This is a genomic window from Azospirillum formosense, assembly GCF_040500525.1.
In the GTDB taxonomy this organism is placed as follows: domain Bacteria; phylum Pseudomonadota; class Alphaproteobacteria; order Azospirillales; family Azospirillaceae; genus Azospirillum; species Azospirillum formosense_A.
Map to the genome: position 1 here is coordinate 555,629 of NZ_CP159402.1, position 56,940 is coordinate 612,568.

Genomic DNA, 56,940 nt, shown 5'->3' on the forward strand with positions numbered 1-56,940 from the left:
ACAGGTTGTCGAGCAGGTCCGTCTGGTCGGGGTCGCCGGTCAGGACCATGGTGGAGTGCCAGCCCAGACGGGTCAGCAGCATCTTGATCTGGGCGTAGGTGCAGTTCTGCGCCTCGTCGATCACCACGAAGGCGTTGTTCAGGGTGCGCCCGCGCATGAAGCCGACCGGCGCGATCTCGATGGTGCCGTCGGCCATCAGGGCGCGCAGGCGCTTGGCGCCCAGCCGCTCGCTCAGCGCGTCGTAGAGCGGGCGCAGGAAGGGGGCCATCTTCTCGTGCATGTCGCCCGGCAGATAGCCGATGCTCTCGCCCGCCTCGATGGCCGGGCGGGACAGCACGATGCGGTCGACCTTGCCCTCCTCCAGCGCCTCCACCGCCGAGGAAATCGCCAGATAGGTCTTGCCGGTGCCGGCGGGGCCGAGCGCCACAACGAGGTTATGGTCCTTGATCGCCTCCATCAGCCTCTTCTGGTTGGGGCTCTGGGGCTTGACCTTGCGGAGATAGCTCTGGTCGCGGCGGTCGGCGCCGCCCACAGGGTCCCAGCCGACGGCGGGGAACAGTGGGTGGACCGTCGACTCGGACGCTGAAACGGCGCTGCCTTTGGTCTGGCGTCTGGCCATATCGCTCTCCTAACGTCACGTTGGTGGGCGGCGGCTCCGGGCACAAAAAAACCTCCCGCAACGGGGAGGTCGTCGATGTTGCTGTGCAACAGGATGGCCGGAGTCTGGCTTGCCGGTGCGAGGCGTGCGTCCCGTCGGCTGCGCCCGTCATGGGGTGCCGGCGACACTCGGACGCTCGGGAACGAAGCAGGATGCAAGCGGACCTCTTCGTCGGAATTGGAACCTCACATCACAAACATAGGTCGCGGGACGGCGAAGGTCAGTCGAAATTGCGGGCATCGCAAAAGATTCACACAAGATGTTGTGGGCGGCCTCGGAAGGCGGCGGGGCGGCGACGGACTACCGCCAGAGGCGGAGGGAACCCGGCGGCAACGCGACGAGCGGGTGTGCCGGACGGCCGCCGGCCATCTGCGCGGGTGGCGCGGCCAGGGAAAGATGCCGCAGCGCGAAAAGGGCATAGTCCCGCAAAACCCTTTGCCCGGCGAATCCAGTTCCATTACCATACTTTGTGGTGAGACCTTTCGCTGACGCAACACATGGACCTCCAGCCCGGACGGGGATGCCCTGTTCCGGCCCGTGGCGCGTGTGTCCGGCGGTTGTCACTCCATCGGCGCCGGGAAAGGCTTGAACGGATGGGGTCCGCGCCGCTAGAACCCGGGTGGTTGACCCTTCCGCCCTGGTGCCTGGCCGATGGCCCCAGACATGCGGACGACACGGATTCGGCAGGAACACAAGCAGGATGGCAGCGGTGAGCAGCGCCAGGCAGGGTGCCGATCGGGACGGTCCGTTCCAGTTGCGGGGCAATTCCTTCACCATGATGGTGCTGAAGGTGAATGATCCGGCGTCGCCGGACTTCTTCACGCAGCTCGCCGTCAAGGTCCGGCAGGCGCCCAATTTCTTCCGCAACGCCCCCGTCGTTCTCGACTTCGAGGAGCTGACGGAGGACACCCCGCGCTTCGACATCGCCGCCCTAGTGACCAACCTGCGCGCGCTGTACCTGCTGCCGGTCGGCTTCCGCGGCGGGCCGCGCGCGGTCCACGAGGGGGCGCTCGCCGCCGGGCTGACCCCGATGCCCGCCGGGCGCGCCGCCAAGCTGGAGTCCGCCGCACCCGCCGCCGACCCGCAGGCCGGCGCCGCCGCGATCCCGGCCCCGCCGCCCGAGCCGGTCTACCGTCCGGCGCTGCTGGTGACCGAGCCGGTGCGCTCCGGCCAGCAGATCTACGCGGAGAAGACGGACCTGGTGATCACCGCCCCCGTGTCCCCCGGCGCGGAGGTGGTGGCCGACGGCAACATCCACGTCTACGGCGCGCTGCGCGGCCGGGCGCTGGCCGGCGTGTCCGGCGACACCAACGCGCGCATCTTCTGCCACAGCCTGGAGGCCGAGGTCGTCTCGGTGGCCGGGCTGTACCGCGTCAGCGAGGATTTCGGGAACGACGTGCTGAAGAAGCCGGTGCAGATCTTCCTGCGCGACGGCTATCTTCACATGGAGCCCCAGTGATGACGCTTTTGAGCGCTTTCGGTCGAACGGCCCTCTGTGCGAGGACGGTGTCACGCAAAGCGTGCCCGGCACAGGCCCTGATCTGCGTAACCCGGTAACCGGACCTTGGCGGCAACATTTAGGAACGTGGGAGAAGCTCCGTTGGGCAAGATCATCGTCATGACTTCCGGCAAGGGCGGCGTCGGCAAGACGACCTCCTCCGCCGCTTTCGCGACCGGACTCGCCTTGCGCGGCTTCAAGACGGTCGTCATCGATTTCGACGTCGGGCTGCGCAACCTCGACCTCATCATGGGCTGCGAGCGGCGCGTGGTGTTCGACTTCATCAACGTCATCAACGGCGAAGCGAAGCTGAGCCAGGCGCTGATCAAGGACAAGCGCATCGACAACCTGTCGATCCTGCCGACCTCGCAGACCCGCGACAAGGACGCCCTGACCCGCGAAGGCGTGGAAAAGGTCCTGAACGAGCTGTCCAAGGACTTCGACTACATCGTCTGCGACAGCCCGGCGGGCATCGAGCGGGGCGCGCTGATGGCGCTGTACTTCGCCGACCACGCGGTGATCGTGACCAACCCGGAAGTCTCCTCGGTCCGCGACAGCGACCGCATCCTCGGCGTGCTGGCCTCGCGCTCGCGCCGGGCGGAGCAGGGTCTGGAGCCGGTGACGCAGCAGCTTCTCCTCACCCGCTACGACCCGGAGCGGGTGGAGCGCGGCGAGATGCTGAAGGTCGACGACGTTCTGGAGATCCTGGCGATCCCGCTGCTCGGCGTGATCCCGGAGAGCCAGGCCGTGCTGCGCGCCTCCAACGTCGGCATGCCGGTCATCCTCGACGAGGCGTCCAACGCCGGCCAGGCCTATCTGGACGCGGTCTCCCGCTTCCTGGGCGAGGACGTCGAGCACCGCTTCGTCACGCCGCAGAAGAAGGGCCTGTTCAGCCGCCTCCTCCGGAGGTCCGCATGAGCATCTTCAGCTTTTTCCGGTCCGCCCCGCGCGCGTCGGCGGTCCAGGCCAAGGAACGTCTCCAGATCGTCATGGCGCACGAGCGCGCCGGGCGGACGGGGCCGGACTATCTGCCGATGCTCCAGCAGGAGCTGCTGGCGGTCATCGCCAAGTACATCGACATCGACCAGAACAAGGTCGAGGTGAAGCTGGACCGCGGCGGCGACTGCTCGACGCTGGAGCTGAACATCGAGCTGCCGGCCCGCGAGGCCGCCGCCAAGGCGCTGAAGGAAAGCGCCAAGCTGGCGGTCGCCGGCAACCGGCCGGCGGCCAAGGACGGCGACGAGTCCGATGCGGTCAAGCTGGCCGCCGGCGGCTCCCTGACCAACGGCGGCGTCAAGAAGCGCCGCTGAGCGTCCTTGCGCTCCATGAACCGATCCCGCCGCAGCCGGCCCGCTGCGGCGGGATTTTTCATGCCTTCCGCGAGGTCCGCCGCGCGGTCATAGGCCGCAGCCCCACGACGGGCTGGACTTCCGTGCGGGTTTACCTCCGCCGTTCGAAGAGGTATCAACGGATGAGAGCCCGTCAGGGACCGGCCCTCGCGGGCCAAACCCTCCCCGGGCGTCGTCGCGGCAGTGAGGGAGTGGCGCCCGATGTTCTTCGAATGCTCGCGGCTGATCGACGGCAACCAGCCGCGCCTGTCCAACGGCATCACCGTGACCGACGTCGACGGTGATGGGGCATTCGAGCTGATGGTCACGGGCTACGCGACCAACAACCTCATCCTCAAATGGGACGGCTCCCGGCTGGTGGACGTCGCCGGGCCGCTGCTGGCCGACCCCTCGGGCTGCGCGGTGGCCATCGCCGCCGCCGACGTGGACGGCGACGGGCGGGAGGAACTGTATGTCCTGAACTCCGACCGGGCGAGCGGGCCAAAGGAGATGGGCGACCGGCTGTTCGCCTGCTTCGGTAAGCACTGGCTCGACCTGCTGGCCCAGCCGGAGAACGCCGGCATGGCGAACCGCGTCGCCGGGCGGTCGGTGATCGCCATGGACCGGCACGGCCATGGCCGTTACGGCTTTGTCGTGGCGGCGGACGGCGGCCCCTTCCGCCTGTTCGAGCTGAGCCGGCGCGGGCGGCTGGAGGACGCGGCGGAGGAGGCGGGCATCGACCTGATCGGCGCCGGGCGCGGGCTGCTCGCCCTGCCGTTCCTGTCCGACCGGGTGGACCTGTTCGCCTGCAACGAGGGCGGGCCGAACTTCCTGTTCCGCAACCTGGGCGACGGAACCTACGAAGAGATCGCCGAGGAGCGCGGCGTCGCCGATTCGCGCTTCGCCGGGCGGGCGGTGACCGCGGTGGACGGGCCGGGCTATGGCGGCTTCGGGCTGCTGGTCGGCGCCTGGGAGGGGCCGCAGCGCCTGTTCGTCCAGCGCTCCGGCGGCGGCTTCGTGGACGAGGCCGATCCCGAGATGTCCTTTCCGGGGCGGGTGTCCAGCGTGATTGCCGCCGATTTCGACAACGACGGCTACGAGGAGCTGTTCTTCAACCTGCACGGCGAGCCCAACCGCCTGTTCGCGTGGCGCGACGACCGCTGGCAGGCCATCGACCTCGGCGACGCGGCGGAGCCCAAGGGGCTGGGCACCGGGGCGGCGGTGGCCGACATCGACGGCGACGGCCGGCTGGAACTGCTGATCGCCCATGGCAACGGGGTGGGCGGCGGGCATGGCGGCGGGCATGGCGGCGGATCGCCGCAGCCCTTGTCGCTGTACCGCACGGCGGCGAACCACAACGGGTGGCTGCGCGTGCTGCCGCTGACCCCCTACGGCGCGCCGGCGCGCGGCGCCGTGGTCACCTGCATGGCCAACGGGCGGCGGCAGGTGCGGTCCGTCTGCGCCGGCTCGGGCTATCTCTGCCAGATGGAGCCGGTGGCCCATTTCGGGCTGGGCAGCGCCCGCGCGGTGGAGCGGCTGGAGGTGCGCTGGCCGGACGGTATGACGGCCATCGTCGAGAACCCGCCCATCGGCCGGCTGCTGACTGTTCCCTACCCGCCGGAGTGAGCGGGGCGCGCCGATGGTGCGTTCGGACAGCGGTTGAGCTGAATCATATTTCCGCGCGGCAATAAATTTAATCTTTTGTATAACCCGTCGGGTCTTTACTTTGCGGCGTCCGCCAGGGCCCGACGGGAACGCGCGGATGGGGAGATGTCCGCCCTGTAATCGAACGCGAACCAATAAGGGGGCGCCGGGCTCCGGCCCTGCGACCGCAGGCAGATGGCACACAGCGACGTTCTCAGCCCCGGCCCCCGCGACCGGACGCTGACCGGGGTCGAGCGGTTCTTCGACGCCGACGAGGTGATCGTTTCCAAGACCGACCTGAAAGGGCGGATCACCTACGCCAACCGGGTGTTCCAGCGCGTCGCCGGCTACAGCGAGGCGGAGCTGATGGGCGCGCCGCACTCCATTGTCCGCCATCCGGACATGCCGCGCTGCGTGTTCAAGCTGCTGTGGGACACGCTGGGGGCCGGGCAGGAGATCTTCGCCTACGTCGTGAACCGGGCGCGCAACGGCGACCATTACTGGGTCTTCGCCCACGTCACCCCCAGCTACGACGTCAACGGCCGGCTTGTCGGCTACCACTCGTCGCGCCGGGTGCCGGACCGCGGCGCCATCGACAAGGTGGTGCCGCTCTACCGCACGCTCCTGGACATTGAAAACCGCCACGAAGACCGCAAGCAGGGCATGAACGAGGCCTTCGCCACCGTTGTCGGGCTGCTGACGGAGAAGGGGATCGGGTATGACGAATTCGTCTTCTCTCTCTAAGGCGTTCGGGCTGGGGGCGGTCGCCGCGCTGCTCGTCGCAGCGCTGTTGGTGACCGATTCGCTGAACATCGGCGGCGCCCCGCTGCGCCTCGCGATCGGGGCCGCGGCGCTGGCCGCGCTGGTCGGCGTCATGCTGTGCATGGTGCGCGCCCGCGCCGCGGTGGGGCAGGCGGTGGCCGTCTGCCAAGCGGTGTCGCGCGGCGATTTCGAGGCGCGGGTCGTCAATGTCCGGGAGAGGGGCGACCTCGGCGAGCTGATGCACGCCCTGAACGACTCGATCGACCGCACCGACGCCTTCATCCGCGAGGCCACCGCCTCGATGAGCTATGTGTCGGCCAACAAGTATTTCCGGCGGATCGTGCTGAAGGGCATGCAGGGGAATTTCCTGCACGCGTCGCGCACCATCAACACCGCGACCGACGCCATCGCCACCAAGGTGAAGGGCTTCGCCGGGGTGACCGACCGCTTCGAGACGCAGATCCGCGCGGTGTGCGAGCAGGTGTCCGGCACCGCCCACCAGCTGGAGATGTCGGCCCGCACCATGGAGAGCGACGCCCAAACCGCCACCGGCAAGGCCTCCTCGGTGGCCGCCGCCGCGTCGCAGACCGGCTCGTCGGTCGGCAGTGTGGCGGCCGCGACGGAGGAGCTGTCGGCGTCCATCCGCGAGATCGCCCGGCAGGTGGAGGAGGTCGCCAAGGTCGCCGCCAACGCCGCGGGCGAGGCCGAACGCTCCAACGCCCTGATCGCCGAACTGTCGGGCGCCGCCAAGACGGTGGGCGAGGTGGTCACCCTGATCAACGACATCGCCAGCCAGACCAACCTGCTGGCGCTGAACGCGACCATCGAGGCCGCCCGCGCGGGGGAGGCCGGCAAGGGCTTCGCCGTGGTGGCGCAGGAGGTCAAGCGGCTGGCCGACCAGACCGCCAAGGCCACGGGCGACATCGCCGGGCAGATCGCCGGCATCCAGTCCTCCACCGACGTGGCGGTCGCCTCCATCGTCGGCATCGGCCACACCATCCAGGACATCAACCAGATCGCCGGCGGCATCGCCGCGGGCATCGGGCAGCAGGGCTCGGCGATCCGCTCGATCGTCAGCAACATGGATCAGGCCGCGGCCGGAACCCGCGCCGTCACCGAGGACATCCAGGACGTCACCACCGCCGCCGAACGGACCAGCGGCACCGCCCACGAGGTTTTCGCCGCGTCGGAGCGGATGAGCGTCCAGGCAGACCGACTGACCCGCGAGGTGCAACTGTTCCTGGACGAGATGCACAAGGTCGCGTGACGCGTTTTTGTGCAATATCCCATTATTTGTCCAAAAAGCTGTATTCGCTTATTAGGTGTGCATTGATTAGCCGCCCGGCATTTGCTTGCGTGCTAAGCAGTGTCTGGGCGGTGCAATGGGTCCATGCGACCTTTTGCCTCATTTTTTAGGAGAAACCGGTGCTTTTGTTGCGGCGCACGCGGTGCGCCGGGTGCGGTGCGGCGGGACCGCTTCCGCGTGTGATTGTTCGGACTCCATTATGACGCCGAATTCATCACAATTTCGAAACTGACATCCCAAAAACGTTGAGGCCAGCCCCGGGAGTTTGCGTGAAAACGCAGGCTTTGCAAGGCTTTGCGCGTCCTGATGGTTTTGGGCGGGCGGTTGGCACAGCGTTTGATGGTTGGACGTCTAAAAAAGATATCCCACCCAAACTCACAGAGGTGTTCGGGATGAGTGTGGCCGGAAACGAACTGTTCGAGCTTTCCCGGGGCGTCCTGGATGTCGCCTCCCGGAAGGTGTCTTTGATCGAAGACATCACCCGCCGCACCAAGATGCTGGCGATGAACGCCCTGATCGAGGCGTCACGGGCGGGCGACGCGGGGCGGGGCTTCGCGGTGGTCGCGAACGAAGTCTCCGAGATTTCCAAGCAGGTGAACACCATCACCAAGGAGCTGCGGTCGGAGATCGTCTCCCGCGTCGATCACCTGACCACCACGGGCAGCGCCATGGTGCAGGAGATGCACGGGCGGCGTCTGGCCGACCTGTCGCTGAACATGATCGAGATCATCGACCGGAACCTGTACGAGCGGTCCTGCGACGTGCGCTGGTGGGCGACCGACAGCGCGGTGGTGGACTGCGCCGCCGACCCGACGGAGGTGAACCGCCAGCACGCCTCGCACCGGCTGGGCGTCATCCTGGAATCCTACACCGTCTATCTCGACCTGTGGATCGCCGACCTGAAGGGCGAGGTGATCGCCACCGGCCGTCCCGGCCGCTACCCCGGCGCCCAGGGCGCCCGCGTGGGGGACGAGGGGTGGTTCCGCCAGGCGCTGGCCACGCGCAACGGCGGCGAGTTCACGGTGGGCGACGTGGCGCGCAACGGCCGTCTGGAGGACCGGGTGGTCGCCACCTACGCCACCGCGATCCGGCGCGGCGGCGAGGCGGACGGCGATCCCATCGGCGTGCTGGGCATCTTCTTCGACTGGGAGCCGCAGGCCGCCGCGGTTGTCCAGGGCGTGCGGCTGGAGGACGAGGAACGCTCCCGTTCGCGCTGCCTTCTGCTCGACGCCCGGCACCGGGTGATCGCCTCCTCCGACGGGCGGGGCATCCTCAGCGAGACCGTCCAGCTCCGCCGCAGCGGGGAGAGCATGGGGCATTACTCGGACGCCGCCGGGCGGACCTACGGCTACGCTCTGACGCCCGGTTACGAGACCTACAAGGGACTGGGCTGGTACGGGGTGATCGTGCAGGACGCCGACCCGCGCCAGCAGCAGGCGGCCGGCCCGGCAACCGTCGGTATGGCTGGACGGGGGGCAATGAACGGGGCCGGGCTTCACGGGTAAGGCTGGCATTCCCACCCTGCTCTGGTCATCGCGGCGGGTTTGCTTACACTTCGGGTCCGCCGCGTTGCTGGAGAGTTGCATGTCGTCCACCGCCCGCCGTCTCTATGTCCGCCGCGATACCTTTCCCATCGCGGGGACCTTCCGCATATCGCGCGGCGCCAAGACCGAGGCCGAGGTCGTGGTCGCCGAGGTGGTCGAATCCTGCAAGCGGGGCCGGGGGGAGTGCGTGCCCTACGCCCGCTACGGGGAATCGCTGGACGAGACGGTCAAGACGCTGGAATCCCTGGCCGGGGCGGTGGCGGACGGGCTTGATCGCGAGCGGCTGCGCACCCTCCTGCCGCCGGGGGCCGCGCGCAACGCGCTGGACTGCGCGCTGTGGGACCTGGAGGCCAAACAGGCCGGCAAACCGGCGTGGCGTCTTGCCGGGCTTCCCGACGCGCCGAAGAAGCTGACCACCTGCTACACGCTGAGCGTGGACGAGCCCGCGGCGATGGCCGCCTCCGCCAAGGAGCGGGCGGCCGACCATCCGCTGCTCAAGATGAAGCTGACCGGGGAGGGCGACCTCGACCGCGTGCGCGCGGTACGCGCGGCCGCCCCGGCGACCCGCCTGATCGTCGACGCCAACGAGGCCTGGACGCTGGAGATGCTCCGCCGCTTCGCTCCGGTTCTGGCCGATCTCGGGGTGGAGCTGATCGAGCAGCCGCTGCCCGCCGGCGAGGACGAGGCGCTGCGCGGCATCGATTGCCCCGTGCCGCTGGGCGCCGACGAATCCTGCCACGGGCTGGACTCGCTCAGCCGGTTGAAGGGCATCTACCGGGTGGTGAACATCAAGCTGGACAAGACCGGCGGCCTGACCGAGGCGCTGCTGCTGAAGCAGGCGGCGCAGGAGTCCGGATTCGACATCATGGTCGGCTGCATGGTCGCCACCTCGCTCGCCATGGCGCCCGCCGTGCTGCTGGCCCAGGGCGCGCGCTACGTCGATCTCGACGGGCCGCTGCTGCTGGCCGAGGACCGCACGCCGGCCCTGCATTACGATGGCGGCACGCTGTGCCCGCCGGCCCCCGAACTCTGGGGATGAACGTCCCGTCCGGCAACCTGCTGGCGGGCCTGCCGTCCGGTGCACGGCCGGACGAGATTTTCACGACCTTGACGGAAACGGCGTCGTCGTCCGGGACGGTGCGGATCGAGCGCATCCTGTCCACCGGTCAGGCGTCCCCCGACGGCTTCTGGTACGATCAGGACTGGGACGAGTTCGTGCTGATCGTCCAGGGTGCCGCCCGATTGCAGCTTGAAGGCGAGGCGGAGCGCGCGCTCGGGCGCGGCGACTGGGCGATGATCCCGGCCCGGCGGCGGCACCGCGTGGCCTGGACCGATCCCGCCGGTCCGACCGTCTGGCTGGCGGTGCACATCGGCGAGAAGCAACCTCCGGAAACACCGGGGCGGGGGGAAGACCAATGACCATCGACATCGCGCGCGCCCGCGCGGAGACGCCGGGAACCCGGCACGTCGTCCACTTCAACAACGCCGGAGCCGCGCTGCCGCCGCAGCCGGTGTTGGACGCCGTGACCGCGCATCTGACGCTGGAGGCCACCATCGGCGGCTACGAGGCGGCCGAGCACGCCAACGGCCGGCTGGAAGGCGTCTACGACTCCGTGGCCCGCCTGCTCGCCTGTTCGCGCGACGAGGTGGCCCTGGCGGAAAACGCGACGGCGGCCTGGGGCATGGCCTTCAACGCCCTGGCCGCCCTGCCGGGGGAGGGCTTCCGGCCCGGCGACCGCATCCTGACGGCGCGTGCCGAATACGCCGCCAACCTGATCCCCTTTCTGCAAGCCTCCCGGCGCACCGGCGTGGTGGTCGAGGTGATCCCGAGCGACGAGACCGGCCAGACCTCCGTCGCGGCGCTGGAGGCGACGATCGGGGCGCCGGGGAAGGGTCCGGTCAAGCTGATCGCCATCACCCACATCCCGACCAACGGCGGGCTGGTCAACCCGGCGGCGGCCATCGGGCGGGTGGCCCGGCGGCACGGCATTCCCTATCTGCTCGACGCGTGCCAGACGGTGGGCCAGATGCCGGTGGACGTCGAGGAACTGGGCTGCGACTTCCTGTCGGCAACCGGGCGCAAGTTCCTGCGCGCGCCGCGGGGCACCGGCTTCCTCTACGTCCGCAAGGACTGGCTCGACCGCATCGAGCCGCACACGCTGGACCACAGCGGCGGCGCGCTGGCCGGTCCGGACCGCTACACCATGCGCCCCGACGCCCGCCGCTTCGAACTGTGGGAGAGCAACACCGCGGCCCGGCTCGGGCTGGGCGTGGCGGTGGATTACGCGCTGTTCTGGGGGCTGGAGGCGATCCGCGACCGCGCCTTCGCCCTCGCCGACGCGCTGCGGCAGGGTCTGGACGCGCTTCCCGGCGTGACGGTGCGTGATCTCGGGGTGGAGCGCTGCGCCATCGTCACCTTCACGGTGGACGGCCACGAGCCGCGCGCGATCAAGGCCGCGCTGCGCGGCCAGGGGATCAACCTGTCGGTGTCCTCCGCGCCCTCGACGCCCTTCGACATGGACGCTCGTGGGTTGAGCGAGGTCGTCCGCGCCTCCCCCCACTACTACAACGACGAGGCGGAGGTGGAGCGGCTTCTGACGGCGGTCAAGGCGCTGTAGGCGCTACAGCACCGACTCCAGGACGTCGGCCACCCCGTCCGCGTAGCGGTCCCAGGTCAGACCGGCCAGGAAGGCGGCGCCGGCCCGCCCGACGGCCGCGGCGCGGGCGCGGTCGGCCCACAGCCCTTCCAGCGCCGCGACGATCTCCTCAACGTCGCTCTCGCCCCAGCCGTCGGTGCCGAAATCGGTCCGGATGGCGGCCTGCCGGGTCAGCGGCACGCAGCGGTCCGCCCCGATCAGGTCGAGGTGCCCGGTGTTGGCCGACAGGATGGCGGGCACTCCGCAGGCCATGCATTCCATCGCCACGAGGTTGGTGCCGCCCTCGCCGCGGTTTGGGAACAGGCCGACGTCGACCTCGCGCAGGATGCGGGCCATGTCGGCGTTGGGCACCGGGCCCAGGTCCATCACCTGATCGGCGCGCAACCCGTTGGCGGCGGCCCAGCCCGCGCCGTCGAACGCGCCGTTCTCGTGGAAGCATACGGGCGCCACGGCGGGGTTGGCCTCCAGGGAGCGGGCGCTCTCCGGCCAGGGGTTGTGCCAGGCGGTCAGCAGCAGCGCCTCGGGATGGCGCTCGGCGAAGGCGCGGAAGCCGAGCAGGGCGAGGTCCTGCCCCTTGCGGAACTCCGGCTTGCCGCCGGAGAAGACAACGAAGCGGTCCTTGAACCAGCCGGCCTTGGGCGCCGGGTGGAAATGGGTGGGGTCGACGCCCTGCAGCACCGTCCGCACCCGCCCGATGCCGGCACCGGTCAGCACCCGCTCGACGAAGCTGGACCCGGCGACGATGGCCGCGCAGCGCTCCGCCCGCGCCAATCCCTCGGCGTCGATGGCGGTGTCCTCCAGATAGCAGACGCCGACGGTGGGCTGGCCCTTCAGGGTCACGCCCTCCACCGACCGGCTGCCGACGAGGTTGTTGCCGAGCCCGCGCAGCACCGGCACCGACACCCCGACCTCCTGTCCCGCGTGGGGGGCGATCTGCCGGCAGAGCGCCTCGGACTCGCGGACGAAGCCGGCCATGCGCCGCCATTCCAGCGGCGACAGCGCTATGTCCTCCAGCCGCAACGGCAGCGAGCAGACCGGCACCAGCCGACCGCTGCGCGTCCAGCTCAGCGCCAGTTGCAGCCCGTTGACACCCCAGCCGCTGTAGCTGGACAGGCCCCATTGGATGACGGCGGGCTGGGCGGTGGGCATTGTCTGTCTCGCGGTCTGGTTTCCCTCACCCTAACCCTCTCCCCGGTGGGGAGAGGGAAAAAAGTTGAGGAGACGGGGCGAAATCACCCGCGCCGCGCGGTGGGGGAGACGTCGCCCATGGATTCCGACACCGGGGCGTAGGGTTCGTCCATCAGACCCTCGACCTTGGCGGCCATGATGAAGTCGTTCTCGTGCAGGCCCTTGATCTTGTGCGTCCAGAAGGTGACGGTGCAATGGCCCCAGCCGTAGAGGATCTCGGCGTGGTGGCCCTCCGCCTCGCACAGGTCGCCGACGCGCATCGCGAAGTGCTGCGCCTCGCGGAAGTTGGCGAAGCGGTAGTCGCGCTCCAGCCGGTCGGGGTCCGGCCTGATCGACCAGCCGGGCACCTGCACCAGATAGTTTTCCGCCATGGCGCGGTCCATCGGGGGAATGCCGCCGCGGCAGGGTTCGCAGCTCTTTCCCGCCAGCTCCTGTTGTGTCGCCATCTCGCGTCCTCCGGTGTTGTTGGTTCGAACTCCTCGTTTCGAACAATGCTGGGGCCAAAGCCTCCCAAGGACAAGCCTCCCGGCGGCAAGCCTCACGACCAGCAAGGACGCGCGCATGACGGACCTGCCCTTCGCCGATTACCAGCAGCCCACGAAGGCCGCCGCCGGGCCACGCCTCGCCATCGTGGGAGAGGCGCCGGGCGCGGAGGAGGCGCGGCGCGGCGTGCCCTTCGTCGGGCGCAGCGGCCAGCTCCTCGACGAGACGCTGAAGGCGGCGGGGGTGGAGCGGGCGGAATGCCTCGTCGCCAACGTCTTCCGCCACCAGCCGCCGGGCAACAAGGTCGGCCATTTCTTCGCCTCGCGCACCCGCGCCAGGAAGGAGGGGCGGGCGCTGGACGAGCGCTGGGGACCGTTCGGCACCTCCGACTGGGTGCTGGCGGAGTTCTCCGGCGAGATCGAGCATCTGCAGCGGACGCTGGAGGGCTTTGCCCCCCGCGTCATCGTCGCGCTCGGCCGCACGCCGCTGTGGGCGCTGACCGGGCTGAACGGGATCATGCAGTTGCGCGGCACGGTCCAGCCCTGCCGCCTCGTGCCGGGGGCGGAGGTGGTGGCGACCTTCCACCCCAGCTACATCCTGCGCGGCCAGCTCGCCGAGCAGCCGACCTTCCTGGCCGACCTGAAACTGGCCGCCTCGCGCCTGACGGCCTGAGCGCCTTTACGCCCGCTCCGCGGCTTCGGCCAGGCCGAGGAAGGCGGGAAGCTCGTGGGTGATGACGTAGGTGGGGATCGGGGCCAGGAAGTCGCGCATCCGGCCCTTCTCCATGAAGCGCTTGCGGAAGCGGGAGTGGGTGAACAGGGTGCCCAGCTTCGGCACGATGCCGCCCGCGATGTAGATGCCGCCGCGCGCGCCCAGCGTCAGGGCGAGGTTCCCCGCCACGGTGCCGAGCATCGCGCAGAACATCTCCACCGCCTCCACGCAATGCGGGTTCGTGTTGGCGGTCGCCGCGTCGGACACCTGGGCCGGGGTAAAGGGCTCCGGCTCCTGGTGGTCGAGGATGCACAGCGCCTGATAGAGGTTGACCAGACCCGGCCCGGACAGCACCCGCTCCGCCGACACATGGTCGAAGCTCTTGCGGAGCTGGGCCAGCACAGCGCTCTCTCGGTCGCTGACCGGCGCCATGGTGACGTGGCCGCCTTCCGCGGCCAGCGCGGTCCAGCCCTCGGGTCCGGGCACCAGCCCCGACACCCCCAGCCCGCTGCCCGGCCCGATCACCCCGACGACGCGGCCCGGCTCCGGCGCTCCCTCGCCCACCTGATGAACATCGGCGGGGGTGAGGCGGGGCACCGACAGGGCGACGGCGGTGAAGTCGTTGATGACGGCCAGCCGCTCCAGCCCCAGCCGGCCGCGCACCTCGGCCGTGGAGAAGGACCAGCCGCGGTTGGTCATCAGCACCGCGTCGCCGGTCACCGGGCCGGCGATGGCGAAGGCGCCGCGGCTGGGCCGGGCGTCCGGCGCCATGCCGCCGAGATAGGCCAAAGCCGCCGCCTCCAGCGATGGGAAGTCGGCGCAGCGCAGCACGCGCGAACCGTGGATGCCCGTGCCGTCGATCAGGCCGAAGCGGGCGTTGGTGGCGCCGATGTCGGCGACCAGGGTGACGGGCCCGGAGGCGGCGGTGCGGTGTATGGTCATGCGCTCAGTTTCACCCGTACGGCGCGCGCGTCAAGGCATCGACGTAGCTTTCCCGCCACCAGCCGATGTCGTGGCTGCGCAGGATGCGCATCATCGCGGCGTGGCGCTCCTTGCGCTCGGGCAGGGGCATGGTCAGGGCGCGCTGGAGGGCGTCGGCCACCGCCTCGATGTCGAAGGGATTGACGATCAGCGCCGAATCGAGTTCCCGCGCCGCGCCGGCGAAGGTGGACAGCACCAGCACGCCGGGATCGTCGGGGTCCTGGCAGGCGACATACTCCTTGGCGACGAGATTCATGCCGTCGCGCAGCGGGGTGACCAGACCGACATGGGCGGTGCGGTAGAAGCCGGCCAGCACACGCCGGCCGAAGCTCTTGTTCAAATAGCGGATGGGCACCCAGTCGAATTCGGCGAAGCGCCCATTGATGCGGCCCGACAGCTCCGACAGCTCCCGCTTGATGGCGATGTATTCCGGCACCTCCTCGCGGCTCGGTGGGGCCACCTGAAGGAAGGAGACTCGGTTGCAGTGCTCAGGATAGGTCGCCAGGAGCTGCTCGAAAGCCTGGAAGCGCTGCGGCAGGCCCTTCGAATAGTCCAGCCGGTCGACCCCGATGATCAGACGCCGGCCGACGAGGCTTTCCTTCAGCCGCTGGGTGTGGCGCGAGCGCACGGCGGTCTCGGCGATGCTCACAAGGTTTTCGGTGTCGATGCTGATGGGGAAGGCGCGGGCCAGCAGCGTGCGGCCGAAGGCGTGGATCAGCATGCCGCCCTCGGGACCGCGGTCCTCCACCTCGCCGTCCAGCTCCTGCCGGATGTAGTCGGCGAAGCCGCGCAGATCCACATGGGTGTGGAAGCCGACGAGGTCGTAGGCGCACAGCTCGCGGATCAGCTCCCGGTGGTTCGGCAGCGCCACCAGGATTTCCGGGGCGGGGAAAGGCGTATGCAGGAAGAAGCCCATGCGCTGGGTGCAGCCGCGCTGGCGCAATTCCTCCCCGAAAGGGATCAGATGGTAGTCGTGGACCCACACCATGTCGTCGGGGCGCAGCAGCGGAACCAGCTTCTCCGCGAAATAGCCGTTGACGCGCTTGTAGCCCTCGCGGGTGCGGCGGCTGACCTCGATCAGGCCCACGCGGTAATGGAACAGCGGCCACAGGGTCTGGTTGGCGAAGCCGTTGTAGTACTCTTCGAAGTCGCGGCGGCTGAGGTCCAGCGTCGCGTAGGTCAGGCGTCCGACGTCGGTGCGCCGGGGCTCGCTCTGCGACTCCTCCTCGACCACCGTGCCGCTCCAGCCGAACCAGATGCCTCCGGTCTTCTTCAGCGCGGCCAGCACGGCCACGGCGAGGCCCCCGGCGGCTTGCTTGCCTTCGTCGATGGGGGCGACGCGGTTGGATACGACGACCAGTCTGCTCACGTTGGTGGTTCTCCGGTGCCGGACGGCCGCGTGGTTGGGCGGCCGAATGGCGCGTGTCGGGGCGGACCCCGGGGCGCGCAGGGACAAAACGACCGTATGGAGGGTTGGTTCCCTATCGGTCGGATGGGTTATGTCGAAGGACCGGGGTGGGTTGGCGGACGCGCCGCCAGCCCCAGATTGTGCGGGAGCAGGGCCGGGATTCTGTGTGCAATGCAGCATAATCGGCTGTTTGCACCGCGCCGTAGCTTTGTCTTAACTTTGGTTAAACCATTGAATGACATGAAAAAACATTTTCCCTCTTGATCCCCGGACGGGGCTTCATCATATTGTGCAGTGCGGCATCGGTCGTGTCTGCGACGCGGTCGGTGCCGTAACGCACTTCTTGGGCGTTTCCTCCCTAGACTCGGGCCGGGGCCTTTGCCCCGGCCTTTTTTTGTGCGCCGTCCGGCGCGTGAAGGGCTGTTCAGCGCGGCGCAAGGGGGCCGGGAGGCACATGGGCGACGTTGTCGACCAGTTCGTGCATGTGGCGGGTCAGGACGGTCAGGAAGGGCAGGCGCGACAGCGTCGCCTCGTCCATGTAGAGGTCCCGGCTGATCTCGATCTGGAGCGCGTGGATGCCTTGGCGGGGGCGCCCGTAATGGCGGGTGGTGTAGCCGCCGGCGTAGGGCGCGTTGCGGCTGACCGTGTAGCCCAGGCCGCGCAGGAACCGCTCCGCCGTCTCGATGACCGTGGGGGCGCAGGAATTGCCGAAGCAATCCCCCAGCACGATGTCGCTGCGCCGGTTGTCGCGGTCGCCCAGCCCGGGGGAGGGCATGGAGTGGCAGTCGATCAGCACCGCGTGGCCGAAGCGGGCGCGCGTGTCCTCGACCAGCCGTCGCAGGGCCGTGTGGTAGGGGGTGTAGCATTGCTCCACCCGGCGGACCGCTTCGGCAAAGCGCAGCTTGCCGCGGTAGATGTCCTCGCCGTTGGCGACCACCCGCGCGATGGTGCCCAACCCGGCCGCGACGCGCGGCGAGCGCGTGTTGACGTAGGGCGGCAGGCTGTCCGCGAACATCTCCGGGTCCAGCTCGTAGGCTTCGCGGTTGACGTCCAGGAAGGCGCGGGGGAACAGCGCGCGGATCAGCGGGATGCCCAGCGCCGGGGCGCCCGAGAAGATCTCGTCGACGAAGCAGTCCTCCGACTTGCGCAACGCGCGCGGGTCGAGCCGGGCCGCCGCCAGGAACTCGGCGGGATAGCGGTTGCCGCTGTGCGGCGAGGCCAGCACCAGCGGCTTGGTCTGTTCGTCCGGGGCCAGAAGCTCGAAGGCCGGCTCCGGTGTGGCGGCGTCGACGGATGCATCCATGGCATGTGATGTAGTGGACCTGGACGGCTCTGTCACGCACCGTCCCGCTCACGCCCCAACAGAGGGAGGCGCGGGCCGTCCCGTCCGTGGCAAAATTCGATGGGTTCGCCGTCGAGCGGCAAAAAAGTGAAATCGAGGCTTGCCAGACCCCAGGGATGATGGTACATCCCACGCCCACGCCGGACGGGACGCAAGACGGATGCCGAACCCCGAACCGACCGGCGGCACGGATGGGCGCGTAGCTCAGCGGGAGAGCACTACGTTGACATCGTAGGGGTCACAGGTTCAATCCCTGTCGCGCCCACCATCCTCGAAGGCCGGAACCCAGACGGGTTTCCGGCCTTCGCCATGTCTGGCTCCGTTTCCGGCTCCGCGGGGCCTGAGGCGAGCGAAGGGCGCCCCTCCCCGCATTCCGGATGTGTTGAGCCACCAACAAGCGTTGGGGCCGGGAAAGTGCCTGCTCTTCCGTTGGCGACGATGCTCATCAAAGGGCGGAAGCAATGAAATTGCCCGGCCTACTTCTAAAATTATGCGTATCCGACAGTTTAAAACCTTTCAATACGTATATGATTCCTTTGTTCTGTAATGATAAAGAATATTTAAGACCATAAGTTGAGGAAATTGAAGGGCAGAGCTGCAGTATTTTTCATCTCATTCTTAAGTACTATGAGATTGATTGTAGGATCCATTTAACATGTCATTATAATTTATATGGAATTATCCCGCCTGAACACATCCTGTGCAAGGCGGAATTCTCAATGAACATAAGAACAATTCAACAAAAGATTGCCGGATTGGCAGGGCTATGCCTGATTGGAACGGTGGGTGTCCTGGTCGGCTTCGGGGTTCTGTCGGCCAACACCACCAACACCTACGTCAACACCCAGGTCACCGATATCCTGGAGCGCAAGACCAAGGAATCCCTGCTCAATCTCGCCTCCTCACAAGCCGGGCTGATCCGGGCGGAGTTCGATACGGCCTTGAACACGGCGCGAACCATGGCGCACGGCTTCGCGTCCATCGTCGATCCCAAGAACGCGGGGAGCGCCCCGATCGCCACCCGGCGCGACGCCATCAACGGCATTCTGCTCAACGTGCTGCAGAACAACGAGCTGTTCAACGGCACCTACACCGCGTGGGAGCCCAACGCGCTGGATGGCGACGACGACGCCTTCAAGGGGCATCGGGAGTCTGGAAACGACGCGACGGGGCGCTTCATTCCCTATTGGAACCGGGACCAGAACGGTCGAATCGCCATGCAGCCGCTTGTCGAATACGACAGCCGCGACCTGCATCCCAACGGCGTCATGAAGGGTGGATGGTACATCGGCCCCAAGGAGACCGGGAAGGAAAGCGTTCTCGACCCGCTTCCCTATGTTGTGCAGGGCAAACAGGTCTTCCTGGCCACCCTGTCCGTTCCCGTGGTCGTCGGCGGCAAATTCCAAGGCGTGGCCGGCGCCGACTTCAACCTCGACTTCGTTCAGCAACTGGCCACGAAGGTCAGCAAGGCGGTGTTCGACGGGCGAAGCGAGGTTGTCATCATCAGCAACATGGGGCTGATCGTCGCCCACAGCGGCAAGCCGAACCTGATCGGGCAGTCGATCTCCTCCTTCGACACCGCGTGGCGGGACGATCTCGCCTACGTGCAGGGCGGAAGCGCCCATGTCGACGTGCAGACCGACAGTGGCCTGCTGCGCACCTTCGCTCCCATCCCCATGGGGCGCACAGGCAAGCCCTGGTCGGTGCTGATCCAGGTGCCGAAGGACATCGTCCTGGCCGACGCCAACGCGCTGGGCGGCGCGCTGAACGATCGGGCGAATTCCGGCATGCTGTGGCAGGTGGGCGTCGGGCTGCTGGTCATCGTCGCGGCGGTCGGTCTGATGTGGATGGTGGCCGGCCGCATCGCCCGCCCGGTCCGTGCCTGCGTCCGCTTCGCCGAAGGGATCGCCGACGGCGACTTCAATCAGGCGCTCGATGTTCGGCAGGCGGATGAAATCGGTACCCTGGCCGATGCGCTGCGCAAGATGCTGACCGATCTTCAGCGCATGATCGCGCAGCGGGCCGCCGACCAGCGGCAGGCGGAAGCGGAGCGTCGCACCGCCATGCTGACACTGGCCGACGATCTCGAATCCGACGTGATGAGCGTGGTGGAAGGCGTCGATACCGCGGCAAGGGCCATGGGCGTGACGGCTCAGACCATGACCTCCACGGCCACGCAGACCAGCCAGCAGGCGGCGGTGGTGGCAAGCGCCGCCGACGAGGCGAACGTCAACGTCCAGACCGTGGCCGCTGCCACGGAGGAGCTTTCCGGGTCCATCCGCGAAATCGGGGAACGCGTCAACCGCTCCGCCGAGATCGCCCGCGACGCGGTGAGCGCGGCCCAGCGGGCCAACGATCAGGTTCTCGGCTTGACCGAGGCCGCCGGCAAGATCGGCATGGTCGTCCAACTCATCCAGGACATCGCGGCGCAGACCAACCTGCTGGCCTTGAACGCGACGATCGAGGCGGCCCGCGCCGGAGAGGCCGGCAAGGGCTTCGCGGTGGTGGCGGGTGAGGTGAAGCATCTTGCCAACCAGACCGCCAAGGCGACGGAGGACATCGCCCTGCAGGTGAACGAGATGCAGCGTGTCACCGGCGATACCGCCACGGTGATCAAGGGGGTCGGCACCATCATCGCCCAGATCGACGGCATCGCGGCCAACATCGCGGCCGCGGTGGAGGAGCAGAGCGCCGCGACGCTGGAGATCGCGCGCAATGTCCAGCAAGCCGCGACCGGCACGAAGGAGGTGTCGTCCAACATCACCGGCGTGCGCGGGGCCGCCACGGAGGCTGGCCATTCCGCGCAGGAGGTGCTGTCGGTCTCCGGTCAGTTGAGCGTGGAATCGGAACGCCTGCGCGGCGTGGTGCACGGCTTCCTGGGGAAGATCAGGGCCGCCTGAGCGGCCCGGTTCGACGGGACGCAGGGCCGCCCCCGCGACGTGGCGGGGGCGGCCGGAAACCCTGACGGCGGTTGTTGGACTCAGGCCGCGCTGCGGTTCGGTCCCAGTCCGCGCGCCAGGGTCGCCAGATCACGCTCCAGCACCGGCTGGTCAGCCTCCGGCAGGCTGAACTTCACGTGCAGCCGTCCCGGCTCGCAGGACTTCACCGTGAAGGGCAGGGGGCGGGACAGGCCGGGGGCGTGCAGGGTGCCGGGGCTCCCCGCCGCCATCAAGGGCGCGTCCACGATCATCGCGCCGCCGGACGACAGGTTGACGATCCGCGCCTCCCGGCCCGTGCCGGCGCCGGCGCCATCGAGGGTGCAGGGCAAATCGATCCGCAGGCGCGGCTTGCGGCGGCGGTCGACGTCGCTGGTCGCGGTGCGGACGACGCGCACCAGGACGCTCTGAAGGTCGTCGATGCTCCGCGCCACGTCGTCGGCGACGGCGCGCATGCCACCCGCCCGCTCGCCGGTCTGGTTGGCCTCCTCCGACACCAGCGCGATCCGGCTGGACACCTCCCGGGCGGCGTGGCTGGTCTCGTTGACGGTGCGGGCGATTTCCCGGGTGGCGGCGTCCTGCTCCTCGACCGCCGCGGCGATGGAGGAGGAGATGTCGGACACCTGGTCGATGCTCGCGGCGACCTCGCCCACCCGGTCCACCGCCTGCCTGGTGACCGACTGGACGTCGGTGATCAGCGCGGCGATCTCCTCGGTGGAGCGGGCGGTCTGGCTGGCCAGGTTCTTGACCTCCTGAGCCACCACGGCGAAGCCCTTGCCCGCCTCGCCGGCGCGGGCCGCCTCGATGGTGGCGTTCAGCGCCAGCAGATTGGTCTGGCTGGCGATGTCGCCGATCAACCGGGCGACGGCGCCGATCCGCTCCACCGCCGTCGACAGATGCGCGATGATCGCGCTGGCGGAGCCGGCCTTCTCGACGGCGTCTCCCGTCACCGACACCGAGGCGGTCACCTGCCGGCCGATTTCCTGGATCGAGGCGGACAGTTCGTTGGCGGCGGCGGCGACCGTCTGGGCGTTGGCCAGCGCCTGGCTCGCCGCTGCGGCGACGGTCTGGGAGTTGTCGCTGACCATCCCGGCGGAGGCGGTCATCGCCTCGGCGTTGCTGGCCATCTGCCCGGCGTGCCGGGCCACCTGCTCAACGGCGGCGCGGGTCTCGCGCTCCACCGTGTCGGCCATGGCGGCGAGGGCTTGGCGCCGCTCCTTCTCACCGGCCTCGCGGGCGCGCTCCTGTTCGGCGCGCAGGCGCTCGTTCTCAAGGCCGGCTTCGCGGAAGACGCGCACGGCATCGGCCATCTGGCCGATCTCGTCGCGGCGCCCCTCGAATCCGACCTCGATCCGCAGATTGCCGGCCGCCATGCCGGTCATGGTCTGCCGCATCCGGTTGATCGGCCCGATCACCTCCCGGCGCAGGAAGAGGATGGAGGCGGCGACCAGGAACAGCGCCGCCGCGGCGGTGGCGATCAGCAGGGTTCTCAGCGTGGCGGTGGCGGCCTCGATGTCGGCCACCGCCGCGTCGAGGCCGCCCAGACGCTCCTCGCGGACCGTCTCCATGGTGGACAGGAGCCGCTCCATCTCCTTGCCCATGCTCTCCGCCACCGCGTCGAACTGCCCCATCATGGCGTTCCCCGCCGACGGGCCGTCCTCGATGTAGGTCCGGGACATGCGCCGGCCCAGCTCGTAGAAGGGCGGAAAGGCGTCGCGGGTGGCGGCGATGCTGCGCACCATGTCCGCCAGACCCAGCTCCTGGGCGATGGCATGGGCGTTCTCGGCGTGCTGGGCGAAGGCCTTCGCGAAGTCCTCAGCCTTGGCGGGCCCGTCGTCCAGACCATCCAGCCCGCGGGTCGCCGACACGTCGGTCAACCACTGCTGAACCTGCGCCACGTCGTACCGGATGTTGGCGATCAACTCGCTCAACGGCACGATCTTGCGGCTCACCGCGTCGGCGGTCTGGCGGACGTGGGAGAGGTGATGTTCCTGCAGCGATGTTTCTTTCCCGACAAAGAACGTTGCGATCGCCATGACGACAAAAACGAACACGGAGGTCAGCGTTGCCTTTCGTTTGACGGTCATGGCGTGCAAGAAATTCATAACAATGCTCCATTCCATATAGTGCCGAGTTCTAACTGAGGGTCGCGGCTGCTTCGGTGGGACAATTCATTCAATCATCAACGAAATCAAGTTTACCATTGATCGTATTACGAAGCCCAGGGATGCGTTTGACGTTGTGAATGCTTCTTGAAAAGAGTGTCCGGTGCTGGTGCGCAGTTATTGGACGTTTACCATTGAATGTTCGTTCAAGGAAATCGTGTTTGGAAGCATGGATGTTTGTTCGTGGTTTAATCTTCGGATTTTTCCATCTTTGAGCCCTTATTTCCTGTCCTGTCTCCGGTTTTTCGTTGCACGCAAAGAAAAAGGCCCTCCCCCGCGAACGGGGAAGGGCCTCCGGGAAAGGGCCTGCGAAGCGTGCCGGATGGCCGGCCGGCTCAGCCGGCGGCCTTCGTCTTGGCCTCGATGCGGCGGCGGTGCAGCACCGGCTCGGTGTAGCCGTTCGGCTGCTCGCGGCCCTTGAAGACGAGGTCGCAGGCGGCCTGGAAGGCGACGCTGCCATCGAAGTCGGCGGCCATCGGGCGGTAGAGCGGATCGCCGGCGTTCTGCTTGTCCACCACGGCGGCCATGCGCTTCATCGTCTCCATGACCTGCGCCTCGGTGGTGATGCCGTGGAGCAGCCAGTTGGCGATGTGCTGGCTGGAGATGCGCAGCGTGGCGCGGTCCTCCATCAACCCGACGTTGTTGATGTCCGGCACCTTGGAGCAGCCCACGCCCTGGTCGATCCAGCGCACGACGTAGCCGAGGATGCCCTGGGCGTTGTTGTCCAGCTCCTGCTGGATCTCCTCCTCCGACCAGTTGGGGCGGTCGGCCAGCGGGATGGTCAGGATGGCGTCCAGGCTGGCGCGCTCGCGGCGGGCCAGCTCCTCCTGGCGGGCGGCGACGTTGACCTGATGGTAGTGCAGGGCGTGCAGCGTGGCCGCGGTGGGCGAGGGCACCCAGGCGGTGTTGGCGCCGGCCTGCGGGTGGGCGACCTTGGCGGCCAGCATGTCGGCCATGCGGTCGGGCATCGCCCACATGCCCTTGCCGATCTGGGCGTGGCCCTTCAGCCCGCAGAGCAGGCCGGTGTCCACGTTCCAGTCCTCGTAGGCCTTGATCCAGGCGGACGACTTCATGTCGTTCTTGCGGATCATCGGGCCGGCTTCCATGGCGGTGTGCATCTCGTCGCCGGTGCGGTCGAGGAAGCCGGTGTTGATGAACACCACGCGCGCCGCCGCGGCGCGGATGCACTCCTTGAGGTTTACCGTGGTGCGGCGCTCCTCGTCCATGATGCCCATCTTCAGCGTGTTGCGCGCGATGCCCAGCGCGTCCTCCACGCGGGCGAACAGCTCGTCCGCGAAGGCGACCTCCTCCGGACCGTGCATCTTCGGCTTCACGATGTAGACCGAGCCGGCGCGGCTGTTGAGACGGGCGCCCTTGATGTCGTGCAGCGCGATCAGCGAGGTGATCATGCCGTCGAGGATGCCTTCCGGCGCCTCGCTGCCGTCCTTCAGCAGGACCGCGCTGTTGGTCATCAGGTGGCCGACGTTGCGGATCAGCATCAGGCTGCGGCCGGGCAGGGTGATCGTCTCGCCGTTGCGGCTGGTGTAGCTGCGGTCGGGGTTCAGCCGGCGCTCCACCGTGCCGCTGCCCTTGGGGAAGCGGGCGGTCAGGGTGCCGGTCATCAGGCCCAGCCAGTTGCGGTAGGCCAGCACCTTGTCCTCGGCATCCACGGCGGCGACGGAGTCCTCGCAGTCCTGGATGGTGGTCAGGGCGGATTCGAGCACGAGGTCGGCGACCCCCGCCGCGTCGGTCTTGCCGATCGGGTGGCTGCGGTCGATGCGGATTTCCATGTGCAGGCCGTTGTCGGCCAGCAGGATGGCGGTCGGGGCGGACGGCGCGCCGTTGTAGCCGACCAGACGCTCCGGCTCGGCCAGCCCCGTGCTGCGGCCGTCCTTCAGCGCGACGACGAGGCGGCCGTTGTCCACCGTGTAGGCGGCGGCGTCGGCGTGCGACCCGTCGGACAGCGGGGCGGCGCGGTCCAGCACGTCGCGGGCGAAGGCGATGACCTTCTCGCCGCGCTTCGGGTTGTAGCCGGCGGTGCGCTCCGCCTCGTCCGTGTCGGGGATGGCGTCGGTGCCGTAGAGCGCGTCGTACAGGCTGCCCCAGCGGGCGTTGGCGGCGTTCAGCGCGTAGCGGGCGTTCATCACCGGCACGACGAGCTGCGGGCCGGCGGTCGTGGAGATCTCCGGATCGACGTTCTCGGTCGTCACGGCGAAGTCCGGGCCTTCCGGCAGGAGATAGCCGATCTCCTTGAGGAATTCGGTGTGGGCGGCGCGGTCCAGCGGCTGGCCGCGGCGGCTGCGGTACCACTCGTCGATCTGGGCCTGCAGCGCGTCCCGCTTGGCCAGCAGCGCGCGGTTGCGCGGGGCCAGATCGTGGAGGATCGCGTCAAGGCCCGACCAGAATTGCTCCGGCGTTACGCCGGTGCCCGGCAGGGCTTCGTTCTCGATGAAGCGGTGAAGCTCCGTGGCAACTTGCAAGCCGCCAACCTGAATGCGTTCCGTCACCATTGCTGCTCTTTCCTTCCGAAGTCGTAGACACCGCGGTTTTTCGGTTTGTCGTTCTTTGGCTGACGTTTTATTCACCGCAAGCCCACGCGCGGCGCCGTCCATACGGTGCGGTCCGCGGCGCGGGCTTCGGGCGACAAGGTACACATTCGCGGGGCCGCGGTCTTCCTCCGAATTGCCGCGCTGCGGCGGTGGCGCGGGGAACTCCCCCAACGGCCCGCCAGCGCCTATGTAGGGTGGCATGAGCATATCCGGCCATGCATCCCCGGCGGCGGGCACGCCCGCGCGGGAGCCGCTGTCCGGGCTGGTGGAGCGGGTGACCTTCCACAGCCCGGAGACGGGATTCTGCGTGCTGCGGCTGAAGGTGCGCGGGCAGCGCGACCTCGTCACGCTGGTCGGCCACGCCGCCACCATCGGCGCGGGGGAGTTCGTGCAGGCCAGCGGCGCCTGGGTGAACGACCGCAACCACGGGCTCCAGTTCAAGGCCGACTTCCTGCGCGCCACCCCGCCGACCACGGTGGAGGGGATCGAGAAGTATCTCGGCTCCGGCCTGATCCGCGGCATCGGGCCGGTCTACGCCAAGAAGATGGTCAAGGCCTTCGGCGAGGCGGTGTTCGACGTGATCGAGCAGGAGCCGGACCGGCTGCGGCAGGTCACCGGCATCGGGCCGAAGCGGGCGCAGCGGATCATCGCCGGCTGGGCCGACCAGAAGGTGATCCGGGAGATCATGATCTTCCTGCACAGCCACGGGGTCGGCACCTCGCGCGCGGTGCGCATCTTCAAGACCTACGGGCCGGACGCCATCCGGCTGATCACCGAGAACCCCTACCGGCTGGCCCGCGACATCCGCGGCATCGGCTTCAAGACGGCGGACGCGGTGGCCGCAAGGCTGGGCATCGAGAAGACCGCGATGATCCGGGCGCGGGCCGGCATCGGCTACGCCCTGGCCGAGGCGACCGACCAGGGCCATTGTGGCGTGCCGGTGGCCGAGCTGATCCCGCTGGCCGTCAAGCTGCTGGAGATCGACGCCTCCATCCTGGAGGCCGCGGCGGAGCTGGAGCGGCAGGACGGCGCGGTGGTCGCCGACAGCCTGGGCGGCGAGCCCTGCCTGTTCCTGGCGAGCCTGCACCGGGCGGAGCGGGCCATCGCCGACCGGCTGCGCCGTCTGGCCGGCGGCCCGGTGCCCTGGCCGGAGATCGACGCGGAGAAGGCCATTCCCTGGGTCGAGGCGAAGGCCGGGATCACCCTGGCCGAGGGGCAGCGGGAGGCGCTGCGCCAGGCGGCGGCGTCGAAGCTGCTGGTGATCACCGGCGGTCCGGGGGTGGGCAAGACAACGCTGGTGAACAGCATCCTGACCATGCTGAAGGCCAAGGGTGTGTCGATCGCGCTGGCCGCCCCGACCGGCCGTGCCGCCAAGCGGCTGAGCGAGAGCACCGGCCTGGAGGCGCGGACCATCCACCGCCTGCTGGAGACCGACCCACAGGCCGGCGGCTTCAAGCGCGACGAGACCAACCCGCTGGACTGCGACCTGCTGGTGGTGGACGAGACCAGCATGGTCGACGTGCCGCTGATGAACGCGCTGCTGCGCGCCGTGCCGGGGCGGGCGGCGCTGCTGCTGGTGGGCGACGTGGACCAGCTGCCCTCGGTCGGGCCGGGGCAGGTTCTGGGCGACGTGATCGCCTCCGGCGCGGTGCCGGTGGTGCGGCTGACCGAGATCTTCCGGCAGGCGGCGACCAGCCGCATCATCGTCAACGCCCACCGCATCAACGCCGGCCAGATGCCGGAGACGCCGAAGGCCGGTGAGGACAGCGACTTCTATTTCGTCGAGGCGGCGACGCCGGAGGCCGGCGTGGCGAAGCTGATCGAGATGGTGCGTGACCGCATTCCCCGCCGGTTCGGCGCCGACCCCGTGCGCGACGTGCAGATCCTCTGCCCTATGAACCGCGGCGGTCTCGGCGCGCGGTCGCTGAACATCGAATTGCAGAGGGTGCTGAACCCGCCGGGCGAGTCCCGAGTCGAGCGATTCGGCTGGACCTTCGGTCCCGGCGACAAGGTCATGCAGGTCGAGAACAACTACGACAAGGAGGTCTACAACGGCGACCTCGGCATCGTATCCGCCGTGGACGCCGAAGAAGGGACGCTAACCGCCACCTTCGACGGACGCCCGGTGACCTATGATTTCGGAGAATTGGACGAGATCGTCCTCGCATACGCGACGACGATCCACAAGAGTCAGGGCTCCGAATACCCGGTTGTCGTGATTCCGGTGGTGACCCAGCATTACACGATGCTTCACCGAAACCTGATCTATACGGGCGTGACCCGGGGCAAGCGGCTGGTGATCATGCTCGGCCAGCGCCGCGCGCTCGCCATGGCGGTGCGTGGGGTCCAGGGGCGGCGGCGCTGGACGAAACTGGGGGAGTGGCTGTCGCCTCTATGACCCTTGGCGGAAGACAACCATGTCGGGATTTTGTCACAGACGTATGCGCGCGCGGTTTGCTCTGCCGGCACCGCCGGGCGGCGCGGGCTCCGACAGGCGCTGTGGAAAATGTCTTAAGATGTTCAATTGGCGAAAGAAATTTCCTCTGCACCGAGCTTCTGGTGGCCGCGGTGCGCGGCCGCCGGGCGGGGTCGGCCTCGGGCGCCTTCGGGACCGGTACCCCTTCCGAACGGACGCGTTTCCCCCTGGCCGAATGTCGCAGGACGGGGCGTCTGGCCTTTGGCGTGCTTGACGGATGGCTCGTACCCTGTGACAAAGATAATTCGGCATCCTCTATGAGCTTGAAGACACATGTTCGACCGCCCGCCCCGCCAGGGCTACCGCGCTCCCGAGATCACCAAGGCCAACGTCACCGCCACTGTGAAGTGGTTCAACCCCACCAAGGGGTTCGGCTTCGTGTCACCCGAGGACGGTTCGCCCGACGCCTTCCTGCACGTCTCCGCGGTCCAGGCCGCCGGCTATGACGCGCTCGACGAAGGCGCGACCATCGTTTGCGACCTCGCCCGCGGCCCGAAGGGTCCGCAGGTTGCTTCCATCCAGTCCGTGGACACCTCCACCGCGACCCGCTCGGCCCGTCCGGCCCGCACGGGCGGCGGCGGCTTCGGTGGCGGCGGTTATGACCGTGGCGGCTTCGGCGGCGGCGGCGGTTACGACCGCGGCGGCTGGGGCAACGACGCCGGCGGCGGCGAAGAGGTCGACGGCACCGTCAAGTGGTTCAACGCCGACAAGGGCTTCGGCTTCATCACGCCGAGCACCGGTGGCAAGGACGTGTTCGTCCATGTGAACGTTCTGCGTCGCTCCGGCATGCAGACGCTCCAGGAAGGCGATCAGGTGCGCGTGACCGTCCGCCAGGGCCAGAAGGGTCCGGAGGCCGGCAAGGTCGAGTACCGCTAAGCCGTCTGCAGCCTCTGAAGAACGGACTTTGAAGAACGGCCGGGGCGCTTCCGCGAGGAGGCGCCCCGGTTCGTTTCCGGGTCTTGGATGCCGATGTCCAAGGCTTCCGCATCGTCGCGGTGAATCCCTGTCTTGCCCAAGGCTTGTGCATGCTGCGACAGTGGCCGGGCGGAATGGCCCCGCCCGCCGGTTGTCCGGGCCGGGACTGTTTGGGGGTTGAAGAGGTGAGGGAAGGCATGAGGAACGATCTGCCGGGCTTCCGGCCCCAGGACGCCGCGACGCTGCGGTCCAACGCGCTGTTCGGACGCCTGCCCGACCGGTCGCTGGAATTGCTCGTCAGCACCGCCCAGGTGCGCACGGTGCCGCGGGGCACGACCCTGTTCGTTCAGGACGAGGACGCCGACCGCTTCTTCGCGCTGCTCGACGGCTGGGTGAAGCTCTACCGCCTGACCCGCGACGGGGCGGAGGCGGTGGTGACCATCGTCGCGCCCGGCGAGACCTTCGCCGAGGCCGCCATGTTCGCCAGCGGCAAGTTCCCGGTCTGCGCCGAGGCGGTGGCCGACTCGCGCGTCATGACCCTGACGGCGGAGGGCTTCGCCCGCTGCCTGCGCGAGGACGAGCAGATCGCCTTCGCCATGCTGGGGTCGCTGTCGGTGCGGTTGCGCCACCTCGTCCAGCAGATCGAGCAATTGCAGGTCCAGCCGACGGCGCAGCGGGTCGGCAGCTTCCTGCTGCGCTTCTGCCCGGAAGGCGGCGGGGCCGCCAGCTTCGCTCTGCCCTTCGACAAGGCGCTGATCGCGCGGCGCCTCGGCATGCAGCCGGAAACCTTCTCCCGCGCGCTGGCCAAGCTGCGCGGCGTGGGGGTGGAGACGCAGGGCGGGACGGTGTCCGTCGCCGACCTGGACGCGCTGCGCCGCTTCTGCAACGCCGACTCCGGGGGTGGCGACCACGGCGGCTGACGGGCGGAACGCAGTCTGGGGTTGTCGGTGGCGTCGGCATACGGCCGATGAAGGGTTGTGGCGGGCCGCAGGGGCATGTTCACGCGCGGCGGCGCTGTGATATCCTCCCGCCTCCGGAAGCGGCCGGCGGTGCGGAGGGAGTTCGATGAGCGACGAGTTTCTTTTCGCCGACGACGAGCCGGGTATCGAGGCCGAGACGGCGAAGGAAGCGGCGCCGGAGCCCGCCGACCCCTGGATCATCCTGATCGTCGACGACGATCCGGCCATCCACGCCACCACCAAGATGGTCCTGCGCGGGTTCACCTTCGAAGGCCGCCCGGCGCAGTTCCTGTCCGCCGGCACCGCGGCCGAGGCGCGCAGCCTGCTGGAACAGAACCCGGCCATCGCCGTGGTGCTTCTCGACGTGGTCATGGAATCGGACGACGCCGGCCTGCGGCTGGTGCGCATGATCCGCAGCGAGCTGAACAACCGGCGCGTCCGCATCATCCTGCGCACCGGCCAGCCGGGGCAGGCGCCGGAACGCGACGTCATCCTCAACTACGACATCAACGACTACAAATCGAAGACGGAGCTGACGGCGCAGAAGCTGTTCACCTCGGTCGTCGCCGCCCTGCGCGGCTATCAGGACATCACCGCCATCGAGGACCACCGCCGGGGGCTGGAGCGCATCCTGGACGCCTCCTCCGCTCTGCTGGACAAGCGGACCATGGCGGAGTTCGTCCGCGGCGCGGTGTCGAAGATCGCCGAGATCTGCCCGCCCTGCGACGGCATCGCCCTGTGCAGCCGCTGGACCGAGGAGGAGGCCGGCGCCGCGCGCGACCCTCTGGTTGTGGGGGCGGGCGGCATCCACGCGGCGGCGGAGGGCAAGCCGGTGCGCGCGGCCCTGCCGGCGGAGGCGGCGGAGGCGGTGACCCAGGTGTTGGCCGACGGGCGCAACCGCTACGAGCGGGAGCGCAGCCTGCTGGTCTTCCGCTCCACCTCGCGGCACCACGACACGGTCTTTCACATCAGCCACGGCCGCCCCCTGACGGAGGACGAGCGGCGCTTGCTGGAGGTCTTCTGCTCCAAGGTCGCGGTCGGCTTCGACAACGTGCATCTGTACGAGGAGCTGAGCGGGCTCAACCGCAACCTGGAAAGCCAGGTGGCCGACCGCACGCGCGAACTGGTCGCCGCGACCGAGGCGGCCGAGGCGGCAAGGGCGGAGGCGGAGGCGGCCAACCAGGCCAAGTCGCTGTTCCTGGCGACGATGAGCCACGAGATCCGCACCCCGATGAACGGCGTCCAGGGCATGCTGGAGCTTCTGGAATACACGCCGCTGACGCCCGAGCAGCAGGAGCTGGTCGCCGTCGTGCGCGATTCGGCGGGGGCGCTGCTGACCATCATCAACGACATCCTGGACTTCTCGAAGATCGAGGCCGGGCGGCTCGACCTGGAGCGCGCCCCGGTGTCGCTGTCCGCGGTGGTGGAGGGCGTGGCCGAGACGCTGGCCCCGGCGGCGCGGCAGAAGGACCTGACGCTGGTCACCTACGTCGATCCCGACCTGCCGCCGCTGGTCATGGGCGATTCGGTGCGCATCCGGCAGGTGCTGTTCAACATCGCCGGCAACGCCGTGAAGTTCACCCCCTCCGGCTCGGTGCGCATCCGCGCCGAGCTGGCGCGCTTCGAGGAGGGACGGGCGACCATCCGGATCACCGTGACCGACACCGGCATCGGCATCGCCAAGGAGGCGCAGGCCCAGCTGTTCCGCCCCTTCACCCAGGCGGAGGCCTCGACCACCCGGCGCTTCGGCGGGACCGGGCTGGGGCTGTCGATCTGCCGCCGTCTGGCCGAACTGATGGGCGGCGCGGTGGGGGTGGCGAGCGAGCCGGGCCGCGGCTCCGCCTTCTGGTTCACCTTCACCGCCGATCTCGCCCCGGACGGCGACGCCGCCGGGGTCGCGGCCCCGCCGCTGGCCGGGCTGTCGGTGCTGCTCCTGGCCGCCGACGCGGAGGAGCGGCGGTTCCTCGCCCGCTACCTGGGCACCGACGGGGCGGTGCTGCTGGACGCGCCGGACGCGGCGGCGGCTGTGCGGGCCCTGCCGCCCGGCACGCCCTGCGACGTGGTGCTCACCACCGACGAGGGCGATTTGCCGGCGCTGGACGCCGCGGCGCCGGGGCTGGCGCGCGGGCGAGTTCTCCTGGGCGGGCGCGGCGCCCTGATCGACGCGGTCGGTCTGGCGCGTCCGGTGCGCCGCGGCCATCTGGTGCGCGCCGTGCTTGCCGCCGCCGGCCGTGGCCCGGCGGTCGAGACCGAGGCGGGGCACCCCGGACCGGCCACGGTGCCTCTGTCCGCCGAGGGCGACGCGCCGGCACCCCGCATCCTGGTGGCCGAGGACCACCCGACCAACCGGCAGGTCATCCAGAGGCAGCTCGCGCTGCTCGGCCAGACGGCGGATTTGGCCGAGGACGGCGTCCAGGCGCTGGCCCTGTGGCGCGGCGGCGATTACGCGCTGCTGCTGACCGACTGCCAGATGCCGGAGATGGACGGCTTCGAGCTGACCCGCCTGATCCGCGCCGAGGAGGCGGCGAGCGGGCGCGCCCGCCTGCCCATCATCGCCGTCACCGCCAACGCCATGGCCGGCGAGGCGCAACGCTGCCTGTCCGCGGGGATGGACGACGCCTTGTCGAAACCGGTGGAGATCGGCCAGCTGCGCCGCCTGCTGGACCGCTACCTGCCGTCGCGCCGGGCTCCGGGAGCGGCCCCCGAACCGGGCCCCCAACCGGCCCCCGAACCGGCTAAGGCTCCGCCGCCGCCCGCCGCGGCTCCGGACACCGATCCCGACGCTCCGCCCATCGACGTGGGGGTTCTGGCGACGCTGTTCGACGGCGACATGGAGTTCGTCGGGCAACTGCTTCAGGAGTTCATCGTCTCCAACACCGCGAGCCGCGACCGTCTGGTCGCCGCCCACGCGGCGGGGGATTGGGATGGCGTGCGTCAGGCCGCCCACAAGCTGGCCGGGTCGTCCCGCACGGTGGGGGCGCGCGACCTCGCGGCGGCGAGCGACGCCATCGAGGTGGCCTGCGTGGATCGCCGGCTGGACGGCATCGGTGCGCTGGTCGCCCGCGCCGACCGGGAACTCGGCCGCGCCGCCGCCTTCATCCGCGAAATGGCGCCGGTCTGACGGCACCGGTCCGATGCGCCGTCCAGGGCGTCGCGGCACGCGCATCGCGGCGGCTGCCCGCCGCGATGCGACGTCTCACATGCGCGGATCTTACTGGACCTTGACCTCGTTGCCGTGATCGCGGCGGTAGATGTGCACATGGTAGGCGGCCATCGGGTTCTCCCGCACATACTCCAGCAGGCGGCGTTCCAGGGCCGGCGTGGCGTTGCGGATCAGCATCTGCCAAGCCGGCTCCATGGTGGCGCGCTGGGTCTCGTTGTGCGGCAGCATGATGAAGCCCGCCCATTCCGGCCGGAAATCGGCGAGATAGCTTTCGGCGTAATGCCGCATCATCGACGCGTCGTTGACGTTGACCGACTTCATGTTTTCGAAGCAGACACGAAGCTGCATGTTCCGTCTCCCTCGTTCCGCGGGTCTCGATACAACGGATATGTGCAGCGTTTGTCCCTTCCGCACCCATCCGATGTCTGAAAATTCGGGTGGGGACCCTGCAGCGCTCCCGCCATGAAGAAAACCCCTTCCCGCGGAGCGGGAAGGGGTTTCAGTCATGGCGGATAGGAGAGGGAGACGACCGGCGGAGCAACGGCGAAGGCCGTAGGACCGCCGGTGCGTTCCTCAACCAAACTTATAACTGATGCCGTAGCCGCCCCGTGGGTAGTCCCACTGAATATTTTCCTTGTCCTGGCAGACCACGCGACAGGTGCCGCATTCCAGGCAGCCGTCGGTGGCCAGCGTCACGCTGCCCGTCTCGTTCTTGCTGTAGCAGGCCGCCGGGCAGCAGACGGTGCAGGCCTGGGACTCGCAGGACCTGCAGACCGCGTCGTTGCGGATCTGGATGTGCGGCCGGCTCTCGTCCACGATGTAGCGGTTCTGGTACAGCTTCTCTTCGATCTTGACCACGATGCTCATCGCACGGCCCTCACCAGCTTGATTGCGTCGCCGACCAGCCCCATGATCGAGCGCTTCCTGACGAAGGACTTCATGATCTCCTTCTCCTTCGTCTTCTTGTCCACGCTGTCCACGGTGAACCAGCTGTGGGCGGCGGCGGTCAGCGTGTCGGGATAGGCGCCGAAGAACTGCTTGTTCTCGTGCATGATGCCCGGCAGGTTCCGGTACTTCTTCAGGTCCTTCATGATGAAGCTGTCGTCCAGCTTCTTCTTGTAGGCGGCGAGGTTGGCGGCGTTGCAGGGCTTGCCGGCCTGCTTCAGCTCGATCACCGTCTCCGCCGCCATGCGTCCCGACGCCATGGCGAGGTTGGAGCCCTCGCGGTGGGCGGCGTTGTTGAAATGGGCGGCGTCGCCGACCACCATCCAGCCGTCGCCGTAAAGCTGCGGAACCGCCTTGTAGCCGCCTTCGGGGATCATGTGGGCGGCGTATTCCTTCATCTCCGCCCCTTCGATCAGCGGCTTGATGACGGGGTGGTTCTTCAGGTCCTCCAGCATCTTGTAGGGCGGGACGGCGCCCTCCTTGAAGTCGGAGATCAGGCAGCCGATGCCGATCGTCAGCGATTCCTTGTTGGTGTAGAGGAACGCCGTACCGACCATGCCCTTGGTCACCTTGCCCATGATCTCGATGACCACGCCCTCCTCGTCCTTCAGGCCGAAGCGCTGCTGGATCAGTTCGGGATCGATGAACAGGATTTCCTTGACCGCCAGCGCGACGTTCTGCGGCGCCAGCTCCTGCTGGAAGCCGGTGCGGCGGGCGAGCAGGGCGTTCACGCCGTCGGCCATGATGACCACGTCGGCGTGGATCTCGCCGCCCTCGCGGTCGGTGCGCACGCCGATCACCTTGCCCGAGGCGTCGCGGATCAGCTCCGTCACCGTGGTCTCGCAGATCTGCAGGCCGCCGGCCTCGCGGATCTTCTCCGAGAACCACTTGTCGATGTTGGCGCGGATGATCGTGTAGCGGTTCGGCTTGTCGCTGTTGAAAGCGTCCGACCGGTAGTTGGTGCCGATGTAGTTGTCGTCGCCGAGCAGCCAGATGCGCTGTTCGATGATGTGGCGCTCGGTCGGGCAATCCTCGCGGAAGTCCGGGATGATCTTCTCCAGCTCGGCGGCGTACATGATGCCGCCCTGGACGTTCTTGGCGCCGGGATACTCCCCGCGCTCCAGCTGAAGAACGCTGAGGCCCTGCTTGGCCAGCGTGTAGGCCGCCGCGTTGCCGGACGGGCCGGCACCGATGACGATGGCGTCGAACTTTTCGACCATGGTCCTTGTGGCTCCTTATCGTCCGGAAAATCAGCCGGCCAGCCGGTTGACCGACAGGCGCTTGCCGAAGGCGTCGGTCAGGGCCGGCAGGATGGTCAGCGCGTCGCCGACCAGCCCGAGATGGGCGAAGTCGAAGATCGGCGCGTTGGGGTCGGTGTTGATGGCCAGGATCAGGTCGGACTTCTCCATGCCGACCCGGTGCTGGATGGCGCCGGAGATGCCGGCGGCGATGTAGAGCTTCGGGCGCACCGTCTTGCCGGTCTGCCCGACCTGCCGGTCGAAGCCGGTCCAGCCGGCCTGGACCAGCGGGCGGGTCACCCCGACCTCGCCGCCCAGAACCTTGGCGAGGTCGAAGACCAGCTTCAGGTTCTCCGGCTTGCCCAGCCCCTTGCCCGCGGCCACGATGATGTCGGCGAAGGCGAGCTGCGCCTCGTTCTGCTCGCGGTCGGCGATGAAGCTCAGCACCTTGGTGACGACGTCGGTCTCACGCAGGTTCGGGAACACCTCGACGACGCGGCCGGTGCGGCTGTCGTCGCGGTCGGGCATCGACATCACGCGCGGTCGCACCGTGGCCATCTGCGGGCGGTAGGCCAGCGTCTGGATGGTGCAGAGCAGGGTGCCGCCGAAGGTCGGGCGGGTGGCCGCCAGCGACCGGTTGTCCATGTAGATGTCCAGCTCGGTGCAGTCGGCGGTCAGGCCGGTGGCGAGCGTGGTGGCGATGGCGCCGGCGAGGTCGCGGCCCAGCGTGGTGGCGCCCAGCAGCACGATTTCCGGCTTGTAGGTGTTGACCACGTCGGTCATCACCCGCGTGTAGGGATCGGTGCGGTAGTCGGCCAGGACCGGGTCCGTCACCTTGTAGACGACGTCGGCGCCGTAGGTGAAGGCGTCGCCGCAGATGGCGTTCAGTTCCGGGCTGTCGGCGCCCAGCACCACGGCCCCCACCTCGACCCCCAGCTTATCGGCGAGCTTGCGGGCCTCGCCCACCAGCTCCCACGACACGGAATGGACGGAGCCGCGCTCCTGCTCCACGATCACCCAGATCCCCTTGTATTCCTTCAGGTGCTCGGGCAGTTGGAACTTGCGTCCCTGCGGCTTGCTTGGTTCGCTCATCGGGATGTCTCCGGCGGAGGATTCGTCAGGAACGGCGCGTCACAGCCCGGCGGCGGCGCGGGCGAGCAGCTCGTCGGCGAGTTTCGGCTGGGCGCCGAAGATGGCGTCCACGGCGGCGGCGGCCTGGGCCTCGGCGGTGGGGACCTCGGCCTCGACCATCGTCGCCTTCTGGGCGCGCGGCTTCGGCACGAAGACCTTCGACACGACGGTGGGCGAGCCCTTCAGCCCGACCTTCATCTCTTCGGCGCCGGTGGTGTCCTTGTTCCAGGTCTTCAGTCCATAGCGGGCGGCGCGGAACATGTCGTCCATCTTGCCGAAGCGGATGGTGTTCGTGCCCTCCAGCATCGTGATCATGCAGGGCAGGGCGGTCTTCAGCACCTGCACGCCGCCTTCGGAGCGGCGGTGCACGACGATCTCCCGCGCCCCCTGGTCGATCGATTCGATCTTCGTGATGTAGGTGAGCTGCTGGAAGCCCAGCCGCGTGGCGATGCCCGGGCCGACCTGCGCGGTGTCGCCGTCCACGGTCTGCTTGCCGCAGAAGACCAGATCGACCGTCTCCTCCTCCGACAGCTTCCGGATCGCCGAGGTCAGGGCGTAGGAGGTCGCCAGCGTGTCCGACCCGGCGAACTTGCGGTCGGTCAGCAGCACCGCGTCGTCGGCGCCCAGCGACAGCGCCTTGCGCAGCGAGGTTTCGGCCATCGGCGGCCCCATGGTCAGGACGGTGACGCGGGCGCCGACCTTGTCCTTGATCCGCAGCGCCTCCTCCAGCGAGAAGAGGTCGAAGGGGTTGATGATGGCCGGGACGCCCTGACGCATGATCGTGTTCGTCACGGGGTGGATGCGGATCTGGGCGCTGTCGGGCACCTGTTTGATACAGACAACGATGTGCATCCCGGTCTCCTTGACATTCCGCCGCCTGTCGGGCGGCGTGGCTGCGGCCCTATCAGCAAGCGGCGTGCCAGTTCCGCAAGTCTTGGATAACCAATTGTTTTCAGTAATATTTTTGGCTGTTGAGAGATTGTCGCAAAAGCGACAAAGGGTCGGCGTGTCGGCTTCTCAACAGGGGGCTTCCGTCATGGCCGGACCGGCTGCCCAAACCCGGTCCGGCCTCTGTCGCCTACCGGACAAATCCGACAACGGCGGGCCGGAGCCGAGGGACGGCCGGAAAGCCGAACGGCCCGCGGACGCTCGCCGGGGGGCGGGTCCGCGGGCCGTTCGGCAAGCGAAGGATGGATGGGATCAGGTCGGCAGCAGGGCGTCCAGCGGGACGAAGCGGTCGGCCATCCGCCTGGCCTCCTCCTGGTGGACCTTGAAGGTCTTCTCGGCGATGGCGTTGGACACCACGAAATCCTGGTAGGCGCGCTGCAGATGGGCGCCGTAGCGGGCGGCCATGCCCTCGTCGTCCAGCCCCTCCATGCCGGTGTCGGCGGACAGATAGTCGTGGAAGCGCTGCAGGATGTGCAGGCGGTTCACGTTCACCACGCGCTGCTCGTAGGTGACGCCGAGGAAGCGCAGGAAGTCCTCCGCGGTCTCCAGATCCTCCAGATCGTCCTTGAAGCTCATGGCGGGGTCCTTTCCGTTCAGATGACGTAATGATCGGCGCGCGCGCCGGTGTGGGGAGTGTCGTGTTTGCCGCAGGTATCCTGGTCGCACAGGTTGCCGCAGCTCCGGCAGACGATGCCGTCGAGCGGTAGGTCGTCCAGCCGGATGCCGCCCAGCGGGGGAGCGGGGCGCGTCGCCTCCGCCGCCGCGTGGGCTTCCAGCCGGGCCTCGATGCGGTTGATGTGGTCGATCAGGCAGGCAATGGCCTTGCCGACCGGGTCGGGCATCAGGTGGTGGTCGAGGTCGATGCCGTGGGCGGCCAGCCGGCGCTGGGTGTCGGGACGGACGACGCGGCCGGGGATGCCGACCACCGTCATGCCCTCCGGCACGTCCTTGGTCACCACGGAGTTGGCGCCGACGCGGCACTGGGCGCCGACGGTGATCGGCCCCAGGATCTTGGCCCCCGACCCGACCAGCACGCCGTCGCCCAGCGTCGGGTGCCGCTTGCCCTTGGTCCAGGATGTGCCGCCCAGCGTCACGCCGTGATAGAGCGTCACGTCGTCGCCGATCTCCGCCGTTTCGCCGATGACGACTCCGGCCCCGTGGTCGATGAAGAAGCGGCGGCCGATCGTGGCTCCGGGGTGGATGTCGATGTTGGTCAGGGCGCGGGCGAGATAGGACAGGAAGCGCGCCGGCCAGTGCAGCCCCCGCCGCCACATGGCGTTGGACAGCCGGTGGACCACCAGCGCGTGGATGCCGGGGTAGCAGGTCAGCACGTCGAGAACGTTGCGCGCCGCCGGGTCGCGGTCGAAGACGCAGGCGACATCCTCGCGCAGCAGCCTCCACAGGCTGGTCTCGTTCATGGCGAGGTCCGGGTGGGCGTCGATCGCGGCCATGGGGTCCTCCGGATCACGAAGAGGCGACGCTCCAGCGGGTGGCGTCGTCGTGGAAGGCGCGCAGCTCCTCCGCCGTCGGGGCGCGCTTGGCGCGGGTGGCGAGCGCGCGGACCCGCGGCAGCACCGCCTGGGCGGTGGCGTCGTCGCAGGCGATGCCGAGTTGGCCGTAGGCCATCTTCACCCCCGCCGTTCCGGAATGCTTGCCCAGCACGATGCGGTGCTCGCGCCCCACCTCGGCGGGGTCGAAATTCTGGTAGGTGGCGCGGTCGCGCAGCAGCCCATCGACGTGGATGCCGGCCTCGTGGGTGAAGACGGCGTCGCCGACGATCGACTTGTTGACCGCCACCGGCCGGTTGGACGCGCGCTCCACGAGGTCGGAGATCGCTCCCAGCGCGCGGGTGTCCACCCCGCAGTCCTGGCCGTAGAGCACCTTCAGCGACACCACCACCTCCTCCAGCGGGGCGTTGCCGGCGCGCTCGCCCAGCCCGTTGACGGTGGTGTTGACGTGGGTCGCCCCGCCCAGCACGGCGGCCAGCGAGTTGGCGTTGGCGAGGCCGAGGTCGTCGTGGGCGTGGATCTCGATCTCCAGGTCGGTGGCCCGGCGCAGCCGTTCGATGCAGGCGCGCGTCTGGAAGGGATCGAGCACGCCCAGCGTGTCGGCGAAGCGGAAGCGGCGGGCGCCGGCCTCCTGCGCCACGGTGGCGGCGGCGATCAGGAAATCCATGTCGGCGCGCGAGGAGTCCTCGCCGCCCAGGCTGACCTCCAGCCCGTGGTCGCGGGCCGTCTTGACCTTGCGTTCGATCTCCGCCAGGGCCCAGGCGCGGCTGCGCTTCAGCTTTTTGGTGATGTGGATGTCGGAGACGGGCATCGACAGGTTGACGAAGCCGACCTTGCAGTCCAGCGCCGCCTTCAGGTCGGTGTCGTGCATGCGGCACCACACCATCAGCTGGGCCTTCAGCCCCAGCGCGGCGACGGCGCGGATGCCCTCGCGCTCCTCCGGACCCATGGCGGGGATGCCGATCTCCAGCTCCGGCACGCCGGCCGCGTCGAGCGCGCGGGCGATGGCGATCTTCTCGTCGAGCGTGAAGGCGACCCCCGCCGTCTGCTCCCCGTCGCGCAGCGTCGTGTCGTTGATGATGGTGGAACCGGCCATCGGCATGACGTGAGCCTCGATGCGAATGCGTCGCGGTGATTGCCCCCTCCCTAACCCTCCCCCGCTTCGCGGGAGAGGGGACTGCGCCGCTCTGCCCCCTCCCCCGCGACAGCGGGGGAGGGATGGGGAGGGGGCAGGAGGGTGTTGTGTCGCAGACCGGGCCGGGGAACCGCGTCCCGGCGGGTGTCGTCGGGCGGGTTGCCGGGGTGCGGGCCCGGCCCGGCCTGCGATCTCGGTGTTACGAGTAAACGGGTGCGAACTCCTTCGGCGCGCCCGCCTGCGACCAGTAGGGCGACAGCGAGCGCAGCTTGGCGATGATGCCGGGGACCACCGCGATCACCCGGTCGATCTCCTCCTCGGTCGTCTCGCGCGACAGGGAGAAGCGGGTGGCGCCGTGGGCGGCGGTGTAGGGCACGCCCATGGCCCGCATCACGTGGCTCGGCTCCAGCGACCCGGAGGTGCAGGCCGATCCCGACGAGGCGGCGATGCCGGCTTCGTTGAGCAGCAGGAGGATTGCCTCGCCCTCGATGTACTCGAAGGCGACGTTGCAGGTGTTGGGCAGGCGGTTGGCCGGGTTGCCGGTGACGAAGCAGTTGGGAACGGCGGCCAGGATGGCCTGCTCCAGCTTGTCGCGCAGCGCCTTCACCCGCGTGTTCTCGTCGGTCATGTGCATGAGCGCGAGCTGTGCGGCCGCCCCCAGCCCGACGATGCCCGGCGCGTTCTCCGTGCCGGCGCGGCGCGAGCGCTCCTGGTGGCCGCCGCGCAGCATCGGGCGGAAGCGCAGGCCGCGCTTGACGTAGAGCGCGCCGATGCCCTTGGGCGCGTGCAGCTTGTGACCGGACAGCGACAGCATGTCCACAGCACTGGTGGCGAGCGTCATCGGGATCTTGCCGACCGCCTGCACCGCGTCGGTGTGGAACACCGCCCCCGCCGCCTTGGCGAGCTGGGCCAGCTCCTCGATCGGGAAGATCGTCCCGGTCTCGTTGTTCGCCCACATGATCGAGACGATGGCGACGTCCGGCCCCAGCGCCGCCTCGTAGGCGTCGAGGTCGAGGTTGCCCCGGTTGTCGACGCCGATGCGGTGGACGGTGTAGCCGCGCTTCTTCTCCAGATAGTCGCACAGCGCCAGGACCGCGGGATGCTCGACCACGCTGGTGACGATGCTCCTCTTCTTCGGATAGGCCTCCAGCACCGACAGGATGGCGGTGTTGTCGCTCTCCGTTCCGCCGGAGGTGAAGACGATCTCGCTGTCATGGGCGGCGCCGAGCAGCGCCTGCAGCTGCTTGCGCGCCCATTCGATCTTGCCGCCCACCGCGGCGCCGAAGCCGTGCATGGAGGAAGGGTTGCCGAACTGCTCGGTGAACAGCGGCAGCATCTCCGCCAGCACCTCCGGATCGACGCGGGTGGTGGCGTTGTTGTCGAGGTAGATGCCCATTTGGGCTGTGTTCGCGGTCATGGCTCAGGCCCCCGCCGGCAGGAGGGAGGCGGGCTTGACGCGGACGAACTCGCCCAGCGCCTCGACCAGCTTGGCCTGCACGCCCATCATGGTGCCGGCGGACTGCGAACAGCCGGAGCAGGCGCCGGACAGCCGGACGTAGATGTCCTTGCCGTCGATGTCCACCAGCTCCACGTCGCCGCCGTCGCGCTGGATCTGCGGGCGCAGCTCCTCGATGGCGACCATGATCTTCTGCATGCGCTGCACGTTCGTGAGCTTCGCCGGGGCGGCCTCGGCCTTCGGGGCCAGCGGCTTGATGGCGTCCAGCCCGACCGTGCCGGGGGCGTGGGCCTTGGGCGGGGCCAGCGCGCCGGTCTTGGCGAGCACGGCCTCCAGCACCTCCTCGATCTTCTCGTGGCAGGTCTGGCAGGAGCCGCCGGCCTTGGTGTAGTGGGTGACCTCCTCCAGCGTGGTCAGGCTGTTGACGGTCACCGCGCGCTCGATCATCGCCGCGTCGATGCCGAAGCATTTGCAGACCAGCTCGCCTTCCTCGTGGTCATCGACCCACTCCTCGCCCTTGAAGTTGGCGATGGCGGCGCGGAGCGCCTCGGCCCCCATGACCGAGCAGTGCATCTTCTCCGGCGGCAGGCCGCCCAGATACTCGGCGATGTCGCGGTTGGTGACGGCCAGCGCCTCGTCCACCGTCTTGCCGATGATCATCTCCGTCAGCGCCGACGAGGACGCGATGGCCGAGCCGCAGCCGAAGGTCTGGAACTTCGCGTCCTCGATGACCTGGCTGTCGGGGTTGACCTTCATCATCAGCTTCAGGGCGTCGCCGCAGGTGATCGACCCGACCTCGCCCACGGCGTTCGCTTCATCCAGCGCGCCGGCGTTCTTCGGGTTGAAGAAGTGTTCCTTGACCTTGTCGGTGTAGTTCCACATGACGCCTTGCCTTTCCCGCGTTACCGGGCCCGATGTGATCGGGTTGGGGGAGAGTGTTCGGGGTTAGTGGGCGGTGCCGCAGCCGCCGGCCGACGGCGCGGAGGAGCAGCTTCCCCCCGGACCCGCCGAGAAGGACTTGCCGCAGCCGCAGCTTCCCGTCGCGTTCGGGTTGTCGAACTTGAAGCCCGCGCCCTCGACCCCTTCGACGAAATCGACCACCACGCCGGTCAGAAAGGGCTGGCTGGTCGGGTCGACGAAGATCGTCACCGGGCCGAAGGTCAGCACGGCGTCCTCGTCGCCCGCCGTGGCTTCCAGCCCCATCTGGTACTTCATGCCGGCGCAGCCGCCGTCGGCCACCGCGATGCGCAGGCCGGCCGCAGCGCCGCCGGACTTCGCCAGCACGCGCTCCAGGGTGTTCACCGCCGCATCCGTCAGGGTCACCATGTCTGCCGCCTCCAAATGCTCCGTCGGGCATGCCGACCGATTCTGCTCATGGGATCAGCAAGCAACGTGCCAAATTTTAAGCCATTGATTTTGATGGATTGTCAGGTCCGACGGCTGGTGTTTTCCCGACAATTGTCGGGTCGGGGGCATGTCGGCTTTGCGACATACTGCGACGAAAGGACGCACAATTTGATTGTGGACTTTCGCGAAGCCGGCTTGCGGCCCATACAGGATTGTCGGCCGGGCGCACGGTTTCGCGAAACAACGGAAGGGGACGGTGATGGAGCGGCCGGTCGAATTGCGGATGTCCAACGGGCGCATGGCCTTCGGCGAGGTGCCCGAGCACATCGACGAGAAACTGCAGGAGGCGGTGAAGGCCCGCCCCGACGCCTCGGCCTGCGAGGCCCTGCTGTGGGAGGCCCACCGGATGGGGCCGCGCGTCCTTCCGGTCTTCCACGCGCTCTACAAATTCTACGTCAACCGCAAGCGCTTCGCGGACGCGGAGCGGGTGGCGATGATCGGGCTGGACGCGGCGGCGCGCGAGGGCGGCTATGCCGGCGGCTGGCGAAGCCTGCGCGCGGACAGCGCGGATTGGGCGAAGGAGGGGCCGACGCGCTTCACCCTCTTCACCCTGAAGGCGCTGGCTTTCATCAGTCTGCGCAGCGGGCGGGTGGAGGAGGCAGGGGCGATCCTCGCCAAGCTGGCGGAGATCGACCCGCAGGACCGGGTCGGCTACGGAGTCATCGCCGCGCTGGCGAAAGGCGTGGGGGAGGAGTGACGGTGGCGACGGGCCGGTGATCAACGGATCGGCTCCGTCAGTCGCCCGCCCCGAAGCACACGGACTCCGCGCCGCAATCGCGGCAGACCGGGGCGCCGCAGGGAATCAGCCTGTCCCGCGCGCAGAGGAAGCGGTAGAGAAAAGCCTTCCAGCGGGTGCCGGTGGCGTTCAGCAGGGCCAGCGGGTCGAAATGGCGCTCCATCAGCGCCGCGAGATGGCTCGGTCCGGCCAGACCGAGATCCCGCCACAGTTCGCCCCCGTCGAGCATGGCCCGCGCCAGGATGGCGGCGAGCCAGTCCTCCTCTTCTATGCCCAGTGAGCGGTGGGCAAGCAGGAGGGCGGCGATGTCGTCCATCTCGCTCCGGAGAAGCGGCGGCAGGGGGGCGGGCGAGCTGTCGGGAACCGGCAGGCCGGCCGCGAAGGCACCGGGGAAATAGCGGTCGAGCAACCGGCCGAGCGCCCGGTCGTCCAATCCCAGCGCACCCGGACCCGCCGGCCAGCGGCGGGCGAGGATGCAGGCGAACAGGTGCCCGTCGAAGACGTTGCAGCGCCCCTGGCGATCGGTCAGCCAACGGTACAGCCGCGTGGTATCGCCCGCCCCCGGCGGGGCGGCGTGCAGGATGCCCATGGCGTCCTCCTCCGGGGGCGGGCGGCGGTCAGGCCGTCTCAGACCAAGTCGGCGGCGGTCAGGCCGCCTGGGGCAAGTGGGTGATGCAATTCTTGGAGCAAACCTTGCCGCAGCTCTCGCAGCCGATGCAGTTGCCGGCGGTCTTGACGCTCATGACCTTCTTCTCGGCCTCGTCGTCGAAGGCGTCGACGATGTCGCCGTCCTCGGTGATGCCGATCAGCTCCAGCACGTCGCGGCCGCAGACCTTGAAGCAGCGGCCGCAGCCGATGCACATCTTCTGGTCGATGCTTTCCACGAATTTCGGCGTCCAGGCAGCGCCGCCGCGGGTGGTGCCGGTCACGAACTCAGCCATCGTCTGCTCCTCAATCGGGCTTGGTGTGTTGTTTGGTGGGGAGGTGGGCGTAGATGTTGCCCCCTCCCTAACCCTCCCCCGCCTTTGGCGGTGGAGGGGATCGCCGCCGCTTCGCCGAAGGCACCCTCTCCCGCGGAGCGGGGGAGGGTCGGGGAGGGGGCAGGAGGATGCTCAGGCGGACGCCTTCTCCAGCGCCTTCAGCGCGGCGCGCTTCTCGGTCAGGGTTTTGTAGGCGTCGTAGGTCTCCTGGGCGACCTGGAGGATCGACTGCCAGTTCTGCGGCAGTTCCTCCGACAGGTCGTGCAGGTCCATCTTCTTCTGGGTCGCGCGGGCGTTGAGCCTCTTGACCTCGTCCTTCAGGGCGTCGATGTCGGACATGGCGGCATCCTCACAGATCGGCGACGTCGGGATACTTGCGGATCAACGCCACGGCCTCTTCCACGATCTTCGCGCCGTCGGCGGCCAGCTTCTCCAGCGACGGGAAGCCGAAGCGGTGGACGTCGCGCAGATGCTTCGACACCACGACCAACCGGCCCGTGGTCAGCACCATGCGGCCGAAGCCCTCGTGGCTCATCTTCATGATGGGGGAGGCGATGTGACCGGTCTGCTTCTCGACCGTGATGCCGACGGCCTTGTAGAACAGCTCCAGCCGCCAGAGCGTGTCGGGGTCCGGGTCGCCCATGATCGGGATGGCGGCGCGGGCTTCCCTGTCGAGGATGAAGGGGGCGAGGATCGTCTCGTCGCTCTTGCCTTCCCAGGCGCCGTAGCTGTCTTCGGCGCGGAACAGCATGACCAGGGTCTTCAGGAAGGCCTCGGCGAGATCGCTTCCGGCGGCCACGGTGGTGTCGGTCATGCTCTCAATCCTCCTCGTCGAAGGCCAGCTCCTGCGGCTGGCCGGCGTTCAAAGCCTTGCGCAGCCAGGGCGGCGGGTTGCCGTTGATGGTTTCGACCAGACGGTCGAGCAGGGCGGTGATGGTCTCCGTGGCCTCCACCTTCACGGGGTGAATCCTCTTCGCCACCACGCGGGCGGCGGCGGAGGCGCCGATGGCTGACAGGTAGACGATGGCGCAGTCGGCCAGCGCGTCGAGCTTCGGGATCAGCTTGTCCTCGTTGCCGTCCTCGAACATCGAGCCGCCGAACTGGCAGGTCTCGACCATCGTGTAGCCGGCCTTGTCCACCTCGTAGACCACGATGTTCTTGGCCCACCCGAAATGCGCATCGACGTGCTGCATGTCCTGGGTGCAGAAAGCGACCTTCATGGAACCTCCTTTGCGGGGCCGGCCGTCCTCGGCCTGGCCCACCACCCTCAGCCGGCGCTGCATCCGCATGATCCGCTCCCGCAGTGCTGGCCGTGTTCATGCCCGTCCCCATGACGACCGCGGGCATGGCCATGCTCGTCGTGGTCCATCTCGCGGGACAGGAACAGGTTGCCGATCTCGAACAGAAGCTCGCGCGTGCCGCGATAGCCGACATGGACCTTCAGCCCGGCGCCCAGCCGGTCGAACATCGGAAGGCCCATGCGGTGCAGCGGCACGCCGATGCGCCCCGCCCCCTGCCGCCCGTGCGAGTTCGACACGATCAGGTCGGCGTCGCGGGCCAGAGTCTCCACGTCGGAATGGTCGCCGACCATGACGGTCGCGGCCTTCAGCTTCTCCAGCACGGCGGTCTGGGTGGGGGAGACCGCGGCGATCACCTCCGCCCCCATCTCCGACAGGAAGCTGGTGACGGCGTAGAGCAGGTCCGGCTCCAGCGCCACGGCGATCCGCTTGCGGCTGTAGAAGAAATGCCCGTCCAGCATGCCGTCGACCAGCGTCTCGCGCTGGCGGCGCAGCTTCGCCGGCACCGGGCGGCCCGACAGCTCCGACAGGCTGCGCACGAGGCGGTCCGACGCCTCAAGCCCGGTCAGCCGGTCGAAGAAAAGGCTGCGCACGTCGGTCTTCAGCTCCAGGGCGGCGGCGGCGACGCGCATGTGCTCGCCGATCACCAGCGTCGCTTCCGACGCGCCCATGGAGGCGATCTGCTCCACCGTCACGCCGCCCAGCGAGGTCGCCGTGAAATCGTCCGGCTGGCGGCCCGACATGGACAGCGACAGGTCGGGCAGGAAAATCGGCGACAGGCCGAAGCCCTCGATGATGTCGCGCAACTCCTCGACGTCGCCCGGCGACAGGTGGCAGCCGGCCAGCACGTTGATCTGGCCCTTCACCGTCTTGTCGGACGGCCGGACCACCTCCTCGACGATGCCGGTCACCGCGGCGGAGAAGCCGTCCTCGAACCCGCCGGAGAAGTCGGGCGTGTTGGCGAAGACCAGCTTCAGCCCGGACAGGGCGGGGTTGCGCTGGCGGAACAGCGAATATTGCCCGGCCATGTCCTCGCCCTTGGTCTCGGTCACGCCGGTGGTGGCGACGCCGATCAGGGCGGGCGCGTTGCGCTCGTGGATGGTGCGGACGGCCTGCTCCAGATTCTCGTAGCCGCCGAGGATGGTGGAGACCTGATCCATCGCCGTGGTCTGGAGCGGGATGGCCTCGCGGAAATGGCGGACCAGCAGGACCAGCCCGAAGGCGGTGCAGCCCTGGCTGCCGTGGAACAGCGGCATGCAGCGGTCCACGCCGAGAAAGGCGAGCGCCGCGCCCAGCGGCTGGCTCATCTTCAGCGGGTTGGTGGAAGCGGCCTTGGCGGAGTGGGGGAAGCGCTGGATGGTGCCCATGGTCACGCCTCCACCGGCTTGGCGTCCGGCTTGGCTTCCCAGGGTGCGGGAAGGCGCACCTGCCGCCAGATCGGGTTGGACAGCGTCTTGTCGATTTCCTCACACAGGTTGACGATGCCGTCATAGCCCGCGTAGGGGGTGTGGCGCTCCTGGTTCAGGTCGAGCCACGGCACCTTGGCCTTCAGCGCGATGAACTGCGACCGGCCGCCGGACATCATGATGTCGGCCTCGCTGTCGCGCAGCATCCGGTAGATGTCGCGGGGCTTCAGGTCGTCCCACTGGTGGAACTCCTCCCCCTTCATCTTCTTGATGCGCTCCTTGTCCTCCTTGGTCGACTTCTTGGTGGAGGTCCCGACGATGGTCAGCCCGGCGCCTTCCAGCGCGGTGACCATCGACCAGCTCTTCACGCCGCCGGTGAACAGCAGGACGCGCTTGCCGTCGAAGCGCGGCCGGTAAGGCTCCAGGCGCCGCCAGACGCGGCTTTCCTCGCGGGCGATGACGCCCTCGGTGCGGTCGATGATCGCCTTGTCGGCGCCGCGCTCCACCAGCATGCGGGCCATGGTGCGCAGGGTGTCCGACATGTCCGACACGCCGTAGAAGGAGCCTTCGAAATAGGGGATGCCCCAGCGCTCCTGCATCTTGCGCCCGACATTCACCAGCGCCTGCGAGCAGACCACCATGGTCAGCCGCGCCCGGTGGGCCTGCGCCACCTCGTTGTAGCGCCCGTCGCCGGAGATGCAGGACAGGATGCGGATGCCGATCTCGTCGAGCAGCGGCTTCACCAGCCACAGCTCGCCGGCCAGATTGTACTCGCCGACGATGCAGATGTCGGTGGGCGTCGTGACTTCCGGCTCCACCGTGCCGATGACGTGGTCGAGCAGGGTTTCGCCGGCCAGCTTGTTGCCCAGGTTCTTCGAGCCCACGAAGCCCGGCGCCATCACCGGGATCACCGGCTTGCCCAGCTTTTTCGCGGCGAACTTGCAGACCGCCTCGATGTCGTCGCCGATCATGGCGGGGACGCAGGTCTGATAGACGAAGACGGCCGGCGGGTCGTACTGCTGCACGATTTCCTTGATCGCCCGGTAGAGCTTCTTCTCGCCGCCGTGGATGATGTCGAGTTCCGACATGTCCGTGGTGAAGCCGGTGCGGTAGAGCTGCGAGCCCGACGATCTGGTGCCGCGGTTGTCCCAGGAGTTGCCGAGGCAGGCGATCGGTCCGTGCACGAGGTGGGCGGCGTCGGCGATCGGCTGGAGCGCGATCATCGCGCCGTCATAGGCGCAGCCGCCGGCGGCGGCCCCCGGCTTCAGAGCCTTGGAGCACCCCTTCTTCCGCTCCTTCTCCGACTTGGCTTGGTTGGTGGAGCAACCCGGCTCGTTGAAGACGTCCTGGAGCTTTTCCTGGAGCATGACCTTCTCCCGCCATTGGCCGACATCGGCGCCTGTGGGCCGGTCGTATGCAGGAGGTATGCCAGACGGTGAATTGTTTATATTCAGTGTGTTGGGGCGAATGACCCCATGTGCGATACCCGACAATGGCGGACTTTGTCGGGTATCGCACAGCCTGGAGCGGGGACGGGGCCGCGGAAGGCGGGCGCCCTCAACGGGCCAGAACCTTGGCGGCCTCCTTGGTTTCCGAGACCGCCGACGCGATCTGGCTGATCGCGGCGTTGATCGCGCCGATGTTGTGGTCGACGGCGCTGACCGAGGCCGAGGCGTTCTGCATGTTGGTGGACATGTCGCCGGTGACCGCGCTCTGCTCCTCCACCGCGCCGGCGGAAACGGTGACGAACTCCATCAGGTTGCCGGTGGCCTGCCGGATGTTGCCGAGCGACGCGACCACGTCTGACGAGACGGCCTGCATCCCCTCGATCTCCTTGGTGATCTGGGCGGTCGCGCTGGCCGACTGGTTGGCGAGGTTCTTGACCTCGTTGGCGACGACCGCGAAGCCGCGCCCCGCCTCGCCGGCCCGCGCCGCCTCGATGGTGGCGTTGAGCGCCAGCAGGTTGATCTGGCTGGCGATGGAGCTGATCAGGTCGACGATGCCGCCCATCGCCTTGGCGACCTCCGCCAGACGCGCCGCCGCCCGGTCGGCGTTCTCCGTCTCGTCCATCGCGGTGCTCGCCGCCTGGCGGGAGCGGATCATGCTGTCGGCGATCTCGCGGGCCGACGCGGCCAGCTCCTCCGCGCTCGCGGCGACGGTCTGGACCGTGCCCTGGGTCGCGCCCGACCGCCGGGCGGCGTCCCCGGCCTGCCGGCCGGCGGCGGAGAGCGCGGTGTCGATCGCGGTGAAGTTGTTGTCGATCAGCGACTTCAGCTGGTCGAGCAGCTCCACCTGCTGGGTGATGTCGGTGGCGAACTTGACGATCTTGCTCAGCCGGTTGTTGCTGTCGAACACCGGGTTGTAGGAGGCCTGGATCCACACCACGCGACCGCCCTTGCCGATCCGCTTGTACTGGGCGGCCTGGAAGCGGCCCTGCCGCAGGCTCTCCCAGAAGGCGCGGTAATCCGGGCCGCCGTGCTCGGCCGGGTCGACGAAGGTGCTGTGGTGGCGCCCGGCGATCTCGGGCAGCGAATAGCCGAGCAGGGACAGGAAATTCTCGTTGGCGGTGATGACCGTGCCGTCGGGGGTGAATTCGATCACCGCCTGGGACTTCGAGATGGCCTCCGCCTTGCCGCGCAGATCGAGATGTTCCCGATGGCGTTCGGTGACGTCCGTGCAGACCTTCACCACCTTGTGGGTGACGCCCCGGCGGTTCTTGATCGGGTTGTAGGATGCCTCGATCCAGACTTCACGTCCGCCCTTGCCGATCCGCTTGTACAGGGAAGATTGGAACTCACCCCGGCGCAGACGCTCCCAGAAATCCTTGTACTCCTGGCTGTCGTGGAGATTCGGGTCGACGAATATCCGGTGGTGTCTTCCTTTGATCTCCTCAAGGCTGTAGCCCATGAATCGAAGAAATTGATCATTTGCCGACAATATGTTGCCAGATGTATCAAAAGCAATGATACCATTAGATTTATCTAATGCATCTGTTATTTCGGCTGATTCGGTGTGATTTGGTTTTAGAAAGGCTTTAAAAGGCATAACTATTACCATTGTCTTATGGGTGGCGAGGGATGCTTTGAAGCTATGGGAATCTTGGATAAAAAGAAATTAATTATTGCCTGTTCAGTACAGGATTGCGCCGGTGGTGAAAGTATTCGTCAATGTGTATATTTTAAAAGGTATCGAAAGATCGCAATTTTTTGTTGATGTTGTGGATATTCGGCGGGTGGTGATCGTTGGGAGTGCGTGGCTTCCAACGATCCGGCCATTCAGCCGGCGGCAATCCGCGCAGTCCGGGCAGGGCGCCAAGGTTTGGCCGCTTCGCCCACCTTCTTCGGCAGGCTGTGTGGAGGCCGGGGGTGCCGCGACCGCTGGGGGTTGCCGCGCACCCTTTCCACCGGGGGCTGACGATGGCGGGGGAGCCGCGCTTCCACGACGACGCGCGGCTCCGCGACCCGCCGTCAGGGGACGATCACATGGTCGGGGTTGGCGATGGCGAAGACCGCCTCGCGGTCCGGCTGGGGCGGGTAGATCCACTTGGTGTTGATCTCGCGCTTCACCGCCTTGCCCTCGTCGCGGGTCAGTCGCACCTGACGGTCCCAGCCTTCGGTGAAGAGCGCGCCCCACGGGCCGAGGTCGAGGCAGGTCACGTATTTGGGCTGGCTGTAGGGGTGAAGAGGCAAGCCGATCAGCTCCGCCGCGGCGTTGTGGCCGGCGACGCGGCCCAGGCTCAGGGCATGCTGGCAGGACATGGCGGCGACGTTGCCGAGATCGTCGGTGGCGGCCCGCGCCACGTCCCCGGTGACGAAGATCCCCTCGCTGCCCACCGCGCGTAGGAACGGATCGGCGGGAACGCGCCCGAACCGGTCAAGCCCGCCGCTGATCTGCGCGGCCAACGGGTTGGCGCGGGCCCCCGCCGTCCAGACGACGGTGGCGGCGGCGATGCGTTCGCCATTGGCGATGGTCACGCCGTCGGGGTCGATGGCGGCGACCGCCGTGCCGGCGACGATCTCCACGCCGCATTCGGCCAGAGCCTGCTCGATGACGGGGCGCGGCACGGGGCCGAGGTCGGGGCCGATGGCCGGCGCCTGCTCGACCACAACGACGCGGACCTTGGCGTCCGCGCCCAGGATGGCGCGCAGCCGGTCCGGCATCTCCGCCGCCGTCTCGATGCCGGTGAAGCCGCCGCCGGCCACCACCACCGTGTTGCGCGCCGCCGTCTCCGGCCGGGTCGCCAAGCCCTTCAGATGGGCGTCGAGGGCGTGCGCGCTGTCCAGCTGGTCGACGTTGAAGGCGTGTTCGGCGAGGCCGGGAACGGGCGGGGTGAACAGGCGGCTGCCGGCGGCCAGGACGAAGCGGTCGTAGGGCAGGGTGAGTTGGGCGCCGTCGGCGCCGGTGACGTCCACCGCGCGGCGGTCGGCGTGGATCCTTGTCACCACGCCGGGAACGTGGCGGACGCCCACCGCGTCGAACAGCGCGGCGAGGTCCGGCGCCATGCCCTCCAGCACCGCTTCGTAGAGGCGGGGGCGGATGTGGAGCTGCGGAGCCGGCGAGACGACGGTGATCGCGACGTCGCTGTCCCGCCCGGCCAGCGCCACGGCGCGGGCGGCGGACAGGGCGGCCCACAGTCCGGCGAAACCGGAGCCGGCGATGACGATTTGCTGGGTCATGACTCGGTGTCCTTCTGAACGCCGGACAAAGGGGGAGCGTTCTGGCGCGCGGGTGCGCGGCAGCCATCCCGTCCGTCCGGCGGCGGTCCGGGAAACGCTCAGGGCATCGGGTCAGAGGTGATGGGGTTGGCTACGGCGATTGCCGTGTCCGTGACGCGGCGCGGGCGCTGAGGCGCGCGTCGATCCAGGTCCGGACGTCCTCGTGGAATTCCGGTGGGGCCTTGCGCCCGAAGGTCTCGCCGACGCTGGCCAGCGTCTCCTTGGCCAGCGTGTCGCGCATCGCCTTCTCGGCCTTCCGCATCACGGCGTGGATGGCGCAGACCCCGGAGGTCGCCCAGTTCGGCGGCGCCTCGTTGAAGACCGCGCAGCGGCCACGGATCTCCTGGCACTCGAACAGCGGCTTCTCGCCCTCGATGGCATCGACGATGGTGAGGAAGCTGATGTCTTCCGGCGCCCTGGCGAGGCGGTAGCCGCCGCGCACCCCTTCGCTGGCCGTGACGATCCCCGCCTTCTCCAGCTTCGGGAAGATCTTGGCGAGGAAGGAGGGGGAGATGCCCTGCAGTTCCGCCAGATCGCGGCTGCTCAGCGGCGTGTCGCCGGCGGCGGCCAGCCAGAGAAGGCAGTGGATGCCGTATTCGACGCTTGCGGTGAGGTGTGCCATGGCGCGGCCCGTCCAATGGTCTCGACAACACAGACCGTATCAGTCCGTGTTTTCGGAGGCAAGCGGAGAAACGTGGATAAACTTTGTCCGCGTTAATCGGGTGGCCGCGGGCCGGAAACATGAAAAGCCGGAGCCCACCCTGCGGTGGACTCCGGCTCTCCGGGGAAGCGGCCGGGCGGGGGGATGGAGGCCCCGCGCCGGCCGGGGGAGGTCAGCGCACCAGATCGAACGAGTAGTCGGTCTCGCCGACGATGTTCGTGTTGGCGTCCATGTCCTCGAAGATCCGGTCCAGGATGCGCACCAGCACGTTCAGGGCGCCCTGGTAGCCCCAGGTCGGGTAACGGTGATGGTGGTGGCGGTCGAAGATCGGGTAGGTCAGGCGGATGAGCGGGATCTTGGTGTCGCGCTCCAGATACTTGCCGTAGCTGTTGCCGATGATGTAGTCGACCTTGTCGGTGAACAGCAGCGAGCGCAGGTGCCAGAGGTCCTTGCCGCCGTAGGCCCTGCCGGACTTGCCGAACGGCGAGGCGTCGAGCGCCTTCTGGACCTGCTTCTCCCACTTCTTCGAGCCGGAGGTGGACAGGATGTGCACCGGCTCGGCGCCCAGCTCCATCAGGAACTTCGACATGCCCAGGCAGAAGTCCGGGTCGCCGTACACGGCGAAGCGCTTGCCGTGCAGGTGGGTGTGGCTGTCGGCGATGGCGTCGACCAGACGGCCGCGCTCCAGCTTCAGCTCCGCCGGGACCGGCTTGCCGGACAGCTCGGCCAGCTTCATCAGAAGCTCGTCGGTGCCGGTGACGCCCATCGGGTAGTTGAACTTGGCGACCTGCTGGCCCTTCTCCTTGATGAACTGCAGGGACTGCGGGGTGCAGTATTCCTGCATGGAGATGGTGGCCTTGGCGTGGACGGCCTCCTTCGTGGCCTCCAGCGGGGTGCCGCCGTCGTACATGCGGTACTCGCCGTCGGCCGGGGTGTCGAAGTTGTCCGACACGTCCGACAGGATCGTCAGGTCGATGCCGAACAGGCCGGCGATGCGCTTAAGCTCGCGGTTGTTGCCGACCGCGAAACCGTCGAAGCCCGGGATCAGGTTGATCTTTTCGTTCTTCGGGGTGTCGAAGTTCTCCGACGTGCCCCAGAAGTGGGTCAGGACGCCCTTGATCATGTTGTCGTAGCCGACGATGTGGCTGCCGACGAAGGCCGGGGTGTGGGCGAAGGGAACCGGGAAATCCGCCGGGACGCTTTCCTTGTTCTTCGCGTTGTTGATGAAGCCCGAGAGGTCGTCGCCGATGACCTCGGCCATGCAGGTGGTCAGCACGGCGATCATCTTCGGCTTGTACAGCGCGTAGGCGTTGGCCAGGCCGTCGATCATGTTGTTCAGGCCGCCGAACACCGCCGCGTCTTCCGTCATCGACGAGGAGACCGCGGAGTTCGGCTCCTTGAAGTGGCGGGTGAGGTGCGTGCGGTAGTAGGCGACGCAGCCCTGCGAGCCATGGACGAAGGGCAGGGTGCCCTCGAAGCCCTGGGCCGCGAACATCGCGCCGATCGGCTGGCAGGCCTTCGTCGGGTTGATGACGACCGCCTCACGGGCGAAGTTCTTTTCCTTGTACTCTTCCGTCTTGGTCCACGCGGAAACCCGGGCGACCTCCTCGTCGGAGTGGCCGTACTCGAACTCCGTCTTCTTGCGCTCGAACAGCTCCTTGTATTCGGGCTGACGGAAGAGCGTGAAGTGGTCGATGACCTTGTCGGCGCTCTGGGAAACGGGGTGGGACATGCTCATTACTCCTATCTTCCAGAGGCCGCTTTAGAACGGAGCCTTCATGATGCCCCAGACGGGGTTGTTGATGGCCAGATCCATGTCGCGGGCGAAGATCGCGAAGCCGTCGTAGCCGTGATACGGACCCGAGTAATCCCAGGAGTGCATCTGGCGGAAGGGCAGGCCCATCTTCTGGAAGACGTACTTTTCCTTGATGCCCGAGGCGACGAGGTCCGGACGCATCACCTCGACGAACTTCTCCAGTTCGAAGGCGGTGACGTCGTCGTAGATCAGCGTGCCTTCCTTCACGTAGTGGGACGTGCGCTGATAGTCGTCGTTGTGGGCGAACTCGTAACCCGTGCCGACGATCTCCATGCCCAGGTCATGATAGGCGTCGACCACGTGGCGCGGACGCAGGCCGCCGACGTAGATCATCACCTTCTTGCCTTCGAGCCGCGGCTTGAACTTGGCGATGACGGCGTCGACCATCGGCTGGTACTTGGCGATGACCTTCTCCGCGTTCTCCTTGATGGTGTCGTCGAAGAGAGCGGCGATCTTGCGCAGGGACTCGGCGATCTGCGACGGGCCGAAGAAGTTGTACTCCATCCACGGAATACCGAACTTCTCTTCCATGTGGCGCGCGATGTAGTTCATCGAGCGGTAGCAGTGGATGAGGTTCACCTTCGCCTTCGGCGTGTTCTCCAGCTCGGCGAGCGTGCCGTCGCCCGACCACTGGGCGATCACGCGCAGGCCGATCTCCTCCAGCAGGATGCGGCTGGCCCAGGCGTCGCCACCGATGTTGTAGTCACCGATGATGGTGACGTCGTATGGGGTGGAGACGAAGCCTTCCTTCGGCTCGGTCTTCTCGAAGATCCAGTCGCGGATGACGTCGTTGGCGATGTGGTGGCCCAGCGACTGGGAGACGCCGCGGAAGCCTTCGCAACGGACCGGAACCACCGGCTTGCCCAGCTCCTCGGACTTGGCGCGGGCGACCGCCTCGATGTCGTCGCCGATCAGGCCGATCGGGCACTCGGACTGGATGGAGATGCCGTTGACGAGCGGGAACAGCTCGTTGATCTCCTCGATCACCTTGTGCAGCTTCTTGTCGCCGCCGAAGACGATGTCCTTCTCCTGGAAATCGGAGGTGAAGTGCATCGTGCCCCAGCTGTCCACGCCGGTGTCGCCGACATAGTAGTTGCGGCGGCCGGACCAGGAATAGTAGCCGCAGCCGACCGGGCCGTGGGAGATGTGGATCATGTCCTTGATCGGACCCCACACCACGCCCTTGGAACCGGCGTAGGCGCAACCACGGATGGTCATCACGCCGGGGATCGACTTGATGTTCGACTTGACGCCGCAGTCCTTGGCCTCGGCCTCCAGCACGTTCAGGTGCTTGGCGCGGCGCTTGCGGGACTTCTCGGGATACGCTTCGAGAACCTTGTCGACGAGACCCTTGACGTCGACGCCTTCGTTCACGGACAGGCTCATGGTGCCAGTCTCCTGCATGCTCTCATTGTCCGCGCCACTTCAGCGCGGGACCGAGCCCCCTCTCTCCCACCCCGCGCACGAAGGCGGGGTGGGCTGGGGAGGGGGCCAGTTCAGACCTGTGCCCCGTCAGGGATCCAGGGATCAGGCCTTGGCGGCTTCCTTGGCCTGGAGTTCGGCGAGCTGCTGCTCCTCCGACTTCATGATGCCGAAGTCCATCAGCATCTCTTCCAGCTCTTCCATGGTGATCGGGGTCGGGATGGTGCCCTTGCCCTTGTTCGCGTGAACCTTGTTGGCGAGCTGGCGGTATTCCTGGGCCTGCTGGCTGTCCGGCGCGTACTCGATCACCGTCATGCGGCGCAGCTCGGCGTGCTGCACGATGTTGTCGCGCGGCACGAAGTGGATGAGCTGGGTGCCGAGGCGGGCGGCCAGGGCCGAGGCGAGGTCGATCTCCTTGTCGGTCTGGCGCTCGTTGCAGATCAGGCCGCCGAGGCGCACGCCGCCGCTGTGGGCGTACTTCAGGATGCCCTTGGCGATGTTGTTGGCGGCGTAGAGCGCCATCATCTCACCGGACATGACGATGTAGATTTCCTGGGCCTTGTTCTCGCGGATCGGCATGGCGAAGCCGCCGCACACCACGTCGCCCAGCACGTCGTAGGAGACGTAGTCCACGTCGTCGTAGGCGCCGTTCTCTTCCAGGAAGTTGATCGAGGTGATCACGCCGCGGCCGGCGCAGCCGACCCCCGGCTCCGGACCGCCGGACTCGACGCACTTGATGCCCTTGTAGCCGATCTTGAGAACGTCCTCGAGCTCCAGATCCTCGACCGAGCCGGCTTCGGCGGCGAGGTGCAGCACGGTGTCCTGCGCCTTGGCGTGCAGGATCAGGCGGGTCGAGTCGGCCTTCGGGTCGCAGCCGACGATCAGGATCTTCTGATCCAGCTCGACCAGCGCGGCCAGGGTGTTCTGGGAGGTGGTGGACTTGCCGATACCGCCCTTACCGTAGAACGCAATCTGGCGCAAAGACATGGGAGGTTACTCCTTTGCTTGGGTCTACAGGGTGTCTTCAATTCCGGGGCGGCCTGCCCAGCGGCCGCTTCGACCCCTTCTCTGCATCCCCCGTGCCAGTTCGCGTAAAATTTTTAAGCTATTGAAAATGAATAGGAAAATAGACTATGGCCGCACGCGGCCTGCTTTGTCGGGCCTGTGACATACCCGACAAAGCCCGACATTTTGTCGGGTCTCTCGCAATGAAAATGGATGGGTTGGACGAGCGTCGTCCGCCAGCGTCAGAGGCCAGCGTCAGGAGGCGGCGTCAGGCGGCGGCGTGGTTCAGCGCGTCGCGGGCGACGACGAGGCGCAGCGCCAGCGCCTCCAGCTCGTCGCCGTCCTGGCCCATGTCGTAGAGAAGCTGGGCCAGCGACTGGCCGCGGGCGAGCAGGCGGCGCGCCTTGGCCGGGTCGGCGGGGCGGGCGAGCAGGATGCCGACGAGGCGCTCCCCGGCGAT

Annotated in this window: 49 protein-coding genes, 1 tRNA gene and 1 pseudogene (2 of these 51 only partly in view); 18 read left to right on the forward strand and 33 right to left on the reverse strand. The window is 68.1% G+C overall.

Translation table 11 applies throughout. The features are described from left to right. Positions 1-619: the 5' portion of a PhoH family protein gene (locus ABVN73_RS02640; protein ID WP_353858809.1), read on the reverse strand. It extends 119 nt beyond the left edge of the window; the window shows 619 of its 738 coding nt (coding positions 1-619); its start codon is at positions 617-619; its stop codon lies off the left edge, out of view. A 739-nt stretch (positions 620-1,358) separates the two neighbouring features. On the opposite strand from ABVN73_RS02640, the gene minC reads away from it, so the two are divergent. The 10 genes and pseudogenes from minC (at position 1,359) to ABVN73_RS02690 (ending at position 11,358) form a co-directional block, all read left to right on the forward strand. After that, positions 1,359-2,117 carry a septum site-determining protein MinC gene (minC, locus tag ABVN73_RS02645; protein WP_353858810.1) on the forward strand — a complete coding sequence of 253 codons (759 nt, stop codon included), beginning with the start codon at positions 1,359-1,361 and terminating at the stop codon, positions 2,115-2,117. Positions 2,118-2,258: 141 nt separating this feature from the next. Then, positions 2,259-3,074: a septum site-determining protein MinD gene (gene minD, locus ABVN73_RS02650; protein WP_109068620.1), complete on the forward strand. Its 816-nt coding sequence runs from the start codon at positions 2,259-2,261 to the stop codon at positions 3,072-3,074. Beyond that, positions 3,071-3,319, forward strand: a pseudogene (gene minE, locus ABVN73_RS02655) (cell division topological specificity factor MinE); the annotation flags it as partial. The gene minD and the pseudogene minE, both read left to right, overlap by 4 nt. Before the next feature lie 387 nt (positions 3,320-3,706). Continuing rightward, positions 3,707-5,110 carry a CRTAC1 family protein gene (locus ABVN73_RS02660; protein WP_353858811.1) on the forward strand — a complete coding sequence of 468 codons (1,404 nt, stop codon included), beginning with the start codon at positions 3,707-3,709 and terminating at the stop codon, positions 5,108-5,110. A 213-nt stretch (positions 5,111-5,323) separates the two neighbouring features. Continuing rightward, on the forward strand, positions 5,324-5,872 hold the full coding sequence (locus tag ABVN73_RS02665; RefSeq protein WP_014239742.1) for a PAS domain-containing protein: 549 nt from the start codon (positions 5,324-5,326) through the stop codon (positions 5,870-5,872). Further along, positions 5,847-7,157, forward strand: a complete 1,311-nt coding sequence (locus ABVN73_RS02670) for a methyl-accepting chemotaxis protein (protein WP_353858812.1) — start codon at positions 5,847-5,849, stop codon at positions 7,155-7,157. The genes ABVN73_RS02665 and ABVN73_RS02670 overlap by 26 nt, the downstream gene beginning before the upstream one ends. Positions 7,158-7,588: 431 nt before the next feature. Next, positions 7,589-8,701, forward strand: coding sequence for a methyl-accepting chemotaxis protein (locus tag ABVN73_RS02675; protein ID WP_353858813.1), 1,113 nt, complete (start codon positions 7,589-7,591; stop codon positions 8,699-8,701). Positions 8,702-8,780: 79 nt separating this feature from the next. Continuing rightward, a complete protein-coding gene (dgcA, locus tag ABVN73_RS02680; protein WP_353858814.1) occupies positions 8,781-9,779 on the forward strand; it encodes an N-acetyl-D-Glu racemase DgcA in 999 nt (332 codons plus the stop codon). After that, a complete protein-coding gene (locus ABVN73_RS02685) occupies positions 9,776-10,159 on the forward strand; it encodes a cupin domain-containing protein (RefSeq protein WP_353858815.1) in 384 nt (127 codons plus the stop codon). Before dgcA ends, ABVN73_RS02685 begins: the two co-directional genes overlap by 4 nt. Then, complete coding sequence (locus ABVN73_RS02690; protein WP_353858816.1) at positions 10,156-11,358, forward strand: aminotransferase class V-fold PLP-dependent enzyme; 1,203 nt, start codon at positions 10,156-10,158, stop codon at positions 11,356-11,358. Before ABVN73_RS02685 ends, ABVN73_RS02690 begins: the two co-directional genes overlap by 4 nt. Positions 11,359-11,361: 3 nt before the next feature. Here ABVN73_RS02690 and ABVN73_RS02695 read toward each other — a convergent pair whose 3' ends face one another. Next, positions 11,362-12,546, reverse strand: coding sequence for a glycosyltransferase family 4 protein (locus tag ABVN73_RS02695; protein WP_353858817.1), 1,185 nt, complete (start codon positions 12,544-12,546; stop codon positions 11,362-11,364). A gap of 83 nt (positions 12,547-12,629) precedes the next feature. Further along, positions 12,630-13,031, reverse strand: a complete 402-nt coding sequence (locus tag ABVN73_RS02700) for a 4a-hydroxytetrahydrobiopterin dehydratase (protein WP_353858818.1) — start codon at positions 13,029-13,031, stop codon at positions 12,630-12,632. Positions 13,032-13,146: 115 nt separating this feature from the next. On the opposite strand from ABVN73_RS02700, the gene ABVN73_RS02705 reads away from it, so the two are divergent. Continuing rightward, entirely contained in the window at positions 13,147-13,740 is a 594-nt protein-coding gene (locus tag ABVN73_RS02705) for a uracil-DNA glycosylase (RefSeq protein WP_353858819.1), read from the forward strand. Positions 13,741-13,746: 6 nt separating this feature from the next. Here ABVN73_RS02705 and glk read toward each other — a convergent pair whose 3' ends face one another. From glk to ABVN73_RS02720, 3 genes are all read right to left on the reverse strand, one after another. Further along, a complete protein-coding gene (gene glk / locus ABVN73_RS02710; RefSeq protein ID WP_353858820.1) occupies positions 13,747-14,721 on the reverse strand; it encodes a glucokinase in 975 nt (324 codons plus the stop codon). 10 nt (positions 14,722-14,731) lie between these two features. Beyond that, on the reverse strand, positions 14,732-16,129 hold the full coding sequence (otsA, locus tag ABVN73_RS02715) for an alpha,alpha-trehalose-phosphate synthase (UDP-forming) (protein WP_353858821.1): 1,398 nt from the start codon (positions 16,127-16,129) through the stop codon (positions 14,732-14,734). Positions 16,130-16,592: 463 nt separating this feature from the next. Next, complete coding sequence (locus ABVN73_RS02720) at positions 16,593-17,471, reverse strand: N-formylglutamate amidohydrolase (protein ID WP_353858822.1); 879 nt, start codon at positions 17,469-17,471, stop codon at positions 16,593-16,595. Between the two features lie 232 nt (positions 17,472-17,703). On the opposite strand from ABVN73_RS02720, the gene ABVN73_RS02725 reads away from it, so the two are divergent. Together ABVN73_RS02725 and ABVN73_RS02730 are read left to right on the forward strand one after the other, a co-directional pair. Continuing rightward, positions 17,704-17,778, forward strand: a tRNA-Val gene (locus ABVN73_RS02725). Between the two features lie 514 nt (positions 17,779-18,292). Next, the gene (locus ABVN73_RS02730; protein ID WP_353858823.1) at positions 18,293-20,410 is read left to right on the forward strand and encodes a methyl-accepting chemotaxis protein; all 2,118 of its coding nucleotides are present in this window, start codon (positions 18,293-18,295) and stop codon (positions 20,408-20,410) included. A gap of 80 nt (positions 20,411-20,490) precedes the next feature. Here ABVN73_RS02730 and ABVN73_RS02735 read toward each other — a convergent pair whose 3' ends face one another. Both ABVN73_RS02735 and ABVN73_RS02740 read right to left on the reverse strand, forming a co-directional pair. Next, positions 20,491-22,482, reverse strand: coding sequence for a methyl-accepting chemotaxis protein (locus tag ABVN73_RS02735; RefSeq protein ID WP_353858824.1), 1,992 nt, complete (start codon positions 22,480-22,482; stop codon positions 20,491-20,493). A gap of 464 nt (positions 22,483-22,946) precedes the next feature. Beyond that, on the reverse strand, positions 22,947-25,118 hold the full coding sequence (locus ABVN73_RS02740) for a malate synthase G (RefSeq protein ID WP_353859450.1): 2,172 nt from the start codon (positions 25,116-25,118) through the stop codon (positions 22,947-22,949). A 247-nt stretch (positions 25,119-25,365) separates the two neighbouring features. Here ABVN73_RS02740 and ABVN73_RS02745 point away from each other — a divergent pair, with 247 nt between their 5' ends. The 4 genes from ABVN73_RS02745 (at position 25,366) to ABVN73_RS02760 (ending at position 32,631) form a co-directional block, all read left to right on the forward strand. Next, a complete protein-coding gene (locus tag ABVN73_RS02745) occupies positions 25,366-27,558 on the forward strand; it encodes an ATP-dependent RecD-like DNA helicase (RefSeq protein ID WP_353859451.1) in 2,193 nt (730 codons plus the stop codon). Between the two features lie 351 nt (positions 27,559-27,909). Continuing rightward, entirely contained in the window at positions 27,910-28,512 is a 603-nt protein-coding gene (locus ABVN73_RS02750) for a cold-shock protein (protein WP_137140132.1), read from the forward strand. A 236-nt stretch (positions 28,513-28,748) separates the two neighbouring features. Further along, positions 28,749-29,471 carry a Crp/Fnr family transcriptional regulator gene (locus tag ABVN73_RS02755; protein ID WP_353858825.1) on the forward strand — a complete coding sequence of 241 codons (723 nt, stop codon included), beginning with the start codon at positions 28,749-28,751 and terminating at the stop codon, positions 29,469-29,471. Between the two features lie 145 nt (positions 29,472-29,616). Beyond that, positions 29,617-32,631, forward strand: coding sequence for a DUF3369 domain-containing protein (locus ABVN73_RS02760; protein WP_353858826.1), 3,015 nt, complete (start codon positions 29,617-29,619; stop codon positions 32,629-32,631). Between the two features lie 90 nt (positions 32,632-32,721). On the opposite strand, the gene ABVN73_RS02765 is transcribed toward ABVN73_RS02760, so the two are convergent. The 11 genes from ABVN73_RS02765 to ABVN73_RS02815 form a co-directional block, all read right to left on the reverse strand. Next, entirely contained in the window at positions 32,722-33,021 is a 300-nt protein-coding gene (locus ABVN73_RS02765; RefSeq protein WP_353858827.1) for a hypothetical protein, read from the reverse strand. Between the two features lie 225 nt (positions 33,022-33,246). Continuing rightward, complete coding sequence (locus ABVN73_RS02770) at positions 33,247-33,540, reverse strand: ferredoxin family protein (protein WP_353858828.1); 294 nt, start codon at positions 33,538-33,540, stop codon at positions 33,247-33,249. Then, positions 33,537-34,838 (reverse strand): FAD-dependent oxidoreductase, encoded by a 1,302-nt coding sequence (locus ABVN73_RS02775; RefSeq protein WP_353858829.1) that lies wholly within the window; start codon positions 34,836-34,838, stop codon positions 33,537-33,539. The genes ABVN73_RS02770 and ABVN73_RS02775 overlap by 4 nt, the downstream gene beginning before the upstream one ends. Before the next feature lie 30 nt (positions 34,839-34,868). After that, positions 34,869-35,948, reverse strand: a complete 1,080-nt coding sequence (locus tag ABVN73_RS02780) for an electron transfer flavoprotein subunit alpha/FixB family protein (protein ID WP_353858830.1) — start codon at positions 35,946-35,948, stop codon at positions 34,869-34,871. 39 nt (positions 35,949-35,987) lie between these two features. Next, on the reverse strand, positions 35,988-36,839 hold the full coding sequence (locus ABVN73_RS02785; protein WP_353858831.1) for an electron transfer flavoprotein subunit beta/FixA family protein: 852 nt from the start codon (positions 36,837-36,839) through the stop codon (positions 35,988-35,990). A 348-nt stretch (positions 36,840-37,187) separates the two neighbouring features. Continuing rightward, complete coding sequence (locus tag ABVN73_RS02790; RefSeq protein WP_353858832.1) at positions 37,188-37,511, reverse strand: nitrogenase-stabilizing/protective protein NifW; 324 nt, start codon at positions 37,509-37,511, stop codon at positions 37,188-37,190. A gap of 17 nt (positions 37,512-37,528) precedes the next feature. Next, entirely contained in the window at positions 37,529-38,338 is an 810-nt protein-coding gene (cysE, locus tag ABVN73_RS02795) for a serine O-acetyltransferase (protein ID WP_353859452.1), read from the reverse strand. A gap of 61 nt (positions 38,339-38,399) precedes the next feature. After that, positions 38,400-39,545: a homocitrate synthase gene (gene nifV, locus ABVN73_RS02800; RefSeq protein WP_353858833.1), complete on the reverse strand. Its 1,146-nt coding sequence runs from the start codon at positions 39,543-39,545 to the stop codon at positions 38,400-38,402. 232 nt (positions 39,546-39,777) lie between these two features. Then, the gene (gene nifS / locus ABVN73_RS02805) at positions 39,778-40,974 is read right to left on the reverse strand and encodes a cysteine desulfurase NifS (protein WP_353859453.1); all 1,197 of its coding nucleotides are present in this window, start codon (positions 40,972-40,974) and stop codon (positions 39,778-39,780) included. 24 nt (positions 40,975-40,998) lie between these two features. Continuing rightward, positions 40,999-41,916: a Fe-S cluster assembly protein NifU gene (nifU, locus tag ABVN73_RS02810; protein WP_353858834.1), complete on the reverse strand. Its 918-nt coding sequence runs from the start codon at positions 41,914-41,916 to the stop codon at positions 40,999-41,001. Positions 41,917-41,979: 63 nt separating this feature from the next. Next, positions 41,980-42,360, reverse strand: coding sequence for an iron-sulfur cluster assembly accessory protein (locus ABVN73_RS02815; RefSeq protein ID WP_137102562.1), 381 nt, complete (start codon positions 42,358-42,360; stop codon positions 41,980-41,982). 280 nt (positions 42,361-42,640) lie between these two features. Here ABVN73_RS02815 and ABVN73_RS02820 point away from each other — a divergent pair, with 280 nt between their 5' ends. After that, positions 42,641-43,138: a hypothetical protein gene (locus ABVN73_RS02820; protein WP_353858835.1), complete on the forward strand. Its 498-nt coding sequence runs from the start codon at positions 42,641-42,643 to the stop codon at positions 43,136-43,138. A 37-nt stretch (positions 43,139-43,175) separates the two neighbouring features. On the opposite strand, the gene ABVN73_RS02825 is transcribed toward ABVN73_RS02820, so the two are convergent. The 14 genes from ABVN73_RS02825 to ABVN73_RS02890 all read right to left on the reverse strand — a co-directional run. Beyond that, positions 43,176-43,766, reverse strand: coding sequence for a nitrogen fixation protein NifQ (locus ABVN73_RS02825; RefSeq protein WP_353858836.1), 591 nt, complete (start codon positions 43,764-43,766; stop codon positions 43,176-43,178). Between the two features lie 58 nt (positions 43,767-43,824). Then, the gene (gene fdxB / locus ABVN73_RS02830) at positions 43,825-44,118 is read right to left on the reverse strand and encodes a ferredoxin III, nif-specific (RefSeq protein WP_353858837.1); all 294 of its coding nucleotides are present in this window, start codon (positions 44,116-44,118) and stop codon (positions 43,825-43,827) included. 171 nt (positions 44,119-44,289) lie between these two features. Beyond that, complete coding sequence (locus ABVN73_RS02835) at positions 44,290-44,496, reverse strand: CCE_0567 family metalloprotein (RefSeq protein ID WP_353858838.1); 207 nt, start codon at positions 44,494-44,496, stop codon at positions 44,290-44,292. A 10-nt stretch (positions 44,497-44,506) separates the two neighbouring features. Further along, positions 44,507-44,971, reverse strand: a complete 465-nt coding sequence (locus ABVN73_RS02840) for a NifX-associated nitrogen fixation protein (protein ID WP_353858839.1) — start codon at positions 44,969-44,971, stop codon at positions 44,507-44,509. Between the two features lie 4 nt (positions 44,972-44,975). After that, positions 44,976-45,377, reverse strand: a complete 402-nt coding sequence (gene nifX / locus ABVN73_RS02845; RefSeq protein WP_353858840.1) for a nitrogen fixation protein NifX — start codon at positions 45,375-45,377, stop codon at positions 44,976-44,978. Positions 45,378-45,424: 47 nt separating this feature from the next. Continuing rightward, entirely contained in the window at positions 45,425-46,822 is a 1,398-nt protein-coding gene (gene nifN / locus ABVN73_RS02850; RefSeq protein WP_353858841.1) for a nitrogenase iron-molybdenum cofactor biosynthesis protein NifN, read from the reverse strand. Positions 46,823-46,824: 2 nt separating this feature from the next. Beyond that, positions 46,825-48,228, reverse strand: coding sequence for a nitrogenase iron-molybdenum cofactor biosynthesis protein NifE (gene nifE, locus ABVN73_RS02855; RefSeq protein WP_353858842.1), 1,404 nt, complete (start codon positions 48,226-48,228; stop codon positions 46,825-46,827). A 190-nt stretch (positions 48,229-48,418) separates the two neighbouring features. Further along, a complete protein-coding gene (locus tag ABVN73_RS02860; protein WP_353858843.1) occupies positions 48,419-49,918 on the reverse strand; it encodes a PAS domain-containing methyl-accepting chemotaxis protein in 1,500 nt (499 codons plus the stop codon). A 410-nt stretch (positions 49,919-50,328) separates the two neighbouring features. Beyond that, positions 50,329-51,537: an FAD-dependent oxidoreductase gene (locus ABVN73_RS02865; RefSeq protein WP_353858844.1), complete on the reverse strand. Its 1,209-nt coding sequence runs from the start codon at positions 51,535-51,537 to the stop codon at positions 50,329-50,331. Between the two features lie 130 nt (positions 51,538-51,667). Continuing rightward, complete coding sequence (locus ABVN73_RS02870) at positions 51,668-52,198, reverse strand: Rrf2 family transcriptional regulator (RefSeq protein ID WP_353858845.1); 531 nt, start codon at positions 52,196-52,198, stop codon at positions 51,668-51,670. 211 nt (positions 52,199-52,409) lie between these two features. Then, positions 52,410-53,969: a nitrogenase molybdenum-iron protein subunit beta gene (gene nifK, locus ABVN73_RS02875; protein ID WP_353858846.1), complete on the reverse strand. Its 1,560-nt coding sequence runs from the start codon at positions 53,967-53,969 to the stop codon at positions 52,410-52,412. A gap of 30 nt (positions 53,970-53,999) precedes the next feature. Next, complete coding sequence (nifD, locus tag ABVN73_RS02880) at positions 54,000-55,439, reverse strand: nitrogenase molybdenum-iron protein alpha chain (protein ID WP_094305955.1); 1,440 nt, start codon at positions 55,437-55,439, stop codon at positions 54,000-54,002. Between the two features lie 141 nt (positions 55,440-55,580). After that, a complete protein-coding gene (gene nifH / locus ABVN73_RS02885) occupies positions 55,581-56,462 on the reverse strand; it encodes a nitrogenase iron protein (RefSeq protein WP_014239786.1) in 882 nt (293 codons plus the stop codon). A gap of 286 nt (positions 56,463-56,748) precedes the next feature. Continuing rightward, positions 56,749-56,940: the 3' end of a hypothetical protein gene (locus tag ABVN73_RS02890; RefSeq protein ID WP_353858847.1), read on the reverse strand. The gene runs 1,053 nt beyond the window's last position; only the last 192 of its 1,245 coding nucleotides appear in the window; its start codon lies off the right edge, out of view; its stop codon occupies positions 56,749-56,751.

Excerpts from the sequence above, each read along its gene's own strand:
- ABVN73_RS02840 (WP_353858839.1), bottom strand. The coding sequence starts at position 44,971 with ATGACCGACACCACCGTGGCCGCCGGAAGCGATCTCGCCGAGGCCTTC.
- ABVN73_RS02670 (WP_353858812.1), top strand. The coding sequence starts at position 5,847 with ATGACGAATTCGTCTTCTCTCTCTAAGGCGTTCGGGCTGGGGGCGGTC.
- ABVN73_RS02860 (WP_353858843.1), bottom strand. The coding sequence starts at position 49,918 with ATGGTAATAGTTATGCCTTTTAAAGCCTTTCTAAAACCAAATCACACC.
- ABVN73_RS02755 (WP_353858825.1), top strand. The coding sequence starts at position 28,749 with ATGAGGAACGATCTGCCGGGCTTCCGGCCCCAGGACGCCGCGACGCTG.
- ABVN73_RS02820 (WP_353858835.1), top strand. The coding sequence starts at position 42,641 with ATGGAGCGGCCGGTCGAATTGCGGATGTCCAACGGGCGCATGGCCTTC.
- minC (WP_353858810.1), top strand. The coding sequence starts at position 1,359 with ATGGCAGCGGTGAGCAGCGCCAGGCAGGGTGCCGATCGGGACGGTCCG.
- nifE (WP_353858842.1), bottom strand. The coding sequence starts at position 48,228 with ATGCTCCAGGAAAAGCTCCAGGACGTCTTCAACGAGCCGGGTTGCTCC.
- nifD (WP_094305955.1), bottom strand. The coding sequence starts at position 55,439 with ATGAGCCTGTCCGTGAACGAAGGCGTCGACGTCAAGGGTCTCGTCGAC.
- dgcA (WP_353858814.1), top strand. The coding sequence starts at position 8,781 with ATGTCGTCCACCGCCCGCCGTCTCTATGTCCGCCGCGATACCTTTCCC.
- glk (WP_353858820.1), bottom strand. The coding sequence starts at position 14,721 with ATGACCATACACCGCACCGCCGCCTCCGGGCCCGTCACCCTGGTCGCC.
- ABVN73_RS02765 (WP_353858827.1), bottom strand. The coding sequence starts at position 33,021 with ATGCAGCTTCGTGTCTGCTTCGAAAACATGAAGTCGGTCAACGTCAAC.
- nifN (WP_353858841.1), bottom strand. The coding sequence starts at position 46,822 with ATGGGCACCATCCAGCGCTTCCCCCACTCCGCCAAGGCCGCTTCCACC.
- nifU (WP_353858834.1), bottom strand. The coding sequence starts at position 41,916 with ATGTGGAACTACACCGACAAGGTCAAGGAACACTTCTTCAACCCGAAG.
- ABVN73_RS02665 (WP_014239742.1), top strand. The coding sequence starts at position 5,324 with ATGGCACACAGCGACGTTCTCAGCCCCGGCCCCCGCGACCGGACGCTG.
- fdxB (WP_353858837.1), bottom strand. The coding sequence starts at position 44,118 with ATGGCTGAGTTCGTGACCGGCACCACCCGCGGCGGCGCTGCCTGGACG.
- ABVN73_RS02735 (WP_353858824.1), bottom strand. The coding sequence starts at position 22,482 with ATGGCGATCGCAACGTTCTTTGTCGGGAAAGAAACATCGCTGCAGGAA.
- ABVN73_RS02825 (WP_353858836.1), bottom strand. The coding sequence starts at position 43,766 with ATGGGCATCCTGCACGCCGCCCCGCCGGGGGCGGGCGATACCACGCGG.
- ABVN73_RS02815 (WP_137102562.1), bottom strand. The coding sequence starts at position 42,360 with ATGGTGACCCTGACGGATGCGGCGGTGAACACCCTGGAGCGCGTGCTG.
- ABVN73_RS02760 (WP_353858826.1), top strand. The coding sequence starts at position 29,617 with ATGAGCGACGAGTTTCTTTTCGCCGACGACGAGCCGGGTATCGAGGCC.
- ABVN73_RS02685 (WP_353858815.1), top strand. The coding sequence starts at position 9,776 with ATGAACGTCCCGTCCGGCAACCTGCTGGCGGGCCTGCCGTCCGGTGCA.
- nifS (WP_353859453.1), bottom strand. The coding sequence starts at position 40,974 with ATGGGCATCTACCTCGACAACAACGCCACCACCCGCGTCGATCCGGAG.
- ABVN73_RS02785 (WP_353858831.1), bottom strand. The coding sequence starts at position 36,839 with ATGCACATCGTTGTCTGTATCAAACAGGTGCCCGACAGCGCCCAGATC.
- nifH (WP_014239786.1), bottom strand. The coding sequence starts at position 56,462 with ATGTCTTTGCGCCAGATTGCGTTCTACGGTAAGGGCGGTATCGGCAAG.
- ABVN73_RS02835 (WP_353858838.1), bottom strand. The coding sequence starts at position 44,496 with ATGTCCGACATCGACGCCCTGAAGGACGAGGTCAAGAGGCTCAACGCC.
- ABVN73_RS02790 (WP_353858832.1), bottom strand. The coding sequence starts at position 37,511 with ATGAGCTTCAAGGACGATCTGGAGGATCTGGAGACCGCGGAGGACTTC.
- ABVN73_RS02775 (WP_353858829.1), bottom strand. The coding sequence starts at position 34,838 with ATGGTCGAAAAGTTCGACGCCATCGTCATCGGTGCCGGCCCGTCCGGC.
- ABVN73_RS02700 (WP_353858818.1), bottom strand. The coding sequence starts at position 13,031 with ATGGCGACACAACAGGAGCTGGCGGGAAAGAGCTGCGAACCCTGCCGC.
- ABVN73_RS02770 (WP_353858828.1), bottom strand. The coding sequence starts at position 33,540 with ATGAGCATCGTGGTCAAGATCGAAGAGAAGCTGTACCAGAACCGCTAC.
- nifV (WP_353858833.1), bottom strand. The coding sequence starts at position 39,545 with ATGCCGATGGCCGGTTCCACCATCATCAACGACACGACGCTGCGCGAC.
- ABVN73_RS02660 (WP_353858811.1), top strand. The coding sequence starts at position 3,707 with ATGTTCTTCGAATGCTCGCGGCTGATCGACGGCAACCAGCCGCGCCTG.
- nifK (WP_353858846.1), bottom strand. The coding sequence starts at position 53,969 with ATGTCCCACCCCGTTTCCCAGAGCGCCGACAAGGTCATCGACCACTTC.
- nifX (WP_353858840.1), bottom strand. The coding sequence starts at position 45,377 with ATGAAGGTCGCTTTCTGCACCCAGGACATGCAGCACGTCGATGCGCAT.
- ABVN73_RS02695 (WP_353858817.1), bottom strand. The coding sequence starts at position 12,546 with ATGCCCACCGCCCAGCCCGCCGTCATCCAATGGGGCCTGTCCAGCTAC.
- ABVN73_RS02865 (WP_353858844.1), bottom strand. The coding sequence starts at position 51,537 with ATGACCCAGCAAATCGTCATCGCCGGCTCCGGTTTCGCCGGACTGTGG.
- ABVN73_RS02690 (WP_353858816.1), top strand. The coding sequence starts at position 10,156 with ATGACCATCGACATCGCGCGCGCCCGCGCGGAGACGCCGGGAACCCGG.
- ABVN73_RS02720 (WP_353858822.1), bottom strand. The coding sequence starts at position 17,471 with ATGGATGCATCCGTCGACGCCGCCACACCGGAGCCGGCCTTCGAGCTT.
- ABVN73_RS02675 (WP_353858813.1), top strand. The coding sequence starts at position 7,589 with ATGAGTGTGGCCGGAAACGAACTGTTCGAGCTTTCCCGGGGCGTCCTG.
- ABVN73_RS02870 (WP_353858845.1), bottom strand. The coding sequence starts at position 52,198 with ATGGCACACCTCACCGCAAGCGTCGAATACGGCATCCACTGCCTTCTC.
- ABVN73_RS02750 (WP_137140132.1), top strand. The coding sequence starts at position 27,910 with ATGTTCGACCGCCCGCCCCGCCAGGGCTACCGCGCTCCCGAGATCACC.
- ABVN73_RS02705 (WP_353858819.1), top strand. The coding sequence starts at position 13,147 with ATGACGGACCTGCCCTTCGCCGATTACCAGCAGCCCACGAAGGCCGCC.
- ABVN73_RS02780 (WP_353858830.1), bottom strand. The coding sequence starts at position 35,948 with ATGAGCGAACCAAGCAAGCCGCAGGGACGCAAGTTCCAACTGCCCGAG.